Annotated in this window: 48 protein-coding genes (1 of these 48 running past the window's edge); 16 read left to right on the plus strand and 32 right to left on the minus strand. The window is 62.1% G+C overall.

Going from position 1 to position 57671, the window contains the following annotated elements:
• Positions 1-107 precede the first annotated feature (107 nt).
• Positions 108-1058 carry a hypothetical protein gene (locus tag CDA63_RS07515; protein WP_088463838.1) on the minus strand — a complete coding sequence of 317 codons (951 nt, stop codon included), beginning with the start codon at positions 1056-1058 and terminating at the stop codon, positions 108-110.
• Positions 1059-1209: 151 nt separating this feature from the next.
• Positions 1210-2328 (minus strand): fatty acid desaturase family protein, encoded by a 1119-nt coding sequence (locus CDA63_RS07520; protein ID WP_088463930.1) that lies wholly within the window; start codon positions 2326-2328, stop codon positions 1210-1212.
• A 362-nt stretch (positions 2329-2690) separates the two neighbouring features.
• On the opposite strand from CDA63_RS07520, the gene CDA63_RS07525 reads away from it, so the two are divergent.
• The 5 genes from CDA63_RS07525 (at position 2691) to CDA63_RS07545 (ending at position 9556) form a co-directional block, all read left to right on the plus strand.
• A complete protein-coding gene (locus CDA63_RS07525; protein ID WP_088463839.1) occupies positions 2691-4181 on the plus strand; it encodes an FAD binding domain-containing protein in 1491 nt (496 codons plus the stop codon).
• Positions 4182-4419: 238 nt separating this feature from the next.
• Positions 4420-6717 (plus strand): xanthine dehydrogenase molybdopterin binding subunit, encoded by a 2298-nt coding sequence (locus CDA63_RS07530; protein WP_088463840.1) that lies wholly within the window; start codon positions 4420-4422, stop codon positions 6715-6717.
• Between the two features lie 73 nt (positions 6718-6790).
• The gene (locus CDA63_RS07535) at positions 6791-7753 is read left to right on the plus strand and encodes a hypothetical protein (protein ID WP_088463841.1); all 963 of its coding nucleotides are present in this window, start codon (positions 6791-6793) and stop codon (positions 7751-7753) included.
• 289 nt (positions 7754-8042) lie between these two features.
• Positions 8043-8537, plus strand: a complete 495-nt coding sequence (locus CDA63_RS07540) for a hypothetical protein (protein WP_088463842.1) — start codon at positions 8043-8045, stop codon at positions 8535-8537.
• Positions 8538-8560: 23 nt separating this feature from the next.
• Positions 8561-9556 carry an XdhC family protein gene (locus CDA63_RS07545; RefSeq protein ID WP_165768232.1) on the plus strand — a complete coding sequence of 332 codons (996 nt, stop codon included), beginning with the start codon at positions 8561-8563 and terminating at the stop codon, positions 9554-9556.
• Positions 9557-9594: 38 nt separating this feature from the next.
• Here the strand turns inward: CDA63_RS07545 and CDA63_RS07550 are convergent, their stop codons facing one another.
• From CDA63_RS07550 to CDA63_RS07580, 8 genes are all read right to left on the minus strand, one after another.
• The gene (locus tag CDA63_RS07550) at positions 9595-10200 is read right to left on the minus strand and encodes a DUF4136 domain-containing protein (protein WP_088463844.1); all 606 of its coding nucleotides are present in this window, start codon (positions 10198-10200) and stop codon (positions 9595-9597) included.
• A gap of 502 nt (positions 10201-10702) precedes the next feature.
• Positions 10703-11146, minus strand: coding sequence for a hypothetical protein (locus CDA63_RS07555; protein ID WP_088463845.1), 444 nt, complete (start codon positions 11144-11146; stop codon positions 10703-10705).
• 139 nt (positions 11147-11285) lie between these two features.
• Positions 11286-11441, minus strand: a complete 156-nt coding sequence (locus CDA63_RS20805) for a hypothetical protein (RefSeq protein ID WP_165768231.1) — start codon at positions 11439-11441, stop codon at positions 11286-11288.
• Positions 11442-11448: 7 nt separating this feature from the next.
• Positions 11449-12090, minus strand: coding sequence for a histidine phosphatase family protein (locus tag CDA63_RS07560; RefSeq protein WP_088463846.1), 642 nt, complete (start codon positions 12088-12090; stop codon positions 11449-11451).
• A 179-nt stretch (positions 12091-12269) separates the two neighbouring features.
• Positions 12270-12623, minus strand: a complete 354-nt coding sequence (locus tag CDA63_RS07565; RefSeq protein ID WP_088463847.1) for a DUF5615 family PIN-like protein — start codon at positions 12621-12623, stop codon at positions 12270-12272.
• Positions 12620-12847: a DUF433 domain-containing protein gene (locus tag CDA63_RS07570; protein ID WP_088463848.1), complete on the minus strand. Its 228-nt coding sequence runs from the start codon at positions 12845-12847 to the stop codon at positions 12620-12622. The genes CDA63_RS07565 and CDA63_RS07570 overlap by 4 nt, the downstream gene beginning before the upstream one ends.
• 285 nt (positions 12848-13132) lie before the next feature.
• Positions 13133-13738: a hypothetical protein gene (locus CDA63_RS07575; RefSeq protein WP_126546773.1), complete on the minus strand. Its 606-nt coding sequence runs from the start codon at positions 13736-13738 to the stop codon at positions 13133-13135.
• Between the two features lie 78 nt (positions 13739-13816).
• Positions 13817-15694 (minus strand): ABC transporter ATP-binding protein, encoded by a 1878-nt coding sequence (locus CDA63_RS07580; RefSeq protein WP_088463850.1) that lies wholly within the window; start codon positions 15692-15694, stop codon positions 13817-13819.
• Positions 15695-15825: 131 nt separating this feature from the next.
• Between CDA63_RS07580 and CDA63_RS07585 the strand changes: the two genes are divergently transcribed.
• Together CDA63_RS07585 and CDA63_RS07590 are read left to right on the plus strand one after the other, a co-directional pair.
• Positions 15826-17238, plus strand: a complete 1413-nt coding sequence (locus tag CDA63_RS07585) for a coiled-coil domain-containing protein (RefSeq protein ID WP_088463851.1) — start codon at positions 15826-15828, stop codon at positions 17236-17238.
• A 154-nt stretch (positions 17239-17392) separates the two neighbouring features.
• On the plus strand, positions 17393-18616 hold the full coding sequence (locus tag CDA63_RS07590) for an MFS transporter (protein ID WP_242434598.1): 1224 nt from the start codon (positions 17393-17395) through the stop codon (positions 18614-18616).
• Between the two features lie 302 nt (positions 18617-18918).
• Here the strand turns inward: CDA63_RS07590 and CDA63_RS07595 are convergent, their stop codons facing one another.
• Positions 18919-19266, minus strand: coding sequence for a hypothetical protein (locus CDA63_RS07595; RefSeq protein WP_088463852.1), 348 nt, complete (start codon positions 19264-19266; stop codon positions 18919-18921).
• A gap of 155 nt (positions 19267-19421) precedes the next feature.
• On the opposite strand from CDA63_RS07595, the gene CDA63_RS07600 reads away from it, so the two are divergent.
• The 3 genes from CDA63_RS07600 (at position 19422) to CDA63_RS07610 (ending at position 27485) form a co-directional block, all read left to right on the plus strand.
• Positions 19422-21470 (plus strand): DUF3857 domain-containing protein, encoded by a 2049-nt coding sequence (locus CDA63_RS07600; protein WP_088463853.1) that lies wholly within the window; start codon positions 19422-19424, stop codon positions 21468-21470.
• Positions 21471-21760: 290 nt separating this feature from the next.
• Complete coding sequence (locus tag CDA63_RS07605; protein ID WP_088463854.1) at positions 21761-23707, plus strand: DUF3857 domain-containing protein; 1947 nt, start codon at positions 21761-21763, stop codon at positions 23705-23707.
• Positions 23708-23906: 199 nt separating this feature from the next.
• Positions 23907-27485: a reprolysin-like metallopeptidase gene (locus CDA63_RS07610; RefSeq protein WP_165768233.1), complete on the plus strand. Its 3579-nt coding sequence runs from the start codon at positions 23907-23909 to the stop codon at positions 27483-27485.
• Positions 27486-27722: 237 nt separating this feature from the next.
• Here CDA63_RS07610 and CDA63_RS07615 read toward each other — a convergent pair whose 3' ends face one another.
• From CDA63_RS07615 to CDA63_RS07650, 8 genes are all read right to left on the minus strand, one after another.
• The gene (locus tag CDA63_RS07615) at positions 27723-28364 is read right to left on the minus strand and encodes a hypothetical protein (protein WP_126546774.1); all 642 of its coding nucleotides are present in this window, start codon (positions 28362-28364) and stop codon (positions 27723-27725) included.
• A gap of 63 nt (positions 28365-28427) precedes the next feature.
• On the minus strand, positions 28428-29066 hold the full coding sequence (locus CDA63_RS07620; protein WP_126546775.1) for a hypothetical protein: 639 nt from the start codon (positions 29064-29066) through the stop codon (positions 28428-28430).
• A gap of 63 nt (positions 29067-29129) precedes the next feature.
• A complete protein-coding gene (locus tag CDA63_RS07625; RefSeq protein WP_088463858.1) occupies positions 29130-29759 on the minus strand; it encodes a hypothetical protein in 630 nt (209 codons plus the stop codon).
• Positions 29760-29972: 213 nt separating this feature from the next.
• Positions 29973-32159 carry a helix-hairpin-helix domain-containing protein gene (locus CDA63_RS07630; RefSeq protein ID WP_242434599.1) on the minus strand — a complete coding sequence of 729 codons (2187 nt, stop codon included), beginning with the start codon at positions 32157-32159 and terminating at the stop codon, positions 29973-29975.
• Between the two features lie 22 nt (positions 32160-32181).
• Complete coding sequence (locus CDA63_RS07635; protein WP_088463859.1) at positions 32182-33087, minus strand: hypothetical protein; 906 nt, start codon at positions 33085-33087, stop codon at positions 32182-32184.
• Positions 33088-33274: 187 nt separating this feature from the next.
• Positions 33275-34612: a family 1 glycosylhydrolase gene (locus CDA63_RS07640; RefSeq protein ID WP_088463860.1), complete on the minus strand. Its 1338-nt coding sequence runs from the start codon at positions 34610-34612 to the stop codon at positions 33275-33277.
• 35 nt (positions 34613-34647) lie between these two features.
• A complete protein-coding gene (locus tag CDA63_RS07645) occupies positions 34648-36351 on the minus strand; it encodes a ribulokinase (protein ID WP_088463861.1) in 1704 nt (567 codons plus the stop codon).
• A 200-nt stretch (positions 36352-36551) separates the two neighbouring features.
• Positions 36552-38864: a S46 family peptidase gene (locus CDA63_RS07650; RefSeq protein ID WP_088463862.1), complete on the minus strand. Its 2313-nt coding sequence runs from the start codon at positions 38862-38864 to the stop codon at positions 36552-36554.
• A gap of 168 nt (positions 38865-39032) precedes the next feature.
• On the opposite strand from CDA63_RS07650, the gene yidD reads away from it, so the two are divergent.
• The 3 genes from yidD (at position 39033) to fbaA (ending at position 41517) form a co-directional block, all read left to right on the plus strand.
• Entirely contained in the window at positions 39033-39254 is a 222-nt protein-coding gene (gene yidD / locus CDA63_RS07655) for a membrane protein insertion efficiency factor YidD (protein ID WP_088463863.1), read from the plus strand.
• Between the two features lie 138 nt (positions 39255-39392).
• Positions 39393-40274 carry an esterase-like activity of phytase family protein gene (locus CDA63_RS07660; RefSeq protein WP_088463864.1) on the plus strand — a complete coding sequence of 294 codons (882 nt, stop codon included), beginning with the start codon at positions 39393-39395 and terminating at the stop codon, positions 40272-40274.
• A gap of 154 nt (positions 40275-40428) precedes the next feature.
• Positions 40429-41517 carry a class II fructose-bisphosphate aldolase gene (fbaA, locus tag CDA63_RS07665; RefSeq protein WP_088463865.1) on the plus strand — a complete coding sequence of 363 codons (1089 nt, stop codon included), beginning with the start codon at positions 40429-40431 and terminating at the stop codon, positions 41515-41517.
• Positions 41518-41660: 143 nt separating this feature from the next.
• Here the strand turns inward: fbaA and lgt are convergent, their stop codons facing one another.
• The 9 genes from lgt to CDA63_RS07710 form a co-directional block, all read right to left on the minus strand.
• Positions 41661-42647: a prolipoprotein diacylglyceryl transferase gene (gene lgt / locus CDA63_RS07670; RefSeq protein WP_088463866.1), complete on the minus strand. Its 987-nt coding sequence runs from the start codon at positions 42645-42647 to the stop codon at positions 41661-41663.
• Between the two features lie 123 nt (positions 42648-42770).
• Positions 42771-43070, minus strand: coding sequence for a hypothetical protein (locus tag CDA63_RS07675; RefSeq protein WP_088463867.1), 300 nt, complete (start codon positions 43068-43070; stop codon positions 42771-42773).
• Positions 43063-43695, minus strand: coding sequence for an RNA polymerase sigma factor (locus CDA63_RS07680; RefSeq protein WP_088463868.1), 633 nt, complete (start codon positions 43693-43695; stop codon positions 43063-43065). Before CDA63_RS07680 ends, CDA63_RS07675 begins: the two co-directional genes overlap by 8 nt.
• Before the next feature lie 231 nt (positions 43696-43926).
• Positions 43927-44325: a PIN-like domain-containing protein gene (locus CDA63_RS07685; RefSeq protein ID WP_088463869.1), complete on the minus strand. Its 399-nt coding sequence runs from the start codon at positions 44323-44325 to the stop codon at positions 43927-43929.
• Positions 44309-45007, minus strand: coding sequence for a DUF433 domain-containing protein (locus CDA63_RS07690; protein ID WP_088463870.1), 699 nt, complete (start codon positions 45005-45007; stop codon positions 44309-44311). Before CDA63_RS07690 ends, CDA63_RS07685 begins: the two co-directional genes overlap by 17 nt.
• 225 nt (positions 45008-45232) lie before the next feature.
• Positions 45233-47206 (minus strand): NAD(+) synthase, encoded by a 1974-nt coding sequence (gene nadE, locus CDA63_RS07695; RefSeq protein ID WP_088463871.1) that lies wholly within the window; start codon positions 47204-47206, stop codon positions 45233-45235.
• 141 nt (positions 47207-47347) lie between these two features.
• Positions 47348-48049 (minus strand): ribonuclease III, encoded by a 702-nt coding sequence (gene rnc / locus CDA63_RS07700; RefSeq protein WP_242434600.1) that lies wholly within the window; start codon positions 48047-48049, stop codon positions 47348-47350.
• Between the two features lie 48 nt (positions 48050-48097).
• Positions 48098-49351: a beta-ketoacyl-ACP synthase II gene (gene fabF, locus CDA63_RS07705; RefSeq protein WP_088463873.1), complete on the minus strand. Its 1254-nt coding sequence runs from the start codon at positions 49349-49351 to the stop codon at positions 48098-48100.
• Positions 49352-49522: 171 nt separating this feature from the next.
• Entirely contained in the window at positions 49523-49759 is a 237-nt protein-coding gene (locus tag CDA63_RS07710) for an acyl carrier protein (protein WP_019948606.1), read from the minus strand.
• Between the two features lie 161 nt (positions 49760-49920).
• Here CDA63_RS07710 and CDA63_RS07715 point away from each other — a divergent pair, with 161 nt between their 5' ends.
• On the plus strand, positions 49921-50349 hold the full coding sequence (locus CDA63_RS07715) for an IPExxxVDY family protein (RefSeq protein WP_088463874.1): 429 nt from the start codon (positions 49921-49923) through the stop codon (positions 50347-50349).
• A 164-nt stretch (positions 50350-50513) separates the two neighbouring features.
• On the plus strand, positions 50514-51953 hold the full coding sequence (gene pyk, locus CDA63_RS07720; RefSeq protein WP_088463875.1) for a pyruvate kinase: 1440 nt from the start codon (positions 50514-50516) through the stop codon (positions 51951-51953).
• A gap of 63 nt (positions 51954-52016) precedes the next feature.
• Here pyk and CDA63_RS07725 read toward each other — a convergent pair whose 3' ends face one another.
• Positions 52017-53543 (minus strand): T9SS type A sorting domain-containing protein, encoded by a 1527-nt coding sequence (locus tag CDA63_RS07725; RefSeq protein ID WP_088463876.1) that lies wholly within the window; start codon positions 53541-53543, stop codon positions 52017-52019.
• Positions 53544-53711: 168 nt separating this feature from the next.
• A complete protein-coding gene (gene rpsT / locus CDA63_RS07730; RefSeq protein WP_088463877.1) occupies positions 53712-53969 on the minus strand; it encodes a 30S ribosomal protein S20 in 258 nt (85 codons plus the stop codon).
• A 291-nt stretch (positions 53970-54260) separates the two neighbouring features.
• On the opposite strand from rpsT, the gene CDA63_RS07735 reads away from it, so the two are divergent.
• A complete protein-coding gene (locus CDA63_RS07735) occupies positions 54261-55247 on the plus strand; it encodes a YheT family hydrolase (RefSeq protein ID WP_088463878.1) in 987 nt (328 codons plus the stop codon).
• 308 nt (positions 55248-55555) lie between these two features.
• Here CDA63_RS07735 and CDA63_RS07740 read toward each other — a convergent pair whose 3' ends face one another.
• Both CDA63_RS07740 and CDA63_RS21070 read right to left on the minus strand, forming a co-directional pair.
• Positions 55556-56047, minus strand: coding sequence for a hypothetical protein (locus CDA63_RS07740; RefSeq protein ID WP_088463879.1), 492 nt, complete (start codon positions 56045-56047; stop codon positions 55556-55558).
• Between the two features lie 195 nt (positions 56048-56242).
• Positions 56243-57671: the 3' portion of an aldehyde dehydrogenase family protein gene (locus tag CDA63_RS21070; RefSeq protein WP_199797512.1), read on the minus strand. Its footprint extends 389 nt past the window's final position; 1429 of the gene's 1818 nt are visible here — the last part of the coding sequence; its start codon lies beyond the right edge, outside the window; its stop codon occupies positions 56243-56245.

The raw sequence follows: 57671 nt of genomic DNA on the forward strand, positions 1-57671 counted from the left end.
CGGCCGGTTCAACTGAATATATTCAGTTGAACCGGCCGTTTCGGGTACGAGCATTACGCCTGTTAAGCAACGCGGAAACTTCCGAAGCGGAAACCTCGCGGTGGGGTTTACCGCCGGGTGCTGGGAATTCGGAATTGCAGGCCCAGGCTCGGGATGAACGTGAGGCCGCTGAGCTTGGCGGTTTTGTTGTTGAGCAGCTGATACTCGCCGTAGTTCTGGTAGTACACCGACAGGGCCGGAATCACGTAGGCGTAGCGGTAACCGAGCTTGGCGTTGAAGAAGGCCCCGAACGAGCCGAAGTTGCGCCGCTCGGTAGGCAGGTCCGGCACCTTGCCCGTCACGAAACCACTACCGGGGCCATTGAATAGCTGGCCCGGCGTGAGGCCGTAGCGCACAAATGTGTGGGCGTACACCACCCCATAGGAAATGGCCCCAATTTCCTCTTCCACCCCCAACGAGCGGCTGAACACCAGCGGCACAATCAGGTCGTGGCGGCTAGCCTGGAAGCCGAGCAGCGCGTTTACATCGTCGAGGAATGGGATGTTGGGCAGCTGGGTGCGCTGGGTGGCGTACTGCAGCCCGATGCTGCCGTAGGTGGCGCCGGCCTCCCGGGTCCCGGGGTTCTCCACCGTGCCCACCGGCCCCAGAAACTGGTACATGGCGTCGAAAACGTGCGAGCCGAAAGCGTACTTGTAGCCCACATCGAACCGCTCGATAACCCCGTAGCGCAGGTACAGGTCTGAGGAAGGCCGCACTGGGTCGAGGGCGTAAGCAATGGCGGCAACCTGCAGGTTTTCCACCGTCTGATTGTAGCGCACGGTGTCGTTGGCGGCTTTATTAGCCAGGTCCTGGGCGGCCGATTTGAGCGTGGAGCCCGCCTTGCTGATGGTTTCGGTGGGCAGGTTGAATGAGAGGTTGCCCCCTACCCGAAACTCGCCCCGGGGCGTAACCTTGCCGGTACTCACGATGGCCCGCGGGGCGGTGCAGGAAGCCGACAACAGGAGTGCCGCACCGCCAAGCAGCCCGGCTGCGTAGCGCAACGAAAAAAATCTGGTCATAAGGAAGGAAGCCGAACGGGAATGGTTGGCCACCCCGGGCCAAAACCGGGCCGAAGGTAAGCAGGGAGAAGTTGCGGGAAAAATAACCGGGCCCGCAGGATGAATGTCCTGCGGGCCCGGTTGCCAGTTTTGTATTTGTTCGCCTAACTACTCAGGCCGCTATCCGCTCACGGGGTTGTTGCGCCTGCTCGTAAGCCTCGGCGCCCAGCCGCTTCAGCATCCGGCGGTGCGACTGTAAGGCCCCTAAAAACGTCTGGTTCTCTATGTAGGGCACATCAAACTCCTGGGCTGTGGTGCGCAGAATCTGCGAGAGGGCGGGGTAATGAATGTGGCAGACCTTGGGGAATAAGTGGTGCTCGATCTGGCGGTTGAGCCCGCCGCACAGGAAGCTGGCCAGGGCGCTATCGGGGGCAAAGTTGGCGGTGGTCCGCATTTGGTGCACGGCCCAGGCTTCCTGCATATCGCCCTGCTCGTTGGGCAGCGGGAAAGCCGTACCCTCTACCACGTGGGCCAGCTGAAACACGAGGCCCAGCACCAGTCCTTCCACGAAGTGCATGCCCACGAAGCCGATGATAAACTGCCACCACGTGATATCGAGCACCACCAGCGGCAGCACAATGAACAGCACATAGTAGATGGCTTTGTAAAAGAACAGGTTGAAGTATTCGCGGCGCGGGTGGTTGGCCACCTGTTGCCCGATTTTGGGTTGGAAGAACTTCACGTAATCCTTGCGCAACACCCACGAAAGCGAGGCCAGCCCGTACACCGGAAACGCGTACCAGTGCTGAAACCGCTGAATCCAGCGCACCGGCTCCTGCTCATCGAGCCGGATCAGGCCGGGCGCCACTTCGATGTCCTCGTCGTGGCCGGCAATGTTGGTGTAGGTGTGGTGGACTACGTTGTGGGTGATGTTCCAGACGTAGGGGCTGGCTCCGATCAGGTTAAAAATCAGCCCCAGGCCTTTATTGACGCGCTTGCTGGCCGAAAACGAGCCGTGCATGGCGTCGTGGCACACATTGAAACCGATGAAGGCGCACACCGCCCCGAGCGCCGCCGCCAGACCGGCCATGGCGGCCACGCCGAACTGGTTCGACATAATTAGTCCGTAGAGTAGCACGAAGGCTCCCAGGAAGAAGGCGGTTTTGGCCCACATGGCCCCGTTGGCGTGGCGGGAAAGGTTATTTTCCTGAAAGTAGGCGTCGGCCCGTTGGCGTACCGTAGCAAAGAAAGTAGAGCGCTGGACGTTGGTAAATTTCAGGGGCTTCGACATGCGGTAACCGTTGCGCGGGTCCGCCGCCGAAGCCACGTCACCACTGGTAAATTCAGAAAGAAGAGAATAGCGTAGAAAACGTGAAGATAAGGCTTTGCCCGGCAAGCCCCTAGCCTTCATGCGGCGGCTGTTATGTTGGATTGGGGGCCTTTGGTGCAACTGGTCCGGCAAAGGCCGAAGTCGTTGTGCTACCATCACTGGGGAAAGGCCTCGCGCAGGGTAACCGGCTTTGGCCGGGTTTGGTTCGACAGGTCTGGGGCCAGGGCGGCGGCAGATGGCTCCTAAAGTAGGTTACCAAATTGTTATGCCCCCGGTGGAAAAGCCGTAACTTTCCCTTCCATTTTTCGATTTTTCGCCTTCTCATGCTCCAGTTTTACCTCAACGACCAGCTCTTGCGCACCGACCAGCCAGCCGGCAGTACCCTGCTCGATTTCGTGCGCTACGACCAGCACCTGAAGGGCACCAAAATCGGGTGCCGCGAGGGCGACTGCGGGGCCTGCACGGTGCTGGTAGGCGAGCTCGACGCGGCCGGCGAAACGGTGCGCTACCAGGCCATGACCTCCTGCCTGACGCCGCTCGGCAACGCCCACGGCAAGCACGTGGTTACAGTCGAAGGCATCAACGCGGTCCGCGGCACGCTCACGCCGGTGCAGCAGGCTATTGTGGCCGAGGGCGGCTCGCAGTGCGGGTTCTGCACGGTAGGCTTCGTGATGAGCCTGACGGGCCACGCCTTGAGCCCGGCCGCCAGCAAGCCCGAATCGGTGCTGGCGTCCATCGATGGCAACATTTGCCGCTGCACCGGCTACAAGAGCCTGGAGCGGGCCGCCGCCCAACTCCACGAGCAGCTAACCGAGCGCCCCGCCGCCGCCCAGCTGGATTGGCTGGCCGCCGAAGGCTTCGTGCCCGCCTATTTCGCCACCCTGCCCGCCAGGCTCCGGGCCCTGCGCGACGCTGCCGCGGCCGGTGCAGACGGCGGCGCCGAGGGCACATCCGAAACCATCCGTCCCACCCCTACCGGCCCCGATGCGCCCGCGGCAGCCCGCGCCCGCGTACTGGGCGGCGGTACCGATTTGCTGGTTCAGCAGCCCGAGCAGCTGCGGGCCCAAGCCGTGGAGCTGGTGTTCGATGATGCCAGCCGCCGCGGCATCCGCCGCAACGCCGACACTTTTTATATCGGCGCGGCCACCACGGCCCAGCAGCTACTCGAATCGGAAGAGCTGCGGGCGGTGCTGCCGAAACTGCCGCAGTACCTGAAGCTGGTCAGCAGCACCCCAATCCGCCAGATGGGCACTGTGGCCGGCAACTTCGTCAACGCCTCGCCCATCGGCGACCTCACCATCATGTTTTTGGCCCTGGGGGCCGATATCGAGCTGGAAAATGCTGCTGGCCAGCGCCGCTGGCTACCGTTGGCCGACTTCTACCTCGATTACAAGAAGCTGGCGAAAACCGCCGATGAGCAGGTAACCGAAATCCGGTTTCCGGCCCCGGCGCTGGCCCCGGCCGAGCATTTCAACTTCGAGAAAGTATCCAAGCGCACCCACCTCGACATTGCCAGCGTGAACACTGCCGCCTGGCTGCAGCTGGAAGGCGGCCTGATCCGGGCCGGCCGCCTCTCGGCCGGGGGTGTGGGCCCGGTGCCGCTGCTGCTGCGCCGCACCGCCGCCGCGTTGCTTGGCCAGCCGCCCACCCTCGAAACCCTGCGCCAGGCCCAGGCCGTGGCCCAGGAAGAAATTAGCCCCATCGGCGACGTGCGCGGCACCGAGCAGTACAAGCGCCTGCTGCTGCACCAACTGCTGGAGGCGCACTTCGTGGAAATGGGACTGCTGGCCGAGCTGGCCGAGCCGCAGGACTAGGTATTTGGAGTGAGTTAGAGCTAGCGACTAGCTCCCCTCCTCAGATGAGGAGGGGTTGGGGGTGGTTGACAATCGTTGAACAGCCTCTATAGATTCTATAAATTAGCTCATCGTTCTGGCAGCATCAACCACCCCCAGCCCCTCCTTTCCAAGGAGGGGAGCTAGTCGCTAGCCTCAGCATATTTCCCCAGCTTCCGCCCACCCCCAAATCTTCCCTTCAACCCTCCTACTTAAACGCGTGAACCACCTCGACCCCATCCGCCACGTGCGCGGCGAATCGCAGTACCTCGACGATGTGCCGGTGCAGCACGGCACGCTGTACGCGGCGGTGGTGGAGTCGCCGCTGGCCCACGGGCGGCTGCTGGCCATTGATGCCACGGCCGCGCTGGCGTTGCCCGGGGTGGTGCGTGTGCTCACGGCCGCCGATATTCCCGGCACCAACCAGATTGGCGGCATCGTGCCCGACGAGCCCCTGCTGGCCGAAGGCCACGTGCACTTCCGGGGCCAGCCGGTGGCCCTGGTGCTGGCCGAATCGGAGCATGCCGCCCACGCCGCACTGGCTCTTGTGCGGGTAGAGGTGGAGCCACTGCCCATCATCACCGATCCGCGGGTAGCGGCCGCCGCGGGCGAGCTGCTGGTGCCGCCGCGCACGTTCCAAATCGGCGACTCGGGCGCGGCCTGGGCGGGGTGCACCCACGTGTTTGCAGGTGTAGCCGAATCGGGCGGACAGGAGCATTTGTATATCGAAACCCAAGGCGCTTATGCCTTCCCGACTGAAATGGGTGGGGTGCGCATCATCTCTTCGACCCAGGGACCCACGGCCGTGCAGCGCCACACGGCCCACGTGCTGGGCCTGGGCATGCACCAGGTAGAAGTGGATGTGACCCGGCTCGGGGGCGGGTTCGGGGGCAAGGAAGACCAGGCCACGCCCTGGGGCGCCTTAGCGGCTTTGGGTGCGTTCGTGACGCGCCGGCCGGTAAAGCTGGCCCTCGACCGCATGGCCGACCTGCGCATGACCGGCAAGCGCCACCCCTACTCCTCCGACTTCAAAATCGGGCTCGATGCTGAGCTGAAGATAGTGGCTTACGAAGTCACGTTTTACCAGAACGGCGGCGCGGCGGCCGATTTGTCGCCGGCCGTGCTGGAGCGTACGCTGTTTCATTGCACCAATGCCTATTTCATTCCGAACGTAACGGCCACGGCCTATAGCTGCCGCACCAACCTGCCGCCCAACACCGCCTTCCGGGGCTTCGGCGGGCCCCAGGGCATGTTCGTGATGGAATCGGCGCTGGCCTGCGCGGCTGAAGCGTTGGGCCTGGAAACGGCCGAGCTTCAGCGCCGCAACCTGCTGCGCGAGGGCGACCTGTTCCCCTACCGCCAGCCGGCCGAGATGTGCCACGCCGAGCAGGCCTGGGACACGGCCGCCGCGAAGTTCGACCTGCCGGGCCGCCGCCGCGAGGTGGCCGCCTTCAACGAAGCTCACCGCTGGCAGAAAAAAGGGCTAGCCCTAATGCCCATCTGTTTCGGCATCTCGTTCACCAAAACCGCCATGAACCAGGCCCGGGCGCTGGTCCATATTTACACCGACGGCTCGGTGGGCGTGAGCACCGGGGCTGTGGAAATGGGCCAGGGCGTGAACACCAAAATTGCCCAGGTGGCCGCCCGCACGCTCGGCATTCCGCTGCACCGCATCAAGGTGGAAAGCACCAACACCACCCGCGTGGCCAACACCTCGCCCTCGGCCGCCTCCGCCACCGCCGACCTCAATGGCAAAGCCACCGAACTGGCCTGCCTGGCCCTGCGCGAGCGGCTGCTGCGCCTCGCCGCCACCGAGCTGCGCATGGACTACGAGGGCCTGCACATTGAGCACGAGCAGGTGCTGGCCGCCGGCAAACCCGCCGACACGAACTGGGAGAAGCTGGTATCGGCCGCCTACTGGCAGCGGGTGTCGCTCAGCGAAAACGCTCACTACGCCACGCCCGACCTGCACTTCGATGCCACCACCAACCAGGGCCACCCCTTCGCCTACCACGTGTACGGCACGGCCCTGACCACCGTGCGCGTGGACTGTCGCCGCGGCACTTACGTGGTGGAGGCCGTGGAGCTGGCCCACGATTTCGGCCAGAGCCTGCACCAGCAAATTGATAGGGGCCAGATTGAGGGCGGCGTGGTGCAGGGCATCGGCTGGATGACGATGGAAGACCTGGCTTACAACACCGAGGGACGTCTGCTGAGCAACTCACTCAACAGCTACAAAATCCCCGACCTCTACGCCGCCCCCGCCACGCTGGCCGTGCACTTTCTTGACACGCCCGGCCACCCGCTGGCCGTACTGCGCTCCAAGGCCGTGGGCGAGCCCCCGCTCATGTACGGCCTTGGCACGTACTTCGCCCTCCGCGCCGCCGTGCGGGCCTTCCAGCGCCACACGCCCCTGCCGTTTTCCGCCCCCATGACGCCGGAGAAGGTGCTGGTGAGCTTGTACCCGGAGTTTGTGGGGCCGAGAGAAACGGTGGCGGTGGCGGCGACGCGGGGATAGTGGGATTGTGAGTTGCGAGATTCAAGGTTGCGATAATTCATTTTTGCTTAAAACAACGCTTTTAAATCAAATTATGACCCTGAAAGAAGCTGTCCTGAAATCCCTTGAGGAACTAGGTAAACTGGCAACTCACAATGATGTATGTGGTTATATCGTCAATAAAGCTTACTACGACTTTGGGGCGGCTAAAACCCCTGCTTCCACAGTTTCGGCATTACTTGGAGACTTTGTCCGCAAAGGAGATTCCCGGGTAAAAAGAGTAAGTACAGGAAAAGGAAATTTCAGCTACTACTTAAGCAAATACGAAGAATCAATTTTCCCTTTAACTAGTAGCACTTCTCAGATAGCACCATCAACTATCCAAAAGCAAACAAATTATAGTGAGAGAAGCTTACACAAATTATTTAGCACGTATCTGAAGAGTGTAAATATTTCTTCTAAAACAATTTATCATGAACAATCAGCGAATAGTAAAGATAGCAACCAAAAATGGATTCATCCGGATATGGTTGGCGTCGATTTCACTAGCCTTCACACGAAAACCAGCCAAATTTTTATCAAGTCCATCAGCGTTGAAGAGTCATTTAAACTAACTTCTTACGAATTAAAGCGAGAGATAAATACTGACTATGATTTAAAACAAGCCTATTTCCAAGCAGTGTCAAATTCAAGCTGGGCTAATTTTGGCTATCTAGTTGCTTTCGAGATAAGTGATAATTTAAGTGACGAAATAAGTAGACTAAACCAGTCCTTTGGAATTGGTGTGATAGAAATCAAAGCTAATCCTTACGAGAGCAAAATCACACATCCTTCAAGATTCAAAAGCCTTGATTTTAAAACCATAGACAAACTATGTCATATCAATAACGATTTCGATAAATTCATAGACAAAATAGATAAAATATTGAAAGCACAAGATGGTTATGTAAAATCAAGCGAAAGAGAACTTGATGAGTTTTGCGATATTTCTTTTAAATCAGAAGCCGAATGTCTGGCATACTGCAAGGAGCATAACATACCAATCACCGATAATTAACTCAAGATAATCACATTCAAATGATATATAATATATTTAATTGTTTTTAACTCCAGGTATTGAATAGGTCAGAAACTGCAGGAGGCTGATACCCTCGTGGCTTCAGCCTCCGGCAGTTTTCTGAGTAGCCCAGGGCTTTGGAGAAGAAACCGGGCAGAAGCTGCCCGCAAGGCGCTGCCTGCATCATCAGGTATATAAAGTCGGTGGGCCTGATTCGATTCTCTTTCCTATGACGCCGGGAAAGGTTCTCGTATTTTTGCGCTCCTGTTTTTTTACCACCCCTCCCCGCTTGGAACTCGCCACTTATATCCAGCCCCGCAACCTCGTCCGCGGCTTCCTGATTTACGCCGCCGGCGACACCGCCGCTGCTTTGTTGCTCCACGAATTTTCTTGGTCGCGCCTGATCGGCATGGCCCTCATCGGGGGGCTGCTCTACTCGGTGGAAGTACCGGCGTATTTCCGCTGGATTGATAACCGCCTCCCCCCTGGCCCGGGCGCCAGTGCGGGGCGGCGCTGGGGCCGGGCGGCCCTGTCGCTGGCCTACTTCAACCCGCTCTGGATTGCCCGCCACTTCGTGTTTCTGCGCCTCGTCAGCGGCCACCCCGAGCAGGTAACGTTGGATTTGCTGCCGTTGGCTACCAAGTCGTTTCTGATCAACGCTCCGGTTTCGCTGCTGGTGAATTACTACATCCAGAACAAGGTGTCGGCCGAGTGGCGGTTCGTAGCCAGCGCCATTTTCTCGGGCATCATGGCCGTTTATTACGCCGTGAGTGCCACTTGGTAATCACCCCACCCCTACCTGCCCCCGTGACCCCAACCACTACCGCCACTCCACCCACCCCGCGCGACCTGCCGGTGTGGCAGCACGCGCTGGCCAGCCTGCGGGCGGGGGTGGCGGTGGCGGTGCTGTGCGTGCTGGATAGCCGGGGTAGCAGTCCGGGGCGACAGGGGTTTAAGATGAGCGTGACGGCCACCGATCTGGCCGGCTCGATTGGGGGCGGCATCATGGAGCACAAGTTCGTGGAAAAGGCCCGGGCCCTGCTGCGGCAGCCCGCCGCCGAGCCCGTGGTGCGCCACCAGATCCACCGCGCCGACGCGCCCGCCGACCGTTCGGGCCTCATCTGCTCGGGCGAGCAGTGGCTGTTGGTCCTGCCCCTGCACCCCGCCGACCTGCCCGTGGTGCAGCGCCTGGATGAGCGGCTGCGCAACGGCGCCCCGGGCCGCCTCCACCTCTCGGCCGCCGGCCGCCTGATGCTGGACGAGGCCACCGACGCCGGGCCGCACTACACACTGGCGTTGGGCCCGGCCTGGCAGTACTCCGAGCGGCTGGGCTTCCGCGACCACGCCACTATCGTGGGCGGCGGGCACGTGGGCCTGGCCCTGTCGCGGACGCTGGCCACGCTCGAATTCGGCCTGACCGTGCTCGACAACCGCCCAGACCTCAATACTCACCAGCTCAACCCCTACGCCCACCATAAGCGTGTGGTGCGCTACGAGGACCTAGCCCAGGAAATAACGGCAGGCCCACACCAGTACGTCATCCTGATGAGCTTCGGCTACCGCACCGACTTGGTGGCCCTGCGCCAGCTCCTGACGCTGCCGTTACCTTACCTGGGCGTGATGGGCAGCGCCAGCAAGATTGCCGAACTGCTGGCTACCCTGCGCACCGAGGGCGTACCCGCCGACCGGCTAGCCCGCGTGCGCGCTCCCATCGGCCTGCCCATCCACAGTCGCACACCCGAAGAAATTGCCATCAGCATCGCCGCCGAGCTGATTCGGGAGCGGAACGCCCCGCCGGCGTAGCGACGGGCGCCGCGCCCGAAAGCTGCTGGGCCACTATTTTACTCCTCGTCGGCGCCGGCGGGGGTTTGCCCGTTGAGGTAGCCAGCCGTGAAGACGTGGTACTGGTCGAAGATGGAGCGCACCGAGCGGCGCAGAATGACTTCGCCCCGGGGACCGGCCGGAATGTTTACGCCTGAGGCGTAGCCGTTCCAGACCGCCCGGTTGGTGCGATTATCGATGAGCGTGACCAGCAGTGTGCCCTCAGCCAGTAGCATCCGCACTGGCTGATAGCCTTTGCGCGAGTCCTGGGGCGTTTCCTCATCCTCGACATAGCCGTTTTTCACCCAGCGCGTGAAATCGTCCTGGGCGTAGCCTCGGAAGCGCATATCGCCCTCAAATAGGCGAAAGTTGACCAGCAGATCGGGGCGGCGGCGAGCGGCGTGGTAGCCCTGCAGCTTCAGGCGCACCCGGATGGCATCGCGCACGGCCTCGCCGAGCTTGCTGGTATCGGAGTTCATACCGTCGCCGCTGACGAACTCGTAGGTGCGGTAGCGGCGGAACTGACCGGCGTAGCTATAATCCGATTCGACGCGGGCCTCGCGCGACATCAGGCAGCCCGACAACAGCAAAGAACCGCTGGCCAGCAGAGTAAGCGTCCATTTCATACAGTACGGAAAAATTTGGTGGGTCGTACTCTCTAAAGTACGACACGCCAACCGCTTATCGATTGCCGTCCGATTAAAAAATCGTACATATTTCCGGCCCAGCGGCCCCGCACCCGTGGCAACGGCCGCTACGGGCCTACGTTCCCATAATAATTTCCGCAATCAACTGCGTGTTCGATTCCAGGAGCAACCTACTTGGCCAGCTACACCACCAGCCCGGCTGCCATTGCTAACCCAGCCAGCTGCCATTGCCCCTCTTGTTCCATCAACCACATTACTGCGGCCAGCGCTGCTACCGGTAACGCGGGTCGGTTTCAGCAGCAAGGCTGGGCAGAAAGCAGAACGGGCGCATCAGGTGCAGCGTACTCACGTTGAATTATTACCGCTACCACGTTTTGCAGCTACCCGAAAGGCGGGGATTGTACCACAAAACTGTCTTTGAAACACGAAACCCCGCCTTTTGGGTACGTGCTGTTATGGGCTGATCTTTTGCCATCTTTTCTCATTTGAAAAGCATTTTTACATTCTCAGTCAATTCAAGGTGTTCATTATTGTCATCCACACCTATGATTTTTTGCCAAAATGTTTTTGGCCTTACTTCTGTTTTTGCAAATACAAATAACTCTTGTCCGTCAAGTATTTTTGGATATATAACTCTTGTCGCAAAATTTGTCGAGGCAAAAAGCCCAGGCACTAATTCGCAGTTGAGTTTTTCTCCTAACTGTTTCCAAAATTTCTCATGATCGACTGCAAGTGTCGGTGCTTGCCACCATTGGTCAATAGTGTCAGCAAAAACAAAAAACCAGTCGTCAGCTAATGGCCCAGCCGATGTTGTGTATTCTCCTACGAACTTAATTTTATCAATATCAAGCGTCCACCTGTTCTGAGGATCTTGCTCATAACTCAATTTGTTGTCCTTAATTATTATTTTATTTGCCGATGTCATTTTAATTATTTTGTGTCTTAGCCTTACACATACCATCTGTATTCCCGCAACCCAGCGCAACTTCAGTTTCGGCAAGCACACCACCGTTGGTACGCTTGCCGAAACATACCGCCTTTCCCCGACATCGCCAACTCTCCTCTTACCGATACCCGGCGGCCTGCAGGTGGAACAGCTCGGCGTAGCGGCCGCCTTTGGCCAGCAGCTCCTCGTGGCTGCCGATTTCCTGGAACTGGCCGTTCTCGATGACCAGAAAATACCGCGTATTCCAGCAAATAGCTTGTGCGCCGACCGGCAAAGATGCGCTACTCCCCCGCCCGGTGGTCCAGGAATTCGCCGGAGGGGTTCAGGCCCTGGCGGCTGATGGTCAGCCGGGGCTTCTTGGCTTTGGCGGGGCGGTCGTCCTTCACACGGCCCAGCCGTTCAAAGGTGATGGTCCAGATGCTATCGAAGTCGTCGCTGTCCCATTCCTGCGCGTCCTTCAAACCCAGGTCGCGGGCAATTTCCACGATGTTGTGGTGCTCCCACACCACCAGCACATTGCCCCGCAGCCGACGCAGGCGTTTGGCAAACTGCCGGGAGCTTTCCACCTCGTAGTTCGTATCGATGGTGAGGTTGTGCTGTACGGCGTAGGGCATCACGGTCTGGAGCATCCGCATGCGGGTGGTGCGCTTGCCCCCGATACCGATTTCCGGCACGAAGGTGTGGCTGGGCGGGATGGAAAACACCCTGGCCAAGACGGTCGGGAGGGCCAGCGCCCGGTTAAGGCCCGCCACCGACAGGTTGTCGCCCTGCTCCGGCTTCTCGCCGTGACGGATGATGACCACGCGCAGCGGCGGCTCGGGGGCCGGCGCTGCATCGGGGGCGGGCAGGTGCTGGGGCAGCAGCAGCAGCTGGGCAGTGGCCTTTACGACTTCGGTCGGATCAGCTTCGGGAGTGGCAGCCATGAAGAAAGCGGGGAAATAATGCCAGCCATTCGGCCCGGCGCAAGCTGCATACGCAACGCCCCGGCGCGTGTTCGGCCAACCGGCACCTACCGATACCCGGCGGCCTACAACTGGAACAGCTCGGCGTAGCGGCCGCCTTGGGCCAGTAGCTACGAGGGGCTGTTGATTTTCCGAACGGTTTATTCGCGGGGAATCAGCAGATTTTGATTTAGCTCAATCAAGCTGTACTCCGCAAAGAGCGTCAGAATAATCGGCAGGCGGTCAGCAAGCAACTGTAGTAATTCGGCGTTGCTGATGTTGCCAGTGGTGATGAGCAGCAACTGCCGGGGCTGGCGGTTAGTCAGGTAACTGTGCAGGAAATCGGCATCCTTGGTGATGATGATGCGCCCGGTTTCTGCAGCCAGCTGGCGAATCTTGGAATCAGTAGTCCGGTCGCCGTGGGGCAGGTCGTCGGTGTGGAAACAGTCGAGGCCGCGGTAGCGCAGCAGGTGTGCCACCCGCACCGGCAACTGCGCATCCACCAGAAACTTCACGAGGCGGCGTAGGGCAATGTTTTTAAATCGCTCAGCCGGGCCGCGTACACCAGACAAGCCCGAATATCGGCTTCTTCCAGTGAAGGGTAATCGGCCAGAATGTCGGTGTGGCTCATACCGGCTGCCAGCAGTTCCAGCACCAGCGACACCGGGTAACGCATGCCCCGGACGCAGGGCTTGCCGTGGCAGATATCGGCCTGAACGGTAATGCGGGGCTGTTCCATACGACGTGGTAAGCGGGTAGCAAGAAGATTAGCTAAAGTACGAAACCGCTATTGATACCTGGCAGCTTTCAGCTTGAACAACTTGACCTCCCTTACTTCCCTACCAGTCTCGCCTTCACTGCTAAGCGTTACGACTGACAGCCTAGGGTGGGGCCAGTAGATTGGGTTCATGTTTAGCGGCGCACTTTGCCAACACTATAGCTGGGCACATAGTAAAAAGAGGGATGGCAGTTGAGCAACAGGTATGCCGCGGAATTATTGTTGGAACGCTGCCTCCCCATACTATTAGGGCACGATGGTAATCATCGGCGTTTCTGCCACGTATAATTCGCCATTGGTCTGGCGGTAACGAACAATGAATTGCTGCTGTGCTGAAGCCGTGGGCGCCTGCGTAAATTGCAATAAAAGTCCCTGCACAGGCTGTCCATCAGCCTCGGCTATACTGCGCGACGTTACTCGGACGCCTTGTAAGACCAATAACTCGTTTACCTTTAGTAGGTCGTTAAGCGGACGGCCTGCGGGATGAGCCGCATCGTAGTCGTAACGACTGAGCACTACCAAAGAATCAACCCGCTCGGAAGTGCCCTGATAACCTAAGGGGGCTGGTGTGCAAGCAAACGCCTGCCCGGCCGTGGTCCGTTGTAAACTATAGTAGCGGGCAACAACGGCAAGTCGCAGCTGCAGGCTGGCACGATCCACTGTTTCGCCGCTACGAAGGGTTCCGATTGTTTGGCCAGACAAGCTTACCCTGTCTGCCTGCCACTTTATTCCTTGTACGTCAAAGAATTTGGCTACATCATCGCCGCACTGGTCCTCACAGCCGGGCAATGGTATTAATAACGTCAGCATCAGAAATAGCCTTTTCATTCCATTGCAGAAAATATAAATCATCAATTACTGCCTCTGTTACGCAGCATGCTTGTATGAGGGCTTTCTGCTAACCCATGGTTGCATCGGTAATCACATAATTTACCGATACCCGGCGGCCTGCAGGTGGAACAGCTCGGCGTAGCGGCCGCCTTTGGCCAGCAGCTCTTCGTGGCTGCCGATTTCCTGGAACTGGCCGTTTTCGATGACCAGGATACGGTCGGCCATGCGGACGGTGCTGAAGCGGTGGCTGATGAGGATGGCCGTTTTACCCAGCGTGAGGTCCTTGAAGCGCTGGAACACCTCGTACTCGGCGCGGGCATCGAGGGCGGCGGTAGGCTCATCGAGAATCAGGAGCTGGGCGTCGCGCATGTAGGCGCGGCCGAGCGCTATTTTCTGCCACTCGCCCCCGCTCAGGTCCACGCCCCCGCTGAAGCGGCGGCCAATCATCTGGTCGTAGCCCTCGGGTAGCTTGGCGATAACCGAGTCGGCGAGGCTCTGGGCGGCGGCCTGCTCGATGCGGGGGCGGTTGTGCTGCTGCTCGATGCGGCCCACGGCTAGGTTCTGGCCGGCCGGCAGCTGGAAGCGCACGAAATCCTGGAAAATCACCCCGATTTCCTGGCGCAATTCGGCCGGGTCGTACTCGCGCAGGTCGTGGCCGTCGAGCAGGATGCGGCCCTCGGTGGGGTCGTAGAGGCGGGAGAGCAGCTTGACGAGCGTGGTTTTGCCGGCCCCGTTCTCGCCCACCAGTGCCAGCTTTTCGCCGGCTTGCAGCGTGAAGTTGAGGTGGCGCAGGGCCCACTTCTCGGCGTTCCGGTACTTGAAACCCACATCTTCGAACCGGAAGCCTTCCCGAATCGGGTTGGGGAAGGGCCGCACCGGCTGGCTCTCGTCGCGGCGGATGCGGGGTTCGAGGCGGAAGAAGTCGAAGAAATCCTGGAGGTAGAGCGCGCCCTCAGCCACGGCGCTGAAGCGGCTCAGTATCCCTTCGAGCAGCCCCCGCATGCGGGCAAACGAGCCGGCCAGGAACGTGAGCTGGCCGATACTGACGCGCCCGTACACGGTCTGCATGATGATGTAGACGTAGGCCGCGTAGTAGCCTGCCGCGCCCACCGCCGCGAAGAACGTGCCCCAGCCGGCCCGCTTCACCACGAGGGCCTTGTTCTTAGCGTAAAAATCGTCGGAGAGCGTACGAAACCGGTCAGTCAGGAACTTCGAGAGGCCGAAGATTTTAACTTCCTTGGCCGTATCGTCGGAGGCCCCGGTCTGGCGCAGGTAGTCGAGCTCCCGGCGCTCGGGCGTCCAACCGTGCACCAGCGAATAGCTGCGCTCATTGAAGTGCGACTCGCCCAGAAATGCTGGCACCACGGCCACCAACAGCAGCAGCAGCAGCCAAGGGTTGAACGCGACCAGGCCCACGGCCAGAAAGCCCATCGTGATGGCGTCCTGGGCCTGGCTCAGCACCTGCGACATGAGGACGGTGCGGGAAAGTGTCTGGCGACGGGCCCGCTCCAGCTTATCGTAAAACGTGCTGTCCTCGAACTGGTCGAGGTCGAGCTCGGCGGCGTGCTCCATGAGCCGGATGGAGGTCTGGTTGGCGAACAGGTCGCCGAGCAGCGAATCGAGCAACGCCACGCCCCGGCCCAGGGCATCGGAGAGAATGGCCAAGCCGAACTCGATGGCCACCAGCGTAAGCACCGGCGTGAGGATGCGCTCGGGGGCCGGCAGACGGCTGAGGCCGATAACCGAGTCGATGATGAGCTGGCCCACGTAGAGCATGGCCACGGGCAGGGCCGCCCGCAGCAGGCGCAACCCCACGTTGCCCAGCGTCAGGGCCGGACTGGTCTGCCAGATCAGGCGCAGGAAGGCCGGCAGGTTTTTGAGGGCCGAAAACCGCTCCCGCACCGAAAGGGCCGGCTTGCCATCGGGGCGGGGTTTTTTAGCGGAAACAGTGGAGAGAAACGAATCGGAATGAGCCATAGGCCCGTTGTACGGCACGTTTCGGGCCGGGGTGGTGGGGCGGCCGTTTTGGCAGGGTAACAGGGCGAAGCGCGGGTTCTTCCCGGGGTTCGTAATTTACCGACCTCGTTGGCTGCCTTTCTCTGTATTCGGTGAAGAAGCAACGCGTCGCCTTCCTGCCCATGCTCCACCGCCTTTCCTTCGCGCCCTTCCCCAATACCGCCGCCACCGACTGGTTTGCGGCCGTGGGCGACGCCTTAGAGGCGGCTGGGGCCGAAGGCCTGCTGTTGGCTAACCTGACGGTGGGAACAGCCGGCTTGCTAATGCCGGCCGTGGTGGTACTGCCGGGCCGGGTGGCCGTTTTGCAGCCGGCCCCAGCGGCGGCGCTGCCACCCCAACAAGCGGCGCTGGCACAGTGGCTCGGCACATGGCCGGAACTGCCGGCCATGTCCGCGGCGGCCGTTGCCGGTTTTATCGTGCCGGCTGATTCTGGGGCGGCGGCTATTGCTGCCAGCGGCGCGGATGGCTGGCTGATAGTAGCAGCGCCACAGTTGGCGGCCCACCTGCGGGCATTGACGCCGGAAGCGGCGCTTACGGCCGCAGTATTACACCGCTGGGCCGATAGCCTGACCGAGGAAGACCCCGCGCCCCAGCAAGACCCCGATGAGGCCCTAACGGGTTTCTGGGAGCATAAAGCCCGGCAGCTGTGGAGCTGGCTCGGGGCCGCCGACGTGCCCGCCGACCCGCCCTACGGCTTGGCCCCGCCACTCACCGCCCCGCCCGCCGATACGGCGGCCGAGCAGCAGCGACTGGAGCAGCTTCGGCAGCAGCTGTTTGCCGAGTTGCAGCAGCAGCGCCAGGCCACGGAAGCGCGCGAGGCTACCCGCGAACAAAGCATTGCCCAGCTCCGCCAGCAGCTGGCCGCCACGCCTTCGGCCGCCGCCGAAGTGGCTGCCCTGCAAGCCCGGCTGGCCGCCGAAACCCAGGAGAAAAACGCGCTGGCCGCTACCATTGCCGCCTCGCGCCAGGAAGCCGACGCCCGCAACCGGGAGTTGGAGGCCCGCATGCAACAGCTGGACCGGCAGGTGGCGCAGCTCCAAACCCGGCCCGCCGCCACCGCTGAGGCAAGTTCCCCGCCGGTGCCCACTGTCCGACCAGCCGCGCCGGCGGTAGCTTCGGCGGCCCCCGCAACCGGTTTGCGGACTGCCAGCAAGCCGGCCCCTACCCGCCGCCCAGCCCCGGCCGCGTGGCGGCTGCAATGGCCCCGGGTGGCGCTGGTGCTGCTGGTACTGGCCCTGGTGGGCGTGGGGGCGGTGGCCGTGCAGCGCTACTCGCGGCAGCTGTTCGGCTCATCGCAGCCGCGCCCGCGCCCGCAGGTGCGGGCGGCGGCTGAAGATAACGACGACGAGAACCTGGAAGCCGCTGCCCCTACCCTCTTCGATATCCAGCCCGATACGCTGCGGGTGGAGGCCGACGATGTGGACGACACCATTACCGCCGAGCCAGCTGCTCCGCAACCCAACGAAATCATGGACTCGGTGATGGCTCCGCAGGAAGGCATCTAAGGGTTAGCTGGCTTTCTGTCAGTCGCCTGTATCACCCTAACGCGTGGTTATTTCTTTTTCCGAATGCCCGCCCGCTGGCATTTGGGCGACGGGCGCTGATAATCCGGGGCTGCATGGGGCTGGGCTGCCGCCCCCGCCGTACCTTTGCGGCCGCATGGCCCCTCTGCTTACCACTACTGCTCCCGCTCCCCGCCCGCCCCGCGTGTACACGGCCGGGTTCTGGCTGATGTGCTTGTCGTCGCTCCTGTTTTTCATGAGCTTCAACATGCTGCTGCCCGAGCTGCCCGACTACCTCACCCGCCTCGGCGGGGGCGAGTATAAGGGCTACATCATTGCCCTGTTTACGCTCACGGCGGGCCTTTCGAGGCCGTTTTCGGGCAAGCTGGCCGACACCGTGGGCCGGATTCCGGTGATGGTGTTCGGGTCGCTGGTCTGCTTTATCTGCGGCTTCTTTTACCCGTTTACAGTCACCGTCGTGGGGTTTCTGGGGCTGCGGCTGTTGCACGGCTTCAGCACCGGCTTTAAGCCTACCGGCACGGCCGCCTACATTGCCGATATCGTGCCGCTGGCCCGGCGGGGCGAGGCCATGGGTTTGCTGGGCGTGGCTGGCTCGCTGGGCATGGCGGCCGGCCCGATGGCGGGCTCCTGGCTGGCCACCCACTTCTCGCTCAACGTCATGTTCTACTGCTCCTCGGGCCTGGCCTTGCTGAGCCTGATTGTGCAGGGTACCATGACCGAAACGCTGGCCCCGGCCCAGCGGCAGCGCTTCAGCTGGAAACTGCTGCGGATTGAGAGCTGGGCCGAAGTGTTCGAGCCCCGGGTGCTGATTCCGGCCGCCGCCACGCTACTGTTCCTGTTTCCGTTCGGCGCCATTTTCACCGTTGTGCCCGACCAGAGCCGGGTGCTGGGCCTGACGGGCGAGAGTAAGGGCCTGTTCTATATCTGCTACACCGGGGCCTCGCTGGTGGTGCGCCTGCTGGCCGGCCGCAGCTCCGACCGCTACGGCCGGGTGCCGGTGCTGTTGGCCTCGTCGGGCATCATCATCAGCTCGTTGCTGGTGTTGGCCTTTGCCCAGTCGGCCGTAGGGTTCTTGGCCGGGGCAGTGCTGTTCGGGCTGGGCACGGGCCTCAACTCGCCCACCATTTACGCCTGGACGGTAGACCTGAGCCACCCCGACCGGCGCGGCCGGGCCGTTTCCACGATGTACATGGCCCTGGAGGCGGGCATCGGCATCGGGGCCCTCATTTCGGGCTGGATTTTCAGCAACGAGCCCGCCCACTTGCCCTTCGTGCATTTGGCCAGCGCCGCCAGCGTCCTCTGCGGGTTGGTCTTTTTGCTGGCGATGCGCCACCGGACACCCGCGCCGTTGGAAGGATAAGCGCATCCGCTGCCTCTTGATTTCGGCCCGAAAACACCCATCGGCCCCGGGCCTTCTGCCAACGCGGAAGGCCCGTTTTTTTGGTAATATTCCTGTTTTACCACAACTTACGCTGCCGTAAGCCCGGCGCCAGCCAGCTCCTGGTGCAGTGCTATAGCTAACTCAAGTTGCGGACTAGAATTAGGAGCTAGTTTGTTAGCGCTAGCTCCTACTTCGCGACTTGGGTTAGCTCCTCTTTTTATCTAATTCCGCTTTTCTATAGCACACCCTCACGATTATGTTCTTTGCTTACGTGCGGGCCGCTACTGGCCGCGGCCTTGCTCGCTCTGCCGGCGCAAGCCGGCCAGTAGGTTTCGCGGGCTCCTGTCATCGTCAATTTCCACTATACCAAGGCCCACCTGACACTGCTCCCGGGCTACGCGGCCACCGGGCGACCGTCGCCGGCACAGTTCTCGCTGCCCGATAAAGGCGGGAGGTTTGTGTTCCAGGCCACCGCGGTTAGGGCCGATAAAGTCCAACTTGTGGGCCGGCTCCAACTCTACAAAGCCCATTACTCGGCCGAGGAATACCACGCCCTGCGTGAGTTTTACGCGCAGGGCGTGGCCAAAATGGCCGAACCATTGTGTGCCAGCAAAAATAACTGGCTTCATCTCTTGTTCACCATTAGAATAAATTGGACATTTCGACTCCGCTGGTATTTGCTTCGTTACGCGGCCGCTACTATCGCCCTATCTGATTGCTCCCCAACCGCACCTACTGGCCCGAGCATGTTCGTTGATTTCACTTCATTTATTTCGCTTTCCCTATGATTGCACCCCTACTCCGCCGGCTGTTATTAGCCGGTTTTTGCGCCGGCGCGGTGGTCCTGGAGGCCCGAGCCCAAACGGCCCCCATCAAATTTGGCAAGATTGACGAGGCCGACCTGACGAGCCAGAACTTCGGGGCCGACAGCGCCGCCGCCGCTGTGGTACTATGCGACTACGGCATCTCGCGCTTCGACTACGCCGAGAAGGGCTTCCGGGTGCTGTTTGAGCGCACGACCCGCGTCAAAATCCTCAAAAAATCGGGCTACGATTACGCTACCGTGCGCGTGCCGCTCTACCACAAAGAAGGCCGCGAAGAAAAGATTACCAGCCTGAAAGGCTTCACCTACAACCTCGTGAACGGGCAGGTAGTGAAGGAAAAGCTTGATTCCGACGCCATTTTCAAGGAAGAAAGTACACCTAACATCAATGTCCGTAAGTTCACGCTGCCCAACGTGCGCGAAGGGTCGGTGGTGGAGTATACTTACACGGTAGCCTCCGAATTCACGTTCAACTTCCAAGACTGGACCTTTCAGTCGGACATTCCGGTGCGCTGGAGTGAGTACCGGGCCGCTATTCCCGAGTATTTTGATTACAAGATGCTCATGCAGGGCTACGAGCCCCTGGCGGTGCAGGAACGCAACGACGGTCTCACCCAGTACACCATCCGCTGGTCGTCGTCCATCACGCCGGGCGGCAATGGGGGCCGCGAGGCGGGTGGTGTGGCCGTGGTAACGCCCACCGTGACCAACTACCGCTGGGCCATGAAGGACGTGCCCGCCCTGCGCGAGGAGCCCTACATGACCACCGCCGACGACTACGTTGCCAAAATCGACTTCGAGTTGGCCGGCGTGAAGATGCCCGAGCAGCCCTACCAAATGGTGGCCGGCTCCTGGACCAAAATCGACATGGAGCTACTCCAGGACGACAACTTCGGGGGCCAGCTCAACCGGGGGGGCTTCCTGAAAGATCAGCTCGCGCCTCTACTGGCCAAAACTACCGATCCGACCGCCCAGGTGGCCGCCATCCATGAGCTGGTGCGCCGCAGCGTGAAGCACAACGGCAACAACGGCCTGATGGCCACCAGCAGCGTACGCCGGGCCTACGACCAGAAAGCCGGCAGCGCCGCCGACGTAAACCTGCTGCTCATCGCGGCCCTGCGCGAGGCGGGTTTCCAGGCCAACCCGGTGGTGCTGAGTACCCGCGCCCATGGCCGGCTGCAAACCAGCGTGCCGCTGCTCAGCCGCTTCAACTATGTGCTGGCCCACGTGCAATTGCCCGGCGGCCAGCAGATGCTGGTGGATGCCACCGAGGAGCTGGCTCCCTGCGGCATGCTGCCTCACCGCTGCCTCAATGGCCAGGGCCGCCTCATAATGCCCAAAAGCCAGGACTCGCGGTGGGTGGAGCTGAAAACCGACGACCGCCTGACGTCTTACCGCCAGGTGAACCTCACGCTGGACGAAACCGGCAGCCTCAAGGGCAAAGTGCACCAGGAGCACGCGGGCTACCTGGGCTTCAACCAGCGCGAGAAGCTGCGTAAGCTGGGTGAGAAAAAGTATATGGAGGAGCTGGCCACCGACCACGAGGGCTGGAGCATTGCCAAGTACGACTTTAAAGAGCGCGAGACGCTCAACAAGCCCCTGACGCTGGATTACGAATTTGCCAGCAGCGGCGGCGAGGCCCCGGTGAGCATCATCTACCTAAATCCGCTGCGCGACTTCGGGGCCGGCAAAAACCCCTTCCTACACGAAGACCGGCGTTTCCCGGTCGATTTCGGCACCCGCCTCGACGAAACGGTCCTCGTGAACCTGACGCTACCAGCCGGTTACGAGCTGGAGGAAATGCCCAAGGGTATGGTGCTGGACTTGCCTGACGGCGGCGGCCGCTTCACCTACGGCGTGCAGCCCGGCCCAGCCGGCCTCCAGATCGTGAGCCGCCTGGCCCTAAGCAAGCCCGTGTATTCGGCAGAAGAATACGCCTACCTGCGCGAGTTTTTCGGCCGCCTGATCGCCAAGCAAAGCGAACGGCTGGTCATCAAAAAGAAAGTATAGCGTCAGTTGCCAAAATGGTACGTCATGCTGAGTGTAGCCGGAGGCGAAGTCGAAGCATCTCTATCGCAACAGTAAACCTGTCGTCGACTGGTACCTCCTTTTCTTTTTCATTCCGCGCATTGAGCGGTATAGGAGGCCAGGGGGTAAAGCACACGCCTGATACAAAGCGGTAGAGATGCTTCGGCTTCGCTCAGCATGACCAGTTTCGTGGCTGTCAATCAACCACGAGCAACCAGTCACTGGCAACCGGCAACTCACAGATCAATACCGAACATCCATTCCTCTATTCCATGCGACTTATTCCGCTGACTTTTTCCGGTTTGCTACTGCCCCTGCTACTTTCCCCGGTAGCGACCAAGGCGGGTGGGGCGGCCCCAAAGTATGCCGTGGCTGATTTGCCCGCTGCGCTGCGCGAAAACGCCCACGCCGTGGTGCGCCGCCAGGATGAGCTGCTGACGGTGAAATCGGTGAGCCGCACGGTGGAAACGGTGCATCGGGCCACCACCATTCTCGATGAGGCCGGCAGCCGCTGGGCCGCCGAACTGGTGTACTACAGCCAGCTCAACCACATCAACTACTTCCGGGGCGCGGTGTATGACGCCAACGGGCGGCAGCTGCGCCAGCTCCGCGGCCAGGATATCCGCGACATCAGCCTCTCCGACGGGTTCAGCCTGGCCACCGACGCCCGGGGCCGCGTGGCCGACCTCAGCCAGCCGACCTATCCTTACACCGTGGAGTTCGAGTACGAAGTGGTGTCGGACAACCCGCTGTTCTACTCCACCTGGCAGCCCCAGCCGGTAGAGCAGCTCAGTGTGGAGCAGGCCACGTTTCGGGTGATGATGCCGGCCGGAATGGCCCTGCGCTACCAGGAAAGCCACTTGCCCGCCGGCACGACCCCGGCCGCGCTCGGAGCCGGGGCCTATGCCTGGGAAGTGCACAACCTAGCCGCTCGCGAAGAAGAGCCCGACGGCCCGAGCGTGGCCGAGCTGACGCCGGCCGTGTTCACAGCGCCGGCCCAGTTCGAGGTGGAGGGCCACGCCGGCCAGCTCAACAGCTGGGCCGACCTCAGCCGCTGGACCTACGAGCTGAACGCCGGCCGGGCCGAATTGCCCCCCGCGTTGGTAGCCGGCATGCAGGCGCTGGTGCTGGGTGAAACCGACGAGCGGGCCCGGATTCGGAAAGTGTACAAGTTTCTGCAGGCCAATACCCGGTACATTTCGGTGCAGCTGGGCCTGGGCGGCTGGCAGACATTCCCGGCGGCCTCGGTGGCAACCAACGGCTACGGCGACTGCAAGGCCCTGACCAATTACTGCCAGGCGTTGCTGGGCGCGGCCGGCATCAGGTCCCACGCGGCGCTGGTGCGGGCCGGTTCCGATGAGCAGGATATCCGTACCGACTTTCCGAGCTCCCAGTTCAACCATGTGGTGCTGTGCGTACCGCTTACCCAGGCCGCCCGCGCCGATACCGTGTGGCTCGAATGCACCAGCCAGACCAACCCATTCGGTTACATGGGCGGCTTTACGGGCAACCGCCACGCCCTGCTGCTGCTGCCCGAGGGCGGCCGCCTGATTGCCACGCCCCGCTACGGAGCGGCCGAAAACCGCCGCGAGCGGCAGGCCGATGTGTTTCTGGATGCTGGCGGCAACGCCACGGCCACGCTGCGCACCCTGCGCACGGGCCTGGAGTACGACGCCGTGGCGGGCCTGCCGGGCTTGGAGCTGAGTGAGCAGAAAAAGTACATCAGCAACCGGCTGGCGCTGCCCAATTTTACGCTGACCAAAGTCGCCTTCCAGCCGTTGCCGGCCACGGCGGCAGTACCCGGCCTGCGCGAAACGCTGGCCCTGACGCTGCCCGCCCTGGCCCCGCCCAGCGGCAAGCGCGTATTCCTGACGCCCAACCTGCTCAGCCGCCTGCCCACCCCGGCCGCCACGGTGGGCGAGCGGCAGTCGGAGGTCTGGCTCGACCACGCCTTCACCCAACTCGACACCGTGCGGCTGCACCTGCCGGCCAGCCTCCAGCCCGAGCAACTGCCGGCTCCGGTGCGCCTGAGCACGCCATTTGGCACCTATTCGAGCCAGCTGCTGGCCCTGCCCGACGGCACCATCCGCTACGTGCGCCGCCTCGAAATGCCCCGCACCCGCTTCCCGCGCACCGACTACCCGGCCTACCTGGAGTTCCGCCGCAAAGTGGCCACCGCTGATAAAATGCAGCTCGTGCTACTCAAAACCGACGCCTGACCAGCGCTGCCGGCCGCGCCCACCCACACCCGCTCCGGCTTCGGAGCGGGTGTTGTTTTTTTATGCGGGGGCGACAGCCTGTTCACCGCGGGCGCTGGCCGAATTATATGGCGCTTCTGGCCCGCAAAAATTCTATCTTCGGGCAAGCCTTCGGGCGATGCCAGCCCGGAGTGGGCCGCGCGCTTTTTCTCTGCTTTCTATGACAACATTAGTTGCCCTGATGGGCCGGGCCGGACGGCTCTTGCTGGCCGGTGGGGCCCTGCTACTGGGTACCGCCACCGCTGGCCAGGCCCAGCGCGTACTCTGGGCCGATGCGGCTCAGATGCCCGCCGCCGCCCGCCCCACCACCCAGGCCCTCACCCACTTCCGGACCGTTGATTTCCAGCTGGAGGCCGTGGGGGCCGTGTTGCGCACGGCCCCGGCCGAGCGCACCGCCAACCGGGGCGCGGGCACCGTCATTTCGCTGCCCCTGCCCGATGGCACGGCCCAGCGCTTCCGGGTGAAGCAGGTGCCCACGCTGGCCCCGGCGCTGGCAGCCCGCTACCCCGGCATCCGGACGTACATGGCCCAGGGCCTGGATGATGCCACCGCCACCGCCCGCCTCGATATCACGCCCGAGGGCTTCCACGCCCAGATTCTGGCCGCCGGTTACACCGTGTACATCGACCCCACCGGCCGAGGCAGCAAAACCCACCTCGTGTTCGAGCGGCGCAACATGCTCATGCCCGCCTTCGTGTGCGCCGTGCCGGCTTCCGATGGCACGGAGCCCGAGGTGAGGCTGACCGATGCCCAACGGGCGGCGGCGGCCAACGGCAGCACCCTGCGCACCTACCGGCTGGCGCTGGCCGCCACGGCCGAGTACTCGGCTTTCCATGGCGGCACCAAGGCCAGCGTGATGGCGGCCATGGCTACCTCCATGAACCGCGTAAACGGTATTTATGAGCGCGAGGTAGCCGTGCGCATGGTCATCGTGGCCAACAACGACAAGCTGATTTTCTTTGATGCGGCCACCGACCCCTACACAAACGACAGTGGGAGTGCCATGCTGGGCCAGAACCAGCGCACCGTCGACGACAGCATCGGCACGGCCAACTACGATATCGGCCACGTGTTCAGCACCAACGGCGGGGGCGTGGCCCAGCGGCCGGCGGTGTGCATTGCAGATCGAAAGGCCCGGGGCGTAACCGGCACCCGCAACCCCATCGGCGACGCCTTCGACGTGGACTACGTGGCCCACGAAATGGGCCACCAGTTCGGCGGCGACCACACCTTTAATAGCACCACCAACTCGTGCGGGGGCAGCAACCGCTCGGCCAATTCGGCTTACGAGCCGGGCTCAGGCACCACCATCATGGCCTACGCCGGCATCTGCGGGACCGACAACCTTCAGCCCAACTCCGACCCCTACTTTCATTCCCGCAGCTTCGACCAGATTGTGGCCCACATTACGGGGGCGGGCAATTGCGCCGTGGCCACGGCCACCGGCAACGCGGCCCCCGTGGTGGATGCCGGCCGTAACTACGCCATTCCCGTCAGCACGCCCTTCACGCTTACCGGCGCGGCCACCGATGCCAATAACGACGCCCTCACCTACTCCTGGGAGCAGTACAACCTAGGTCCGGCCGGGGCCCCGAACGCGCCCTCGGGCGACGCCCCGATTTTCCGCACCTTCTCGCCTTCCACCAGCCCGGCCCGCACTTTCCCGCGCCTGGCCGACATTCTCAACAACACCCAGACCCGGGGGGAGCTGCTGCCCAGCTACGGCCGTCGGCTCATCTTCCGCCTCGTGGCCCGCGACAACCGGGCTGGCGGCGGCGGGGTCGATTACGATTCGATGCACGTGGTGGTGGTGCCTACGGCCGGCCCCTTCGTGCTGACGGCCCCGAACTCGGGGGCTACCACCTGGCTGGTGGGCGCCCCCCAGCAAGTATCCTGGGACGTGGCCAACACCACCCAGGTCCCCATCGGCGCGGCCAGCGTCGATATTCTGCTTTCCACTGATGGCGGCCTGACGTTCCCGACCACCCTGCTGGCGGGCACGCCCAACGACGGCTACGAGAACGTAACGCTGCCCGCCGGCGTGGCGGCCACGTCCCTGGCCCGTATCAAGGTGCAGGCCACGGGCGGAATTTTCTTCGACGTATCGGACCAGAATTTCAAGATTGAGGTACCTACCGGGCCCACCTTCTTCCTGCAGGGCCCCAACGGGCCGGCCAGCGCCCTGAGCATCTGCCCCGGCAACTCGGCCACCCTGGCCCTCACGGTGGGCCAGCTCCAGGACTTTGCGGGTTCGGTAACGCTGTCGGCGCTTAATCTGCCAACTGGCCTTACGGTTGCGTATGCCAACTCTACCGTGGCCGCCGGAGCCGGCACCACGGCCACCATCAGCGCGGCCGCTGGCACGGCGGCCGGCACCTACATTATTCAGCTGGCCGGCAGCAGCGGTGGCGTGGTCCGAACGCTCGATGTGCGGGTGGTTGTCCGGCCTTTGCTCACGCAGGCGGTAACCATTACGGCTCCCACCGCCACCAGCGGGCCCACCACCCTGCGCCCGGTTATCAGCTGGAGTTCGGTGCCCGCCTCCTCCGGTTACGATGTGCAGCTGGCCCTCGACGCCGGTTTCACTTCGGGCGTTATCACCCAGACCGGGCTGCTGGCCAACAGCTTCGTACCCCCTACCGAGCTGCGGCCGAACACCACCTACTACGTGCGGGTGCGGGCCGTGGGCGAGTGCGGGCCGGCCCCGTACTCGGCCGTGGTGTCGTTCACGACTGGCAGCCAGACCTGCCAGACCATAGCCGCCACCAATGTGCCCCAGACCATTTCGGCCACGGCCGCGGCCACCGTCACGTCGGTTATTCCGGTCACCAACCCCAACCGCGTATCCAATATCCGGGTGCGCAACCTGGCCATTACGCACCCCGACGTAAGCGAGCTGGAAATTTCGCTTACCAACCCGGCCGGCCGCCGGGCGGTGCTGTTCCTGCGCACCTGCCCCGGCACCGGCAACCTCAACCTGAGCTTCGATGATGCCGCTACGGCCCCACCGGCTTGCCCGCTCGTCGGGGGTTCCACGGTGCGCCCCGTCAACTCGCTGGGCGAACTGCTCAACGACCCGGCCACCGGCAACTGGACGCTCACCATCATCGACAACAAGCCCGGCAACGGCGGCACACTTACGGGCTGGGCCCTGGAACTCTGCACCCTCGATGAGGTACCGGCCGCGCCCCAGTCGCTCACGGCCCTGGCCCCCGTGGTGGCGGGCAACGTAGCCGACATCGACCTGCTGTGGCTGGACAGATCGACCAACGAAACCGGCTTCGAGCTCGAACGCTCCCGGGTGGGCAGCACGGGCTTCGTCAAGATTGCGACCCTGCCGGCCAACACGGTTTTCTACACCGATAAGGTGACCACCAACGGCCAGTTTTGCTACCGGGTGCGGGCTGTGAATGCCACCGGCGCGTCGGCCTACTCGAACGAGAGCTGCCAGACGATTTCCGTGATTACGGCCGCGGTGGCCGCCGCCCGGCAGGGCATCGAGGTAGGCCCCAACCCGAGCGCCGGCCGCTTCGAGGTGCGCATCGCCAACGACCAGCGCGGCCCCGTCACGCTGCGCGTCACCGACGCCGTGGGCCGCCAGGTGCTGGCCCGCTCGCTCAGCAAAACCACCCCCACCCTGCAAACCACCCTCGACTTAAGCGACCTGCGCACCGGCATCTACCACCTCCACCTCGACCTGCCCAGCGGCACGAGCGTAGTGCGGCTGCTGAAACAGTAGCGCCTTAGCGCGTAAAACCATACGGCCACCCCGCAGTTTGCGTGGGGTGGCCGTATGGTTTTACAGGTGTTTATGAAGGGGGCAGAGCTTACACGAAGCGGCAGTAGCGCGAAGCTTCTGCTTCGCGTTTCGTTGCTGGCTATATCAGTCGCTTTCGTGCTGCGAAACGCGAAGCAGAAGCTTCGCGCTACAAGCCTACAGCCCCTTTCGCGAAGGTCCCGAACTAGATAAAACCATTCAAAAACGGATGGTAACTGTTACCGTGTCGAGGCTGGGAATAGTAAGTTTCTGTTGGTATTCAGTAACTGTTCTTCCAACATCTTGCCTTACAGTCCAACACAAGGATGCATTTGGAATATTAGCACCAGTGGCAATCACGAAGCTTTCCTCTCGTTGGAGCGGAAGTCTGAAATTATAATCCTTAGGGCCTATACATCCCACGAATAACATTCCCTCGCCAATGGTAGGCGGCTCGTCGATAATGCGCACGCGCACCCAGCCGGGGGCCTGCACGGGGATTCGCAGGTTGCGGTTGGTGCGGCCATTCTCCACCTCCACGCCCTGATCGACCGAGAAGTGGCCCAGCGGGCCGTAGGCGTCGAGGCGGTAGGTCTTGCCTCTATCGGCCTCGAAGGTGAAGGCGAACTTGCCGTCGGCATCGGTCCGGTAGGGGCCACCCAGCGCCGGGCCGTAGCCCCCGCCCCCGCTGCTGCCCCCGCCCGAAAAGGCGTGCACCTGCACCTCAGCATTGGGCACGGGCTGATCCGTATCTTTGTCCACCACCAGGCCCGACACCAACGTGGGACCCTCTTTGCCGCAACTGCTCAGTAGCAGCAGCAACAGGGTGGCACTACTCGAAAGCAAATAAGAACGAAGCATGGCTAGAGGCTGAAAGGGAACCATAGTTGATGTATCGCAGCAGCTTACACATTGCAAAACCGTTTAGAACCGGATGGTAACGGTTACCGTGTCGAGGCTGGGAATATTGATGTCTTGATGGCCCTCAATCTCTGTTTTCCGAGCGTAATCCTTTATTATCCAAGAAACTTTGCTTGGAATATGGGCTCCTATATAGCGTACAAATGTTTCATCCTGCATTAGTGATAAACCTGATGAATAACCTGGATTGCCAAATCCTCCCACTATTATTTGGCCTTCATTAGCAGTAGGCGGCTCGTCGATAATGCGCACACGCACCCAGCCGGGGGCCCGCACGGGGATTCGCAGGTTGCGGTTGGTCCGGCCATTCTCCACCTCCACGCCCTGATCGACCGAGAAGTGGCCCAGTGGGCCGTAGGCGTCGAGGCGGTAGGTCTTGCCTCTATCGGCCTCGAAGGTGAAGGCGAACTTGCCGTCGGCATCGGCCCGGTAGGGGCCACCCAGCGCCGGGCCGTAGCCCCCGCCCCCGCTGCTACCCCCGCCCGAAAAGGCGTGCACCTGCACCTCGGCGTTGGGCACGGGCTGATCCGTATCCTTGTCCACCACCAGGCCCAACACCAACGTGGGGCCTTGTTTAATGCAGCCGCTCAGTAGCAGTAGCAACAGCGCGGCACTACTCGAAAGCAAATAAGAACGAAGCATGGCTAAAGGCTGGAAGGGAACCATAGTTGATGTATCGCAGCAGCTTACACATTGCAAAACCGTTCAAAAACGGATGGTAACGGTTACCGTGTCGAGGCTGGGAATAGTAATGTTTTGATGATAATCGGTAGTGGTTTTCTCTTCATATAGTGTGACAGTCCAAGATAGCCTACTTGGGATATTAGCACCAGTAGCAATCACGAAGGTTTCCACTTGTTGGAGCGGAAGCCTAAAGGTGTAACCTTTCGGGCCTATACCTCCTATGATCAATACTCCTTCACTAATGGTCGGCGGCTCGTCGATAATGCGCACGCGCACCCAGCCGGGGGCCTGCACGGGGATTCGCAGGTTGCGGTTAGTGCGCCCGTTGGCTACCTCCACCCCCTGATCGACCGAGAAGTGGCCCAGCGGGCCGTAGGCGTCCAGTCTGTAGGTCTTGCCTCTATCGGCTTCGAAGGTGAAGGCGAACTTGCCGTCGGCATCGGCCCGGTAGGGACCACCCAGCGCCGGGCCGTAGCCCCCGCCTCCGCTGCTGCCCCCGCCCGAAAAGGCGTGCACCTGCACCTCGGCGTTAGGCACGGGCTGATCCGTATCCTTGTCCACCACCAGGCCCGACACTAACGTGGGGCCTTGTTTAGTGCAGCCGCTCAGCAGCAGCGCGGCACTTATTGAAATGAGGATAAAATGGCGCATGGCAGTAAGTTGACAGGAATACTTCAAGTATACCTCTTTCCCAAGCCGTGCAAAATCAAAAGTCGTTCTTAATCAGACTTTACAAACCGACAATAAATACGGTTATACAAGCATAGCATTCAGTTTTCGCCTTTCTATTGCGGACTTTTGAGATATACGATATTGCGACCGAGCGGACGAATGGCGCACCGCCCAAGCCCCTAATACATATCCTCAAAACCGGTACCGCAGCTGAGCTTTCACGTCGGAGCGGCGGTTGCCCTGGATTTCGTCGAGGCCCGAGCCGACGGTGGTTTGGTGGCGGTAGTGGGTGTCGGCGTAGCGGAGCCAGAGGGTGAGGTGGCGGTTGCATTCGAACTGGGCCAGCACGTAGGTGCGGGTGCCCTGTCCGGCGAGTACCGGGATGGAGAAGGCGTAGAGCACGTCCTGCTCGAACACGTACTGGCGGGTGTCGTAGTCGTCGGTGTCGAAGAGGGCGTAGCGGGCCGAGAGGCGCAGGCGGCGCAGGGGCTGCACGGTTACGTCCTGGGCCAGCACGTAGCCGTGGCGGGCGGGGCCGCCGTCTTCGCGGTACTCGGTGCCCTGCACCCGGGTGCGTAGGCTCAGGGCGGGCAGTGGGCGGGTATCGTAGTAGAAAAGCAGACTCCGGCGGCGGGTGGGCACGAGTAAGGGTACAGGCCGCAGCGTGTCGGCATCGTAGGGCTTGGTGCGCTGGCGGAGCTGGGCATAGAGCAGGCTGGTTTTGGTGGGGCTGAAGGTGAGGCGCAGCAGCCAGTCGTGGCCGGTGCTGGGGGCCCCGACCTGGTAGCGCAGCCACGGGAAGCGGAACCGGTCGTAGTAGGCCGAAGCCTCCCAACGGGGCGCCGGCCGCACTTTCAGGCCCAGGTACAGCCCGCTCTCGTTGATGTTGCGCGAATTCTCCCCGAACGCGTTGCCGTAGAGCGTGTGGAAGTTGCGGGCGTAATGGCGGTGCAGCACCGACACATCGACGGCCGGCGCGAGGCTAGCCAGCAGCCCGTTCACGGTGCCCAGGCCGCCGCCCGAGCTACGGGCCGTTTCGCCGAACAGCAGCAGGTTGCGCCACACATAGCTGTAGTTTGCGCCCAGGGCCAAGTTATGGCCGCCGCGTAGCTCGTACTTGTTATACAGCGCATCGCGGCGCTGCACGGGCTTATCGTACTGGGTATTAACGGCCGTAAGGCCCAGTTGCAGGTCGCTGTTGGGGCTGGTGTACTGGGCGTGGCCGCCAAGTACGGTTTCCTGCAGGGCGGCGCGGTTGGCCACCTCGGTAGGCGTGCGGTGCAGGCCCGAGAGCTGCAGCCCAGAAGTGAACTCGCGGAACTCGGCCAGCGAATCGCGGGCCTGCTGAATGGAGGCATCAACCCGCTTGCGGGAGCCGAACACGGTGGCCCGCACCGTGGGCGTAAGGGCCACCGTGGCCGCTGCACCCCGAAAAAACGAGTTTTCGAGCACCGAGGCGTAGGGCCGTACGCCCACCGAGCTGCGGCGCAACGTGGTAATGGTTTCGGCCCCTTTGCCCACCACGAACCCCGACGAGAGCAGCAGCCCCTGCCCGAACTGCAGCTGGTAGTCGCCCAGGGCCAGCGTTTTCAGTCTCCCCCGCTCCTGCACCACAAAGTGGGCCGAGTAAAAATCGGCCCCGTAGCGGCGGGTGGCGGGGTTCCAGACGAGCTGCTCGCCGGCGTCTTTTTCGGCCGTGAAACCCAGGCTGAAATCGCGGCTCCGGCTCACGCGGTAGCGCAGCAGCAGCTTGTCGGGCGAGCCCAGGTAGCGGGTGGCGGGGCGGCCGGTGCTCGTGGTGTCGGCGGCACCGTAGCCAGGGCGGCCCTGCACGGTGCGCTCGTAGCGCAGAAACAGGGCGTTGTTTTCTTCGCTTCGGATGCGCTGCCATAGGCTACCCCGGGCCGCGTTGGGGTCGGCAGTCAACACCGCCACGAAAGGCGCGATGCGGTAGATGGTGCGCAAATCGAAGCCCTCCACGCTTTGCAGCTCGTACAAACTCAGCAGCAGGCCGTTTTGCTGGCGGTGCTCCAGCAGGTGCGTTATCTGGGTTTCGGAGAGCAGCAGCAGGCTCCGGAGCTCGTCGCGACTGGCGACGTTGAGGTTGAGCGGGGTCTGATAGTAGAGCAGCAGCGTTTCGTAGAGGTCCTCGTAGGGCACGCTGTTCTCATCGGTCTGGATTTCGGCGAACAGCTCCTGAGTGAGCCGGTCGAGGTCGGGCAGCGGCGGGCGCGGGAATTCCTGAGCCTGGGCAGCAGCAGACTGGAGCAGCAGCGCAACCAGCACCACGGCGCTGGCAACTATGGCCCGGACTTTAGTCCGTAGCCCGGCCGTAAAAACAGAACCTAATAAGCGGGCTACGGACTGAAGTCGGGCCACATTTTACCCGCCACTCCCGTCCTCATGGCCGGCTGGGTTTGGCCCACACGTAGGCGGCGCTTAGCTGCTGGCTCAGGCCCAGGGTTTCGTGCCAGCCGGCCGCGTAATCGATGCGGAAGGCTCCGGTGCGCAGGCCCACGCCGCCCGTCAGCTGGCTGGTGAGCGTGCTCAGGCCGGCCCGCAACGCTAAGGCCGGCAGCGGCAGATATTCGAGGCCGGCCTTGAAGTCGGCATCCTGCTCCACGTCTTTCTCGGTTTCCACCAGCAGCAACATTTTTTCGGCGGGCCGCCAGGCTAGCCCGGCCCGCAGCACGGTGGGTAGGCGCTCGTCCTGGTACTCGGCCAGCCGGGCCTGGTTGAAGTTGTAGAGCGTGGCCCCGAAAGTGAGCTTGCGCGGAATGATATCGGCCTGCCCGCCCAGCGAGGCGGCAACCGTGCGGTGGCTACCAAGAGCCTGAATGCTGGTTTGCAGCACTTCCACCCGTGCCCCCACCCGCACGGTGCCTAATTGGTAGCCGTAGCCCAGCCCCAGCCGCTGCTCGGAGTACAGCTGGCCCCCAAACCGCTGGGCCGTGAAGCCCAGCGTGCCATAGCGCGGCGCATCGGCCCCGGCTACGGCGGCGGTTACGCCCGCCACTGGTGCGGCGGGAGCGGCATTATTCCGGTAGCCAATAGGCACGGCCATCACCAGCGAAGCAGTATTGAGGGTGGGCAGCAGGTAGCGGTTTTCGGCCCCCACACCCACCGTGGGCCGGTTGAGTTGGCCCAGCGCGGCGGCGTTGCTGGCCCCGGCCCAGCCGTCGTCGGCCAGTACAGAGCCAATCTGGCCCAAGGCGGCCGCACGGGCGCCCCACAAGCCGGGGCCCTGGGCGTGGGCCGCCGGCAGTGCCCCCAGCCCCAGGGCCAGGCATAAGTATAGTTTCACCATAAAATAGCGGATAAGCAATTGAACTGCTGGAAAGTAGGCAGTCGGCAGCAACTCCGCAAATTTGCCCGGTTTATTCCAGCAAAAAGGCCCGCTCCACGCTGATTTCGCGGGGCGGGCCTTTGGGTAACGGTGCTGGCAAGGGCAATTCAGCCGCCGACCAAGCACTATTTTACGGACTGAATAATCCTCAAATTTCCACTTTCAACGTGGCCGGGCGGCTGTTCTGCTCAAACAGCTCGCCGTGAGGGATGATGGTAATCTGACCGTACTCCTGCAGCAGCTGGCGGTAGGCTTCGGCTACGGGGCGGGGGTTGCGGTCCATATCGTAGAGGCCACAGGCGTTTACGGTACCTTCTTTTGCCTCCAGGCCCCGGTTCCAGTCGACCTGATCGATGAGCGAATACCAGGTGAAGCCAAGCACCGGCACGCCCAGCTTGCGCATCTGCAAAATGTTCACCCACTGCTTCCAAAGCCAGGTGGGAGCCTGTTCAGGGTCGAAGACGTTGGTTTCGGTGTGCATTACTGGCTTGTGGTAGCGCAGGTAGTAGTCGTGGGTGATGTTGAACCAGCCCATGACATCGGAGGCCGTGAGCACCTCCCCATTGGGCAGAATCATGCGCTCGTTGCGGCCGTAGTAGTCGTTGCCCATAATCTGGTATCCGGGCGGCTCGCCTACCATAAACCAGTCGTATTCCTTGCGGGTCAGGCCGTTATCGTGCAGATACTGGTATACCTCGCCGTCGGGATGATGGGCATAGAGTAGGTCGAGGGCGAGGAAGCGCAGCTTGTTTTCGAGCTGAATATGGGGTGTGCGCTCGGTGCGCAGCTCGTGGGTGTACTCGGCCGATTCGCTCTGCACAATCACGCAGTCGGGGCGGTGGCGGGCAATCTGCTGGTTGCCCATAATGCTGGCCGCCACCAGGTGCTTGATGGCCGTCACGAAAGCCTCGTCGGATCGCAGTTGCTCGTTCCAGATGCCGTCTTTGGCGCTGAGCTTGGCCGTAACATAGATTTCGTTGATGGGCGTGTAGTAGCGCACCCAAGGGTAGCGCTCGGCCACGGCCCCGCAGTAGTCGGCAAAGTGCACCGGCAGCTCGGGGTTCTGGAAGTTGCCCAGCCAGTCGGGCACGCCGAAGTGCAGCAAATCCAGGATGGGCGTGATGCCCAGGCGCTGCATTTCGGCCATCACCTTGTCGGCAAACTCCCAGTCGTACTCGCCGGGGCCTAGGTGGGTTTTGTGGTAGGGCAGTCCGTAGCGCAGCACCTTCAGGCCCAGATCCTTCACCAGCTGCAAGTCCTTCTGCCAGTGCTCGTAGTGGCCGCATTCTTCGAGTAAATCGCGGCGCACTTTGCCGTGTTCAATGGTCGGGTATGAGCACTCGATGCCGGTGGCGAACATGAAGTTGCCCGGGCCGCCGGTGGGCAGCCCCTGCCCCGAGGTGCCGCGGGCCCCGCCAAATTCGTCGCCGGCATAATTGCCATCGCCAAAGTGTTTTTTAATGTCAGTCAGAAATGATTTGGCCATGCAGAATAGGACAAGTGAATTTGATGAGTTGATAGTTACAACTGAGCGGCCGAATTGTTGAGCTGGCCGGTGGCCGATTCCTCGATGAAGTCGCCTAGCGCCAAGTAAGCGGCATAGTGGGGTTCGTAGGCGGCGGCGCGGGCCGGGTTAGGTTCGTAGGTAGCCGAAAAGCCGCTACTCATGGCCTGTTGGGCAGCTTCTACGGTGGGGTAGCAGCCGGCAGCCACGGCCGCGTACATGGCCGCACCCAGGGCCGGGGCCTGCTGCGAGGCCGCCACTGTAATCGGGCGGTTGAGCACATCGGCCATGAGTTGCATCAGGTAGGATGACTTCTGGGCCACCCCACCAATACCAATAATCCGCTCCACCCGAATGCCCTCGGCCTCGAAGCGCTCCAGAATCCGGCGCGAGCCGTAGCAGAGGCTCTCCACTAGCGCCCGGAATATTTCGGGAGCCCCGGAGCCCATCGTGAGGTTGCGCAACGCGCCCTGCAACTGGTGGTTGGCGTCGGGCGTGCGGCGGCCGTTCACCCAGTCCAGGGCCAGTTCGCGGCCGGGCTCGGGCCCGAGGGCCTCGGCCGCCTCAGTGAGCAGCTCCAGCAGGTTTTCTTCCGCATCGAGCCGGAGTTGCCGCCGCTGTTTGGGGCTCAGATCCTGGGCCCGCGCCAGCAGCGCGGCCAGCGGCCAGGTCAGCAGGTTCTCGAACCAGGCCAGCAGGTCGCCGAAGGCCGACTGGCCAGCCTCCAGCCCCACCATCCCGGGCACGACTGAGCCCAGCACCTGTCCGCAGATGCCCGCTACCGGCGGCCGGCCGGCCAGATCGGCCGGGGGCACCACCACGATGTCGCAGGTGCTGGTTCCCATCACTTTTACCAGCGTATAGGGCGCAATATGGCCTCCTACCCCACCGGCGTGGGCATCCACGGTGCCCACGGCCACCACCGTTTCCGGGCGCAGGCCTAGCTTTTGGGCCCATTCGGGGCTGAGGGTGCCGGCAGATTGGTCGGCGGTGTACGTGTCTTGGTAGAGGCGGGCACGCAGGCCGGCCAGGCGAGGTTCGAGGTGCACCAGAAACTCCTCGGGGGGCAGGCCGTGCCACTCGGGGTGCCACATGGCCTTGTGGCCGGCCGCGCACCGGCTGCGCTTGAGCTCGGCCAGCGGCTGGCCGGTGAGCACCAGCGTCACCCAATCGCAGTGTTCCAACCAGGAGTAGGCGGCCCGGGCCACGGCATCATCCTGGCGCACGATGCGCGTTATTTTGGCCCAGAACCACTCCGGCGAGTACACTCCGCCCGAATACTTCGTGAAGTCGGGGCCAGCCCAGGCGTGGGCCTTCTGGTTGATTTCCGTGGCTTCGGCCACGGCCGTATGGTCTTTCCAAAGGAGGAACAGAGCATTAGGGTTATCGGCGAATTCGGGCAGTAGCCCCAGCGCCACGCCCTGCTCGTTTACCGGGCCGGGTGTGGAGGCCGTAGCATCGACGGCCAACGCCACGATGCGGGTGGGGTCACCGACCAAGGCTACCACCTCGCGTACCACGGCCGTGAGGCCTTCGAGGTGGTCGAGCGGGTGCTGGCGGAACTGGTTGCGGTCGGGGTCGCAGAACTCCCCAGCCTCCCAGCGCGGGTACTCACGCACGGCCTGCGCCACCTCGCGGCCGGTGCCCGTTTCCACGAGCAAGGCCCGCACCGACGACGTTCCGAAATCGAGGCCAATAACATAGGAGTCGGCAGTAGGCATAATGAAGGAGGCTTAGAGGGTGAGAAAGGCAGCGGAGGATAAGTGCAGCGGTGGCCGCACAAGGAAACTACGCGGACAAGAGGCAAAAAGCCGGTCCCCGGAACCCGAGCCGCCACTATGCCCCAGCAAAAAGCTCCGGCACCTAACGGTACCGGAGCTTCGGGAGCAACCGCCCTGGCGGGCAAAAGCAGGGTTTCAGACTACATTTTAGCCGAATCCTTCTCCTTTTTGTTTTTGCGCTTGATCTTAGTTTTGCCGCCCTGTTCGGTTTTCACCTTCATCTTTTCCAGGTCGCCCATGCCCGTGTTCAGGAGGCTGGTGCTGGCCGAGGCGGGGCCGATGCCGGGGTTCGGGGCGCCGTTGACCAGCGTCATTTCATCGACGATGTGCTTGGCGCCGCCCAGCTTCTCGATGCACCAGAGCACGTAGCGGATGTCCACGTTGATGCAGCGCTTGAGGTCGGGGTCGTAGGCCAGGTCACCAGTCATGGCTTCCCAGTTACCGTCGAAGGCAATGCCAATCAGCTCGCCGCGGCCGTTGATGACGGGCGAACCGGAGTTGCCGCCGGTGATGTCGTTATCGGTAATAAAGGCTACCGGCAAGTCGCCCTGCTTGTTGGCGTAGCGGCCGTAATCCTTCATCTTGAGCAGTTCCAGCTCTTTCTTGGGCACCACGAACTCGGGGTTCGAGGCATCTTCCTTCTCCAGGATGCCTTGGGCGGTGGTCTGGTAGTCGTAGTGCACGGCGTCGCGGCCGTCGTAGGGGCGCACGGTGCCGTAGCTCAGCCGGATGGTGGAGTTAGCGTCGGGCGAGTACACTTTCTGGCTGTTTTTCTCGCGCAGGGCGGCCACGTACAAGCGGTTGGCACGGCCCAGGCCGGCCTGCGAGGCCTGGAGCTTGGGCAAGATGGTCTGCACGTAGTTCGTGTACACCGACTGGTAGGTTTTGTAGCCTGGATCAGCTTCCAGCTTAGCCAGCGACGGGTTGGCCAAAAAGGCCTTCACCTTGGCTTCCGAAGTCAGGAAGGAGTTACCGAACACGTAGGCGGCGTATTTGTCCATTGAGCCACCGTACTGTTTCTTCACCATGGCAAACACGTCGGGCTGCTGGTCCTGGGGTACATCCTGCATGTAGAGGCCCATGAGGGCAGCAAACACCTTCTGGTCGGTAGCGGCGCTGTAGTCCTTGAAGTAATCCTTCACCGTTTCCTGCAAGCCTTCGGTGGCTATGCTGATGGCCGCTTTGTCGCCGCCTTTGAGGGCGCTGGCCAGCGGCATCATGCGGGCCGCAAGGGTAATGATTTCGGTGCCGAAAGCGCCCTCGTTCACGTACTGGGTGCTCAGGTTGTACTGGCGCTGGATTTTGTAGGCGTCCTCGATGGTAGTCAGGGCCTCGCCGTACTGCTGCTGGCGGGTGGGGTCCTGGGCAATCCACTGGGCCAGGGCAGCTTCCTCGGCCCGCTTGGTCTGCACGGTTTTCAGGCGGTTCATGCCCTCGTTCTGGCCAATGAAGTACTTCCAGTAGTTGGCGATGTTGGCGTACTTGCTGGCGTACTGCAGGCGCAGGTCGGGGTTCTTGTCCATGTCGGCTTTCCAGAGCTTGAGGCGGGTATCGCGCAGCTTGATGCGGGCCGGGTTGCTCTGGTCGAGGGTGAGTTGGAGGCCGGCGGCGGGCAGAAAGCGCTGGGTGCGGCCGGGGAAGCCGAATACCATGGCGAAGTCGCCTTCCTGCACGCCTTGTAGCGCCACGGGCAGGTGCTTCTTGGGCACGTAGGGCACGTTACCGTCCTGGGGGCCGGCGGTGGGCTTGTTATCCTTGTCGGCGTACACCCGGAACATGCTGAAGTCGCCGGTGTGGCGGGGCCACATCCAGTTGTCGGTGTCGCCACCGAATTTACCCACGGCTTCCGGCGGAGCGCCTACCAGGCGCACGTCGCCGAAGCGCTGGTAGATGAACAGGTAGTACTCGTTGCCGCCGAACATATCGCGCACGTAGGCTACGTACTGGCCGTTTTCCTTGGCGGCTTCGGCCATTTCGCGCTGGCGCTGCTGGATGGTGGCCACGCGCTCGGCTTCGGGCGTGGTGGCGCTCAGGCCCTCGGTCATCTTGGCCGTCACGTCTTCCATCCGCACCAGAATATCCACGAACAGCCCGGGATTCTTCTTCTCGTCGGCCTTGGTGGCAGCGAAGAAGCCGTTCTGCAAAATGTTGTTCTGGGGCGTGCTGTGGGTTTGCAGCGCGTCGTAGCCGCAGTGGTGGTTGGACAGCATCAGGCCCTGGCTGCTCACGAACTCGCCGGTGCAGAAGCCACCGAGCTGGACCACGGCATCCTTGAGGGAGGCATTGTTGACGCTGTAAATTTCTTCGGCCGTCAGCTTGAGGCCTTTCTTCTCCATATCGGCCTGGTTGAGGCGCTTGATGAAGAGCGGAAGCCACATGCCCTCGTCGGCGTGGGCCGTGAGGGGCAACAGCAGCGTTAGTAACAGGGCTTTAACCCAATGATTCTGGCGCATAATTCAGGTTGATGGATGGGAAATGGTACCGGCGAAGTTACGGAATTGTGTTTGGAGCATTTCCCGTACAGCAGCGCGGAGAAACGCGCGGCAGCCCGTAGCATCATTTGTGAACAACTCTGCGCTTCATCAGCGGGAACCTAACGCCCGCCCCTACCTTTACCACGCATGACTTACCTGTTCCGCCAGTTGCTGCTGGGCCTGCTCTGGGTGTACCGCCACCTGATTTCGCCCCTTACGCCGCCCAGCTGCCGCTTCGTGCCCACCTGCTCGGCCTACGCCGTGGAGGCCGTTACCAAGTACGGCCCCTGGCGCGGCGGCCGGCTGGCGTTGCGCCGCATCAGCCGCTGCCACCCTTGGGGGCCCCACGGCCCCGATCCGGTGCCGTAGCGGTGAATGAATGACTGTGAATGACGTTATCTCATTCACTGCCACGCCAACCCCCTCATTTACCACCCGTACAAGAGCCGATGTGGCTGCCGCGCCCTGCGGACCGGCGGCTTTTTCTAGTCTGATTTCACCCTTCGCATGCGTACACTATGGATTGCCGCCACCTTGGCCGGCACGCTACTCAGCGGCTGTTCCGAAGCCCAGCCCAGCCAGCCCGGGTCCCCTTCCAACACCCTCAACCTGGGCTCTGAGAAAGGCAATAACGACACGGAAATTGACCACCTAAAACAGGTATCGAAGCTCGACGACGTGCGCGAGAGCTCGGGGCTGGCCCTCACCGGGGAGCCCGGCACCCTCTACACCCACTCCGACGATGGCAACCCGGCTATTCTCTTCAAAATCAATATTGAAGATGGCAAAACAGTGGCCCAGATTGAGGTACCGGTGCAAAGCCGCGACTGGGAGAGCATTACCCGCGACGACGCGGGCAACCTCTACATCGGCGACGTGGGCAACAACAACAACGACCGCCGCGACCTGGTGATTCATCGCCTCAACCCGCTCAACCCGAAAATTGTCCAGGAAATCAAGCTCAAGTATCCCGACCAGACCGAGTTCCCGCCCAAGAAGAAGGAGCGTAACTTCGACTCCGAGGCTACGCTCTGGCACGACGGGCAGGTGTACCTGTTCACCAAGGATCGGGGCGCAGGCGAAACCAGCAAGGTGTACACGGTACCCGACCGGCCGGGCTCCTATACGGCCAAGCTGCTCACCAAACTTGCCATTTCGGGTGAAGTAACCGACGCCACGCTCAGCCCCAACGGCCGCCGGCTGGTGCTGATGGCCCGTGAGGAGATGTTCGTGTTCGAAGGCGAAAACCTGGCGGCCATCCTGAAAGCCAAGCCCGAGCGGATTTCGCTTAAAGGCTTGGGGCAGACCGAAGGGGCCGTGTTCGCCACCGATGCGCTGCTCTACATCAGCACCGAGCAAGGCGGCCTCTACGAGTACGAGCTGAAGTAGGGCTAGGGGCCGCCTTGCTCCTGCCCTGCGGCACCCGCTGCGGCGGGGCGCACCGGAGCTGGGTAAGGCGAGTTCTTTTCCTTAAATTTGACTCAATTCCTAATCCCGGTGTGGTTCTCCCCCACCCCCACCGCTAACCCCTATCTTCCAGCACATGGCTGATCAAACCACTCTTACCGGCCTGCGCGCCGGCGTATTGTACGGCGACGAAGTGCAGCAGCTTTTCGAGCACGCCAAGCAGCACGGCTACGCCCTGCCCGCCGTGAACGTAACCGGCACCGACACGGTAAACGCCGTGCTGGAAACCGCCCGCGACCTGAACTCGCCCGTTATCATTCAGTTCTCGAACGGCGGTGCGCAGTTCTACGCCGGTAAGGGGTTGCCCAACGACAAGCAGCAGGCCAGCATTGCAGGCGCTATTTCGGGGGCTCAGCATATTCATCTGATGGCCGAGGCTTACGGGGTGCCCGTGATTCTGCACACCGACCACGCCGCCAAAAAGCTCCTGCCCTGGATTGATGGCTTGCTCGAAGCCGGCGAGAAGCACTTCGCCCAGCACGGCCAGCCGCTGTACTCCTCGCACATGCTCGACTTGTCGGAAGAGCCGATTGAGGAGAATGTGGAAATCTGCAAGGAGTACCTGGAACGCATGGCCAAAATTGGGATGACGCTCGAAATTGAACTCGGCGTAACCGGCGGCGAAGAAGACGGCGTAGACAACTCCGACGTCGATTCCAGCAAGCTCTACACCCAGCCTTCGGAAGTGGCCTATGCCTACGAGGAGCTGAGTAAAATCAGCCCCCGCTTCACCATCGCTGCCGCTTTCGGCAACGTGCACGGCGTCTACAAGCCCGGCAACGTGAAGCTCCAGCCGAAAATCCTGCACAACTCCCAGGAGTTCGTGAAGGAGAAGTACAAGCTCGACGCCAAGCTGCCCATCAACTTCGTGTTCCACGGCGGCTCGGGCTCTACGCAGGAGGAAATCCGCGAGGCCATCGGCTACGGCGCCATCAAAATGAACATCGACACCGACATGCAGTGGGCCTTCTGGGACGGCATCCGCCAGTACTATCAGAAGAACGAAGCCTTCCTGCAGGCCCAGATCGGCAACCCCACCGGCGACGATTCGCCCAACAAGAAGTACTACGACCCGCGCGTGTGGCTCCGCAAGGGCGAGGAAAGCTTCGTCACCCGCCTCAAGTCGGCGTTTGAAGACCTGAACGCCGTGAACCGCCGGTACTAGGTTCTGGCTGTTAGCTGTTAGCTGTTAGCTGTTAGCTGTTAGCTCGTCAACGAAGAAGGCCCCGCACTTGGTTGAGTGCGGGGCCTTTTTTCGGGCAGAATAATTGGAATCTTTCCCACCCAGAGGCTAACAGCTGTTGGCTATCAGCTAGCAGCTTTCTTTTCGGCGGCTTCGTATTCCTCCAGATCCCGGGGGGCGTAGCCGTAGGGGTTGTTGGGGTTGCGGCCGGCCCGGTAGAGCACGTAAAGGCCCACGAACACCAGCGGGATGCTTAGCAGCTGGCCCATGTTGAACTGCATGCCCTGCTCGAAGGCCACTTGGTCTTCCTTGAAAAACTCGATGGAGAACCGGAACGCGAACAGCAGTACCACGAACAAGCCGAATAGCTGTCCGCGCGGGGTGCGCTCCTTGGTGCGGTTCCACATGGCGTAGAGCAGCACGAACAGGAACACGCAAAACAGCGACTCGTAGATCTGGGTGGGGTGGCGCGGCACGGCCACCAGCGAGCCGGCCGCCACGGTAGCCCCTGCTGGCTGAGCCGTTACCAGCGCTTCGCCATCGGGCTGGCGCTGGTACTGCACCACGGCCGAGCCGGTGGGTACGGGCTGGTCGGCGGTGGCTTTGGTCAGGTGCTCGTAGTCGCGGGGGAAGGTGAATGCCCAGGGCGCGTCGGTGGGGTGGCCCACGATTTCGGAGTTCATCAGGTTGCCCATCCGGATGAGCGCCCCGCCCACGGCCACCACCAGCACGATGCGGTCGAGGGTCCAGAGCACGTCGAACTTATTTTTGCGGCTAAACAGCCAGACGGCGAAGATGATGCCGATGGTAGCGCCATGCGAGGCTAGGCCGCCGTGCCAGATTTTCAGAATTTCCCAGGGCTGGTCCTTGTACTGGGCCCAGTCGTAGAAAAATACGTGGCCCAGCCGCGCCCCAATTACGGTGCCCAGCAGCACGTAAATCGTAATCACATCAACCCAGCGCGGCGAAACTTTTTCGGAGCGGTAGATATGGCTCAGGATGAACGTGCCCACCACGAAGCCCGACATGAACAGCAGCCCATACCAGCGCAGCGTGAGCGGGCCGATGTGGGCAATAATGGGGTCAGGGTTCCAGAGAATGGCACTCAGCATAGATAACATGGCTTCAAAAGAAATGAGAAGAAATCAAAGGTACTCAGACAATAGGCTTTCGGCCCGGTAAAGCCACTTTCCGGCTTCCGGGCCGGGTAGCGTGGGGGCCACAAGCACGCGGTGTTAGTCGGCAGCAGACTGAAATTCAATCCGATCAGGGCTGTTCTGGTTGGCGCTACTCACCGAGTATAGGGTTGCATCGTCGCCGCTAAGCAGGAGCAGTGCGCCCAGCATCACGGCGTAGGCGGGCCAGCGCAACCACGCTGGTACCGGCAGACGCGCCACCGCCGTTTCGCGGTCGAGGCGGGCGCGTACCCGACTATAAAAGTAAGGTCGGGGCTGAGCTGCCGGCTGGTTTCGCCAGTGGCGCAGCAGATTGTCCCAGTCTTCGTCGGCATTGGGGCGAGGGGCTGAATCAGACATGGCGCGGGGAAGGCTGAAGGTGAGTGCGGAGCGTTTTTCGGGCGCGGAACAACAACGATTCCACGGCGGGCACCGTGGTATGCAGTATGGCGGCTATTTCCTCGTAGCTCAGTTCCTGCTCGTGGCGCAGCGTGAAAGCCACCTGCTGCTGGTCGGGCAAGCGGGCAATATGCGCCAGCAGCATAATTACTTGCTCCCGGCCTTCCAGCTGCGCCTGCGGGTGCTCGTTGTCCGGCGGCTCATACAGCACCCGGTTATCGGGGCTTAGCAAGCTGGTGAAATAGGCGAAGCGCTTTTTGGCGCGGGCCCGCCGTAGGTTTTTCAGGGCCCGCGAGGTAGCCAATTGGTAGAGCCAAGTGGTTAGCGACGCTTCGCTCCGGAACCGGCCAATGGTCTGGTAGACTTCCACAAAAACCTCCTGCGCCACGTCCTCTGCTTCCTCCGGGGAACGAAGCAAGGCCAATACGGTGCGGTAAATCCGGTTCTGGTAGCGTTCTACCAGAATGCGGAATGCCACCTCGCTACCCCGTTGCAACTGCGCCACCAGCTCGGCATCGGCGGCAACAGTAGTAGGCCGCGCAGGAAGCGGGCACCGTTGAAAAGCAGGCAGCGGAAGCGTATGCACTCGGGCAGCAGAAAGGTAGAAACAGCAGGCGACCAGCTCCGGACGTTGCCACAGATATTGGGGTTACAGAAGCTTAGGTCCGGCAAGTGTAAAAAACTTGCACCGAACTTTGTGATTATACGATAAACCCTTGACAAGCAACTCAATAAAAACCATAAAACGAAGGAGTGTAGCGCGAAGCTGGAGCTTCGCGCTACATCAGATACTAATTGCAGGCGCTGTCTCTCAGGTTCAGGAAAGAACGCGCTGGATGCGGCCATCAACGTATACTTTAGCCACGAACGGGCGCGGGTGCCGCCGGGCGAAACGACGCAGCCGCGGCAGGGCCCGCACCACGCACTCGGCCAGACCGGCGCCGGTGAGGCCTTTGGCCACGAAAATAAACGTACCGGCCCCGCTGCCCAGCAGCACCCGCAGCTCCAGGGGGTTGTAGTGCAGGCGGCGTTCATGGGTGAGCACGAAGGCACCCTGGGCTGTAATGGCGGGCAGCCAGTCGGCATCGGGCGTATCAGGTTCGAACAGGTCGGCGTGGCGCAGAAACTGGTCGGGCTGCGGTTGCAGGGTCTCGCGCACCAGCACGGTGTCGAGGGTACGGTCGAGGAAAAATACGGGGTTAGGCGCCGAGCTCATACCGGATGGCTTCTTCCACGGCCGAAGCCGGGAGGTTGAAATTACGAGCAATGTCGGCCACGGCATCGCCGGCCCGGTACTGGTCAACTACCACATCGACGGGCACGTAGGTGGCCGTGAGCACCGGCCGACCGAAGGTTACCCGGGGGTCGACGACGATGGGGGCCGGCAGGCCGTCGGGCACGAAGCCGGGGGCGCTGGTGTATACCGGAAACAGGCGCAACGGAAACCCATCGGCCGCCCGCTCGATGCGGCGCAGGTAAGCTTCCACGAGCTGGCGAATGGTAATCTGGCCCCGCCGGGAAGCGTTAATGAGCAGGTTCTCGTCTTCCAGCGCCCGCACGAACAAGTCCACCCCGTCGGTTTCAAACTGATGCTGGGCCAGCGGATGCTCGTCCTGGAGTTCCTGGCGCACGAACTGCACCGCGTGGCGCACCCGCTGCAACGGAATCCCGTGCTGATGGCGGATGGCGGCCAGCACGTGCACTTCCACCAGATTCAGGAACGACAAACCCTCGGGGCTGGCTGCCTGCACCAGGGCCTCCTGATCGTCGGCGCGGGTCCAGGTCTTTACCGTCGAGGCCGCGAGGCCCGTGAGCCGGGCCACCTGCCGCGCCGAGTACAGCGGCAGCCGGTAGGCTTCGCGCTCCTGATAAAGTTGATTGAGGGTACTTGCCGTCACAGATTACGCGGAGTTGAACCACGAAAGTACCGGTTTTTCGTGGGAGGTTCTTCTTAAAGTCGGCTCATGCACGTGGCAAATGGGGCAAAAGAACGTCATGCTGAGCGAAGGCGCAGCCGTAGTCGAAGCATCTCTACCGCAACACCAACCCTGACGTTGAATTTACTATTGCGGTAGAGATACTTCGACTTCGCTCAGCATGACGTTCTTTTTGCCTCCTCCTCCCTACAGCGCGGCCAGTTCCTGGGCGTAGCCGCCGCTCAGGATGGGGAAGCGCAGCCAGGAACGTGGGTCCACGTTGTAGTCGTCGAGGTGGAAGGCGGGGGCGTACCGTTCTCGCTTCCACTGGTTGCGGCTCCAGAGGCTGAAAAAGCGCTTTACGTAGGTTTTGAGCTGCTCGGGGTCGGCGGCGGGGTCCTCGTGGCGCAGAGTGGCCAGCACCTGGGCGGGGGCCAGCCGGTCGTAGAAGGCCAGCCGCTCGATGCGGTTGAGCAGCACGTAGGGCATTAGGTCGCGCTCATCGGTCTGATTGTCTTCGAGGGGGCGCAGCTCGGCGGTGGGTTGCAGGCCGTTTACCAGGCGCAGAACCTTGTAGTTGAGCTCAGTTTCGGCCCAGCGCAGCCACTGCTTCACGAAGAACTTGTCGACGCCGGCAATGGGCGAGATAGAGCCGGCCGTGTCGCCGTCCATGGTGCAGTAGCCCACGCTGGCCTCCGAGCGGTTGGAGGTCGTCATCAGCAGGCAGTTCCGGATGTTGGCCAGCATCCAGATGGCGGGGGCGCGCACCCGGGCCTGGATATTCTGAAGGGCCAGATCATCAGTTTGCCAAGTCAGCTCCCGGCCCAGGGCGTGCTCAATCTTGCCCACGTAGCCACTCACTTCCTCGTTGATGTCCCAGTGATGAAAGCCGGCTCCGATATCGTCGGCCAGCTCCTGAGCCGAGTTGAAGGTATCGTCGGAGGAATTCACGGTGCCCTGGTAGGCGCAGGTGAGCAGCCGGCCCGTCAGGCGACGGTTCACTTCCCGCTGTTTCACCGAAACGGCTTCGGTGCTGGCCTGAGGCAGATTACCCGAGGGCGCGGCACTCGGCGAGCCGTCGGCAGCTACCAGTGTACGGCGGGCGGGCGCGGCTTCCTGCACGTCGGCTATTTCCTCGATGTCGGTGGTCGTGAAGCAGCCCGAGCGGCGCATAAATTCGGCCGTACCCAGTTCGGCGGCACCCAAGCGCACCATTTCGGCCACCGCTACGGCGCACATGCACGAGTCGGCCCCGCCGCTGAGGCTGAGCACGAAGCCCCGGCTGCGGGCCTTGCGCAGGTAGTCGAACAACGCTAGGCTCAAGGCTTGGTTAAGCTCCAGGTACTCGTCGGGCGTGGGCAGGGCCGGAATGGTTTCGGCGGCCGGCAGCTCGGTGCTGAAATCCACGTCCACGCATTCCAAATCCACTTCCTTGAAGCTCATGAGCTGGTTGCGCTGGAGTAGATGGCCGTTGCGGGCTATCAGAATTTCGCCGTCGTAGATGATGCGGCCGGCCTCGTTACCCAGCAGGTTGGCGTAGAGGTAAGTGCAGTGGAACTTGCGCGAGGCCTGCAACACCAGCTGGTAGCGCAGGTCGGTCTTGCTCATGGCGAAGTGCGAGGCCGAGGGGTTCACAATCAAATCCACCTTCCCCCACAGGCGGGCAGCGGGCCGCACATCGTCGGGCCGCCACGCGTCCTCGCAGATTTCAAATCCGAACTTCACGCCCTGGTGCTCAAAAATCATATCCCCCAGCGTCCACTCCTCCCCTTCCCACTGCACGGTGGTCGTTTCGCCGGCCGGCCACGGGTGGAAGAACCGGGGCTCGTAATGCACGCCATCGTTGGCCAGGAATTGCTTGGCCGCGAAGCCCAGTATTTCCCCGTCGCGCAGCACGGCGGCTGTGTTGTAAGTGCGCCCCTGCAAACGCACCGGCAGGCCCACCACCACGCAAATACCCTGGGTCCAGGACCGAATGGTCTGCAGGTGGGCCAGCGCGCTTTCGGGCAGCCAGTCGCTCAGAAACAGGTCTTCGCAGCCGTAGCCGGTCAGGCACAGCTCTGGCAGGCACAGCAGCTCTACGCCGGCCGCTTTGGCCTGCTCAATGGCCATCTGAATCGTACGCAGGTTATGGGTCCAGTCGAAGGGAATCTGGTTGAGGGCGGCGCCGGCTATTCGCATGATTTCGGATTGAGGAGTTGACTCTGCAAAACAACTCCTTTTTACCGGCTTGGGTTACTCCGCGAACCGCTGCGCCCGCTGCACGAACCTCGTTGTAGAACAAGTTTCGCACAGCGGGCGCAGCACTTTGCGTAGTCGTTGTTACACCCCCAGCACCTCTAGGGCCCTTTCGGCAGCTAGCTGCTCAGCCTGCTTTTTCGAGAGGCCCATGCCGGTAGCTACGGCGCTTTCGTCCAGCATCACGGTGGCCGAAAACTCCATTACGCCGCCCGGGCGGGCTTCGCCGGTGAGTTCGTAGCGCATGTTTTTGCCGTGGCGCTGGGCCCACTCAATCAGCTTACTCTTGAAGTTGGTGGTCGTCTGGGTCATGGCCTTCACATCAACGAAGGGCTTGAGCAGGCCGCCGAGCACAAACTTACGGGCCGCTTTGTAGCCGTGGTCGAGATATACGGCCCCCACCAAGGCCTCCAGGGCGTTGCCGTTCACTGAGCGCGAGCGGGCGGCGCGGCCCTGGGCGGCATCGAGCTGCACGAGCTTATCGAGCCCGATTTTGAGGGCAATGGCGTTGAGGCTTTCCCGGTTCACGATGCGGCTGCGCATCTCGGTCAGGAAGCCTTCCTGCTCGTAGGGGAACTTGCGAAACAGGTACTCGGCCACGGCCGTGCCCAGCACGGCATCGCCCAGAAATTCGAGCCGCTCGTTGCTCTGGTGGCGGGCCTGCTCGCCCTGCTGGCGCACGACCGACGAGTGCGTGAAGGCCAGCCGGTACAGGTGCACATTGTTGGGTGCCTGCCCCGTAATGGTGGTGATGGCCTGCCGAAAAGCCCGGTCACGACCAATCAAACGGCGAAAAAAACCGAACAATGGTAACGGCTGACCGGACTTGGGCATCTACTCGGAAACTTTACGGAAAATAACCGAGGTGTTGTGTCCCCCGAACCCGAAGGTGTTGCTCATGGCAATGTTCACTTCGCGTTCCTGTGCCTTATTGAAGGTGAAGTTCAGCTTGGGGTCCAGCTCAGGGTCGTCGGTGAAATGGTTGATGGTGGGCGGCACGAGGCTATGCTGCATGGCCATGATGCAGGCCACGGCCTCAATGGCGCCGGCGGCCCCCAGCAGGTGGCCGGTCATGCTTTTGGTCGAACTGATATTGAGGTCGTAGGCATGCTCGCCGAACACTTTCTGAATGGCCTTCACCTCGGCCCCGTCGCCGAGCGGGGTGCTCGTGCCGTGGGTGTTGATGTAGTCCACGTCCTCGGGCTTAATGCCGGCATCGCGCAGCGCGTTCTGCATTACCAGCACCACGCCATTGCCCTCGGGGTCGGGAGCCGTGATGTGGTAGGCATCGGCCGACATGCCGCCGCCGATCAGCTCGGCGTAGATTTTGGCCCCGCGGGCTTTGGCATGTTCGTATTCCTCCAGAATGAGGGAGGCTGCGCCTTCGCCCAGCACGAAACCGTCGCGCTCCTTATCGTAGGGGCGGGAGGCCTGCTCGGGCGCGTCGTTGCGCTCACTCATGGCCTTGAGGGCGTTGAAGCCGCCCACGCCCGACTCGGTGATGGCGGCTTCCGAGCCGCCGGTCACCATCACGTCGGCCATGTTGAGGCGGATGTAGTTGAAGGCCGAAATAATCGAATCCGACGACGAGGCACAGGCCGAAGTCGTCACGAAATTTGGGCCCCGGAATTTGTGACGGATCGAAATATTGCCCGACGCACTGTCGGCAATCATTTTCGGGATGAAGAAGGGATTGAAGCGGGGCGTGCCGTCGCCGTGGGCGAAGGCAATGCACTCAGCCTGCAACGAGGTCAGGCCGCCGATACCCGAGCCCCAGATAACACCTACCCGGTCCTTGTCGATGCCTTCATCGTTGAGGCGCGCATCCTCGATGGCCTCGTTGGCAGCAATGAGGGCGAACTGGGTGAAAATATCCATTTTGCGCCCTTCCTTGCGCTCGAAGTAGTCATCCGGATTGTAGTCCTTCACTTCGCAGGCAAAGCGGGTTTTGAACTTGGCGGCATCAAAGCGCGTGATGGGCGCGGCCCCGCTACGGCCGGCGATAAGTCCCTCCCAATAGGCAGGGGCGGTTTTGCCGACGGGGGTAATGGCACCCAGGCCGGTTACGACAACTCTCCGAAGAGACATAGGCGGGCTAGAGAAGCGAGAAAATAGGAAAGGACTGAAAAGCAAAACGGCCGGCGGCAGGCCGGCCGGTCTTTTTAGTTGTTGGGGCTTGGTTGTCAGTTGTCAGTGAAGAATGGGGCAGCCATTACGCTGTAATCACGTCACTAACAACTGACAACTAAGCACTCACAACTATTTAGCGTGCTCTTCGAGGTAGCTGATAGCCTGACCCACGGTGCCGATGTTTTCGGCCTGGTCGTCGGGGATGGATACGTTGAATTCTTTCTCGAACTCCATGATCAGCTCAACGGTATCGAGCGAGTCGGCACCCAGGTCGTTGGTGAACGACGCCTCGGGGGTTACTTCCGAAGCCTCAACACCTAGTTTGTCGATGATGATGGCTTTTACTTTCTCTGCAATTTCAGACATTTCCGTGGGGGTTTAAGGAAAACTCGGCACAAATAACACCATCTTCGCCAACATTGGCAAACTTCCATCCCCTTATCTTGCGGGTACAAGATTATGGCCCGACCCGTTTCGCGGCCCCGGCGCGAAGTGTACTTTTGCGTTTCCTCCCTCTGCCGCCGCCCATGAAAACCTTTACCCTGGATGTGGAGTACGCCTGCGATTTCGACCTGTTCGGGCTCGTTTCGTCCTCCCGGGAACACACCCTGGCCTGGGTACTCAACCGGGCCCTGCACCTGCGCCTCATCAAGCAGCCCGACCTGATTTACGACCTGCTGCAAAAAGGCCGGCTCGTGATCAGTAACTACCTCCACGCCACCGAATACCATACGCTGCGCCTGCTGCGCAACCGCAGCGCCGAGGCTTCAGCCCTGAAAAAACCGTTCCTGGCACCCGACATCAAGGAGTACGACTACCTGCTGCAAATCAACACCGGAGCCGGGTTGCTGCCAGCCAGCCAACTCATCGAGCAGCTGACCGCTCTGCCCCAGGTTCAACTCGTCAGTCAGTTCGACCCCAACGACCTCCAATTCAAAGAAAATCTGCTCTTTTGACCCCGTAAATCCGGCTTCCGGCCTCGGCGTTGCGCCGGGCCAACTCATCAGAACCGACGGACCCGGCCCCGGTTCTCCGTTTGTACAGGCCCGCCGCCGCCGGGCTGGCAGCGGTTTACTCTTTCTTTCGCTGCTCATCTATTTCTGACCTTTTTTTCGACTTCATGGACGCTACGCCTCATTTCAATAAGACCAAAATCATTGCCACCGTTGGCCCGGCCTCCAATACCTACGAAAAGCTGGGCATGCTCATGCGCGAGGGGGTTGATGTGTTTCGGCTCAACTTCTCGCACGGCTCCCACGAAGACCACCAGGCCGTTATTCACCTCGTGCGCCGCCTCAACAAGGATCTGCGCATGAATGTGGGCTTACTCCAGGACTTGCAAGGGCCCAAAATCCGCCTCGGGGAGGTGGAGGGCGGCCAGGTCGAAATTGCGGCCGGCGACAAAATAAAGCTCGTTTGCGGCGAGAAGGAAACCAGCACCGCTACCCGCCTGAGCACGATTTACCTGGGCCTGGCCCGCGACGTGAAGCCCGGCGACATGATCCTGATCGACGACGGCAAGATTGAGCTGCGCGTGCTGGCTACCGACCGCGACAAGGAAGTGGACGTGGAGGTTATTTACGGCGGCACCGTGAAGCCCCGTAAGGGCATCAACCTGCCCAACTCCGATGTGTCGGCCCCGAGCATGACCGAAAAGGACATTGAGGACCTGAAATTTGGCCTCGAAAATGACATGGACTGGATTGCCCTCTCGTTTGCCCGCCGGGCCGACGACATTCGCTTCATCAAGAACCTGATTGCCGAAAGCGGCAAGAACGTGCGGGTAATTGCCAAAATCGAAACGCCGGAGGGCCTGCGCAACCTCGACGAAATCATTGCCCTGACCGACGCCGTGATGGTGGCCCGGGGTGATTTGGGCGTCGAAGTATCGATGGAAGAAGTACCGATGGCCCAGAAGCGCATCGTCGAGAAGTGCAACAACCTGGGAGTTCCCGTTATTGTGGCCACCCAGATGATGGAGAGCATGATTACGGCCCCGCGCCCCACCCGGGCCGAAACCAGCGACGTAGCCAACGCCGTTATCGACGGGGCCGACGCCGTGATGCTGTCGGCCGAAACGGCCGTGGGCGCCTACCCGGCCGAGGTAATCCGCTCGATGGTGGGCACCATTCGAAGCGTGGAAACACAGCTGCCGAGCCTCTACCACCACTGGTTCCCCATCGACCCCAACGCGCCCTCCTTCATGGTCGACAGCATCCTATCGGCGGCCTGCCACCTGGCCAAAAACACCAACGCCCGCGCCATCACCGGCATGACGCACCGCGGCTACACGGCCTTCCAGATTGCCAAGTACCGCCCCAAAGCCGACATCTTCGTCTTCACCGATAACCGCCCGCTACTAACCGTGCTGAGCCTGATCTGGGGCGTGCGTGCCTTCTACTACGACCGCCTGGTGAGCACCGACAGCACCGTTTCGGATATCAAGTACGCCCTCACAGCCTCGGGTCATCTCCAAAAGGGCGACGTATTCATCAACACGGCCTCCATGCCCATCAATAAGAAAGGCAAGACCAACATGGTAAAAGTGAGCGTGGCCTAATTATTTGAGCTGTTAAATTGTAAAAAGGCCCACCGAAACTTAGTTCTGGTGGGCTTTTTACATTCAATTCACATGTTGCAGCCGCAGCAACACTGGCAAGCTGCCTGGCTGCTCCAGGCGCACCAGATACAAGCCGGCGGGCAGCCCGGCTACGTTCACCTCGGTCCGCATGGCACCTGCCGGCAGCCGTTGGGTCCGTATTGTTCGACCCGTGACATGGAGCAGGATGAGCCGGGCGGTGGCGGCCGTGGGGGCCGGCAGCTCCAGCGTGGCCGTGGTGGCGGTCGGGTTGGGGTAGAGCCGCACGCCGGCCGCAACGGCTTTGTCCGAGGCCGCCAGCAACAGGTCGAAGGGTTCGCGGATGCCGCAGGTGGTAGTGCCGGCGCTGCTCGTACGGCGGTAGTACACCAGCTTCGTTTGATAGTCCTGCGCTATTGTTACTACACCCAGGCCAAAATTCAGCAGTTCTTCGCGGCCGAACGCATCGATGAAGGGGTAAGTAGAGTAGGTTTCCTCATAGGTCGCCTCGCCTCTGATACGCATCCGGTACAGCGACTGGGTACGTAACGCGGCCCTGGGGCCGCAGGCGCTGGGGCTCCGGCGGCTGGCAACTACCGGGTGGCCCATCCGCGCAACGGTGGTTGCGCCAGCCCATGCTGTCCACTCGTAGGCTAGCAGCTGCGCATCCGCTGAGGGCCCCACAGCCCCGCTGAATTTCGACTGCCACTGCCCAGTGCGCAGCGAAGCGGCAAATCGGGCAGTAGCGGCTGGCTGAAACGTAGTACCCGCCGGCGAACAGCCCGGGGCCCCGGAGGTGCGCGTACGGGACTGGTAGCGCACGACGTAAATCAGGCTGTCAGGGGTTTGCTGCCGGCTGACCACGCGCTGGAGCAGGTTAGTGGCCTCGCAAATCAGCGAGCCGCCGAAAGCCAGTCTTTCGATATAGTAGCCCAACTCGTCGCCGGGCTGCAAGTCGAGTAGCAACAGCGGGTTGTAGTAGCTGAGGCCCGCCGCAGCGGGCAGCCGGGCCAGCGTCAGGCCGGCCCCTTTGGGCATCGGACCTGTTATCAGCCCGTGGCTTTTGCTCACCTCGTAGGTTTCTGCTCCCACGCGCAGTGTAACCACCGAGTCGGGCTGCCCCTCCAACACGCGCATTGTCCGGCTGAGAGCGGTGACGATAGGGCCGTAACTGCCGGTGAAGGTGGTGCCGGCTTTCAGGAAGACGGGCAACGGCACGCTCCGGGCTGGGGCACCGGCTTCGGCCGCCCACTCCAGCCAATATACTTTCGCGGCCGCCTCGTAGCGCAGCCGCGCGCCAAACTGGTTGTTGGGCGACTTACGCCACCGCTCTTCCGTTCCCAGCTTAGCTGCGGGCCGCATGATGCGGTTGAAGAAGTACACCGAATCAGTCCCGCGCACCCCGGCCGAGTCGAGGCGGAACGTCAGCACGGTGTCGGTGGCCACAGCGTTTCGGCTGAGCGTGAAGGCGTGCACGTCGCCGTTGGGCCGGAAGGGTCGCCAGTTTTGGCCGGCCGCGGAAAACGCGCCCGTCAGGAGTAAGGCCAGCGGTAGCAGGTAGCGGTATAGCATGGGAGACGACAAAGAAGTATAGCAACCTGTAAATCAGCAGTCAATATACCGCTGGTACTGCACTAATGCTAGAGTCATACATAGTAGTGGCCCCAACTACAACGAAGCAAGGCCCGACGCTTACGCATCGGGCCTCACCTTATAAGAGAGCAGAAAGCCGGTTGGTGCTTAAGCAGCCAGCGACTTTACGAACTTGGCCAGCTTCGACTTGTTGTTGGCGGCTTTGTTCTTGTGAATGATGTTCTTTTTGGCCAGACGGTCCAGCATCGACGATACTTTCTGGAGCAGCTCCTGGGCAGCCGAAGCATCGGTCGAAGCACGGAGCTTCTTGATGGCGGTGCGGGTGGATTTTGCCTGGTAACGGTTCAGGACGCGCTTAGCTTCGTTGGAACGGATGCGCTTGAGGGCCGATTTATGGTTTGCCATGAGAGTTGGTTATGGTCTTCTGCTCGAAGTTAATTCAATTGGGGAGTGCAAAGGTAAAGCTTTGATCGGAATTAGCAAACGAGAAGTGAGAAGCGGCCTGGAAGAATGAGGAACATCATTCTTTGCTTTGCGCTGAATGACGTTCTTTCCCGCTTCTTGGGGGTCTTTGCGCTCAATTCATTCGGCATGCCTAACTTTTTCGTTGTAATTTGATCATTTGAAGGCCTTTCGCTCTATCTGCCCTGGGTTGCCGCCCGGCTTTCGGGCCTGCTCTTCTCTGCCCCTGCCGCCATGCCCCTCGTTGCCGACTCCGCGTACCAGCCGCCTTTTTACCTGTTCAATGGCCATTTGCAAACCATTGTGCCCAGTTTGTGGCGCACAGTGCCCGAGGTGAACTACCAGCGCGAGCGGGTCGAAACGGAAGATGGGGACTTTCTGGACCTCGACTGGTCGGTGCCGCCCGGGGGGGCGCCCACCGACACGCTGGGCATCGTGTCGCATGGGCTGGAGGGCGACGCCGGGCGGCCCTACGTGCGCGGGATGGTGCGGGCCCTCAACCGGGCTGGCATCGATGCACTGGCCTGGAACTACCGCAGCTGCAGCGGCGAAATGAACCGCCTGCTCCGCTCCTACCACCTCGGCGACACCGACGACCTCGATTTTGTGGTCCGCTATGCCCTGGGCACGGCGCGCTACAAGCACGTGTTCCTGACGGGCTTCTCGGCCGGCGGCAACGTCACGCTCAAGTACTTGGGCGAAAACCCCACCCGCGTGCCCCGCGAAGTGCAGCGGGCTGCCGTGTTTTCAGTGCCCACCGACCTCAAGGCCAGCTCCTATCATATCGACCGCCTCGAAAACCGCATTTATCTCAACCGCTTCATGAAAACACTGCGGGAGAAAATGCGCCAGAAAGCCGCCCTGCTACCCGGCCAGGTCGACCTCACCAACCTCGATGAGTTGCACGGCTTCCCGGAGTTCGACGACCGGTTTACGGCCCCCATGCACGGTTTCAAATCGGCGGAGGAATACTATGCCCACGCCAGTTCCGGCCGTTACCTAAGCGGCATCCGAGTGCCTACGCTGCTGGTAAACGCCCAGAACGACCCGTTTCTGCCGCCCACCTGCTTCCCCCGCGAACTAGCCGCCGCCAGCCCCCATCTGTTCCTCGAAACCCCCGCCGATGGTGGCCACGTGGGCTTCGCCGAAGGTGCCCCCGATGGCGAATACTACTCCGAACGGCGGGCGGTGGAGTTTCTGACGAGCGAGGTGCCGGGGTAGTTGGGTGCGTGCGTCCGCACTAGCTGTTCGACCTACTGGCGTAAGAAGCCTTAACTCCCGCTCTGCGTGTAATGGAGAAACTACGTCCTAGCGGGATGCTTACCACCCGCCATAGATACACGCCCGCGTTCAACTTCATATGCGGGCCAGGTGGCGGCCGGTACCAGCAATCCGATATGGCTCCGCTGCCAATCCTTTTTAGGTTGTTGGTTTGCGCATCAATTCGAACACCCCTCCCGGCCCAACCTGCCTTCGGGCGCTGTCCGTTTTTATTGAACTACCCCCAATTTTAGTCCCGCCAGATCAAGCTACCGCACGTTCAGCACCCGGCGCAGGTCGGGCAGGTCGTAGTGAAGGAGCACGCCGGGCAGCAGCCAGGAATAGGTCTCCTTGGTGGTAGGGTTTTCCAGGATGTGGAGGTAAGATGGCGGGGCCTCGCGCAGTACTACCTCCGTAATGCGCGGGTACAGCAGGGCCGCGTGCAGGGCCACGGGGCCAGCCACGCCGGTAGCCAGGGCCCGCACCGGCGCGGCGGCCAGGTGGGGCTGGGTGGTGAGCCAGTCGAGCAGGATCTGTACGTCCGTGACGCGCTGGCTGAGCAGGGGGCGGCCCAGGTGCAGGGCCAGCTGGGCCACGCGGTACTCGCGGTTGTAGTATTTAGGGTCGTTGAAGGCGGCCGGGTCGGCGGTTTCGCCCAGGCCACGCAGGTCGACCAGCAGCACGGCGATGCCGGCGGCGCGGTACTGGGCCAAGGCGGCGGTGCTGTCGGCGAGGGTGGCCTTGCCCTCGGCGGCAGCCACAGGGCCACCTGCCGCACCGGGCCGGCGGGCAGCAGCAGCGCGGGCAGCGGCGGCTCCTGGGCACGGCGCAGAATCAGGCGGTGCAGCCAGAGCCCACCCGCCTGCTGCACCGAGTCGCGCCACTCGGCTACCACCAGACCGGTAGGCGCCGGCAGCTGCAGCTGCCGGGCCACCAGCAGCCGGAGTGCGCGGCCGTCAGGGCGGGGCGTTTGGCAGCCAGCTGGCGGGCTTTGGCGAGGTAGGCAGCAGCCAGGGTTTCTTCCCGGGGAAGGCGGTATTCACTTGGCCGGTAGTCGTTACGCGCAGCTCCGTTTCGGTGGCTATGGGCAGCGCGGCCGGCTTCCGGACCGGCGTGGAATCCCCGACCAAATAGCGGCGGAACCAGGTAACGGCCGCCTCGCGTTTGGGGCGCGAGATGCCGTGGCCGTCGTCGTAGGTGAACAGGCGCACGTGGTCGGGGGCGCCGAGCAGGGTATAGGCCTGGCGCAGCTCGGCGTAGGTGGTTTCCATGCTGGGGTAGTCCACGAAATCGTAGCGGCCGGTGAGCAGCAGCAGGGGTTTGGGGCCGAAGGGCAGCGGGTAATCGGAGAGGTCGAGGCCAGCGGCCCCGGCCCCGGCGCCAGGCAGCAGCACGCAGCCGTCGGCGGGGCCGGTGAGCTCCAGGTTCCGTTCGCCGGCAGCTACGTAGCTGCACAGGGCCGCTACCTTCACCCGGTCGTCGTGGGCCAGGAAGTAGGTGGCCCGAGTGGCTCCGCCGGAGTTGCCCAGGCAGCCCACCCGGGCCGCGTCCACTTCGGGGCGGCTGAGCAGGTAGTCGAGGCCACGCACGTTGTCCCAGAGCTCGGCCCCCGGCCCCGAGCGGCCCACCAAGCTGGCGGCGGCGTTGAGCAGGGTGTACTCGGTGGTGCCGCCCCGGGCCCGGGGCTGGCCGGCCGCATTGGTGAGCTGCATTCGCTCGCCCTGGGAAATGGGGCGATGACGAACACCACGAAGCCAGAGAGCAACGCCGTCTGCTGGTACGATTCGGTGGCTTTCGACTCGGGCTCGTGGCCGCAGAACAGCAGCACGGCCGGTCGCCGGCCCCGCCCCGCCGGCACGTACAGGTTGGCCGTTACGTGGTGGTTGGGCATACTCTCGTACACCACCCGCTCCACCCGAAACCCCGGCCGCGCCAGGGTGCCCGTCACGCGGAGCCGCAGGGGCGTGCGCGTCGGAAGCGGCCCCAGCACCCGCCCAAACCGCACCCGCACGCTGCTTGCCGTAGTCGTAGCCTTTCTTGAGCTGCTCGGCCAGGCCGTCCCAGTCGGAGTAGTCCCAGATGCCGTAGGTGTTCACGCCCTCCATCTCCAGCATGTAGCGCTTGTCGTTCTGGCCCAGGGCATCGGCAATGTTGCGGCCGTTGTAGCGCCCGCCCACGAAGCTGAGGCAGTCCACGGCGTCATTCCGCACCAGCACGTCGCTCAGCTCCCCGCCCGAGCCGCTGACCAGCGTCACGGGCAGGCCGCAGCGGCGGGCAATGGCGAAGGTCAGGCTCAGGGAAATGAAGCCGCCATCGGTGGGCGTCTTGGCAATTACGGCGTTGCCGCACAGCGCCTGCACCATCACCGCGTGCAGCAGCACCGAC

The organism is Hymenobacter amundsenii (genome assembly GCF_002204745.1).
GTDB lineage: Bacteria > Bacteroidota > Bacteroidia > Cytophagales > Hymenobacteraceae > Hymenobacter > Hymenobacter amundsenii.

Excerpts from the sequence above, each read along its gene's own strand:
- CDA63_RS07515 (WP_088463838.1), bottom strand. The coding sequence starts at position 1,058 with ATGACCAGATTTTTTTCGTTGCGCTACGCAGCCGGGCTGCTTGGCGGT.
- CDA63_RS07520 (WP_088463930.1), bottom strand. The coding sequence starts at position 2,328 with ATGTCGAAGCCCCTGAAATTTACCAACGTCCAGCGCTCTACTTTCTTT.
- CDA63_RS07525 (WP_088463839.1), top strand. The coding sequence starts at position 2,691 with ATGCTCCAGTTTTACCTCAACGACCAGCTCTTGCGCACCGACCAGCCA.
- CDA63_RS07535 (WP_088463841.1), top strand. The coding sequence starts at position 6,791 with ATGACCCTGAAAGAAGCTGTCCTGAAATCCCTTGAGGAACTAGGTAAA.
- CDA63_RS07550 (WP_088463844.1), bottom strand. The coding sequence starts at position 10,200 with ATGAAATGGACGCTTACTCTGCTGGCCAGCGGTTCTTTGCTGTTGTCG.
- CDA63_RS07555 (WP_088463845.1), bottom strand. The coding sequence starts at position 11,146 with ATGACATCGGCAAATAAAATAATAATTAAGGACAACAAATTGAGTTAT.
- CDA63_RS07560 (WP_088463846.1), bottom strand. The coding sequence starts at position 12,090 with ATGGCTGCCACTCCCGAAGCTGATCCGACCGAAGTCGTAAAGGCCACT.
- CDA63_RS07570 (WP_088463848.1), bottom strand. The coding sequence starts at position 12,847 with ATGGAACAGCCCCGCATTACCGTTCAGGCCGATATCTGCCACGGCAAG.
- CDA63_RS07575 (WP_126546773.1), bottom strand. The coding sequence starts at position 13,738 with ATGATTTATATTTTCTGCAATGGAATGAAAAGGCTATTTCTGATGCTG.
- CDA63_RS07580 (WP_088463850.1), bottom strand. The coding sequence starts at position 15,694 with ATGGCTCATTCCGATTCGTTTCTCTCCACTGTTTCCGCTAAAAAACCC.
- CDA63_RS07590 (WP_242434598.1), top strand. The coding sequence starts at position 17,393 with ATGGCCCCTCTGCTTACCACTACTGCTCCCGCTCCCCGCCCGCCCCGC.
- CDA63_RS07595 (WP_088463852.1), bottom strand. The coding sequence starts at position 19,266 with ATGAAGCCAGTTATTTTTGCTGGCACACAATGGTTCGGCCATTTTGGC.
- CDA63_RS07600 (WP_088463853.1), top strand. The coding sequence starts at position 19,422 with ATGATTGCACCCCTACTCCGCCGGCTGTTATTAGCCGGTTTTTGCGCC.
- CDA63_RS07605 (WP_088463854.1), top strand. The coding sequence starts at position 21,761 with ATGCGACTTATTCCGCTGACTTTTTCCGGTTTGCTACTGCCCCTGCTA.
- CDA63_RS07610 (WP_165768233.1), top strand. The coding sequence starts at position 23,907 with ATGACAACATTAGTTGCCCTGATGGGCCGGGCCGGACGGCTCTTGCTG.
- CDA63_RS07615 (WP_126546774.1), bottom strand. The coding sequence starts at position 28,364 with ATGCTTCGTTCTTATTTGCTTTCGAGTAGTGCCACCCTGTTGCTGCTG.
- CDA63_RS07620 (WP_126546775.1), bottom strand. The coding sequence starts at position 29,066 with ATGCTTCGTTCTTATTTGCTTTCGAGTAGTGCCGCGCTGTTGCTACTG.
- CDA63_RS07625 (WP_088463858.1), bottom strand. The coding sequence starts at position 29,759 with ATGCGCCATTTTATCCTCATTTCAATAAGTGCCGCGCTGCTGCTGAGC.
- CDA63_RS07635 (WP_088463859.1), bottom strand. The coding sequence starts at position 33,087 with ATGGTGAAACTATACTTATGCCTGGCCCTGGGGCTGGGGGCACTGCCG.
- CDA63_RS07640 (WP_088463860.1), bottom strand. The coding sequence starts at position 34,612 with ATGGCCAAATCATTTCTGACTGACATTAAAAAACACTTTGGCGATGGC.
- CDA63_RS07645 (WP_088463861.1), bottom strand. The coding sequence starts at position 36,351 with ATGCCTACTGCCGACTCCTATGTTATTGGCCTCGATTTCGGAACGTCG.
- CDA63_RS07650 (WP_088463862.1), bottom strand. The coding sequence starts at position 38,864 with ATGCGCCAGAATCATTGGGTTAAAGCCCTGTTACTAACGCTGCTGTTG.
- yidD (WP_088463863.1), top strand. The coding sequence starts at position 39,033 with ATGACTTACCTGTTCCGCCAGTTGCTGCTGGGCCTGCTCTGGGTGTAC.
- CDA63_RS07660 (WP_088463864.1), top strand. The coding sequence starts at position 39,393 with ATGCGTACACTATGGATTGCCGCCACCTTGGCCGGCACGCTACTCAGC.
- fbaA (WP_088463865.1), top strand. The coding sequence starts at position 40,429 with ATGGCTGATCAAACCACTCTTACCGGCCTGCGCGCCGGCGTATTGTAC.
- lgt (WP_088463866.1), bottom strand. The coding sequence starts at position 42,647 with ATGCTGAGTGCCATTCTCTGGAACCCTGACCCCATTATTGCCCACATC.
- CDA63_RS07675 (WP_088463867.1), bottom strand. The coding sequence starts at position 43,070 with ATGTCTGATTCAGCCCCTCGCCCCAATGCCGACGAAGACTGGGACAAT.
- CDA63_RS07685 (WP_088463869.1), bottom strand. The coding sequence starts at position 44,325 with ATGAGCTCGGCGCCTAACCCCGTATTTTTCCTCGACCGTACCCTCGAC.
- nadE (WP_088463871.1), bottom strand. The coding sequence starts at position 47,206 with ATGCGAATAGCCGGCGCCGCCCTCAACCAGATTCCCTTCGACTGGACC.
- fabF (WP_088463873.1), bottom strand. The coding sequence starts at position 49,351 with ATGTCTCTTCGGAGAGTTGTCGTAACCGGCCTGGGTGCCATTACCCCC.
- CDA63_RS07710 (WP_019948606.1), bottom strand. The coding sequence starts at position 49,759 with ATGTCTGAAATTGCAGAGAAAGTAAAAGCCATCATCATCGACAAACTA.
- CDA63_RS07715 (WP_088463874.1), top strand. The coding sequence starts at position 49,921 with ATGAAAACCTTTACCCTGGATGTGGAGTACGCCTGCGATTTCGACCTG.
- pyk (WP_088463875.1), top strand. The coding sequence starts at position 50,514 with ATGGACGCTACGCCTCATTTCAATAAGACCAAAATCATTGCCACCGTT.
- CDA63_RS07725 (WP_088463876.1), bottom strand. The coding sequence starts at position 53,543 with ATGCTATACCGCTACCTGCTACCGCTGGCCTTACTCCTGACGGGCGCG.
- rpsT (WP_088463877.1), bottom strand. The coding sequence starts at position 53,969 with ATGGCAAACCATAAATCGGCCCTCAAGCGCATCCGTTCCAACGAAGCT.
- CDA63_RS07735 (WP_088463878.1), top strand. The coding sequence starts at position 54,261 with ATGCCCCTCGTTGCCGACTCCGCGTACCAGCCGCCTTTTTACCTGTTC.